The organism is Peptoclostridium sp. AF21-18 (genome assembly GCF_003478825.1).
In the GTDB taxonomy this organism is placed as follows: domain Bacteria; phylum Bacillota; class Clostridia; order Peptostreptococcales; family Peptostreptococcaceae; genus Peptacetobacter.
On record NZ_QUGE01000011.1, the window covers coordinates 1 to 57,671 of the forward strand.

Genomic DNA, 57,671 nt, shown 5'->3' on the forward strand with positions numbered 1-57,671 from the left:
TTGGGGCGAAGGCCCCTGGGAGAGTAGGACGTAGCCACGTAATCTTTTTTTATGTAATAATATAAAAAACTATAGTATAATAAAGTTAATAAGACAAATTGAATATAAATAGTTTTCGGTTTCCGCAAGGAATTAATAAGGAATCAGGTGGAAGACCTGAGCAGCCCCCGTTACTGTGAAGCTGACGAAAGTTAGAATAAAGCCACTGTAATTACAAATTATGGGAAGGTTAATGAGTAGGATGAAGCAAAGCCAGGAGACTTGCCGAAAATATAGAGTAAATTTCTTCGGGGATGGGGAAAGTTTCTTGAAAATATAGTATTAGAAAAGCTAATTTTTGATTTTGAGAAGATATTATATAGAAATTTCTAAGTCCTGCAGTTTTGTAGGACTTTTTATTTTTGAATTATTTTATAGTAGGTTGATTAAACAAAAATTCTTGAAACAAATCTCTCTTTTATATTTGAATGTCTTAAAATATATATAATCAAAGGAGAGAAAAATGAAAGAAAAGATGAAATCAGTTCTTGCAGCTGCACTTATGTTAGTGGTTTTAAATCCAGTACAGTCTAGTGCAATGCACATCATGGAAGGATTCCTTCCAAAGCAGTGGTCTTTAATATGGACTATAGTATTTATACCTTTCTTCATAGTTGGTATAAGATCAATCAATAAAATAGTGAAAGAAGAGCCAAAGAAAAAAGTACTATTAGCTTTATGTGGAGCTTTCGTATTTGTACTATCAGCTCTTAAAATTCCATCAGTAAATGGAAGTTGCTCACATCCAACAGGTGTAGGTCTAAGTGCAATACTATTTGGACCAGGAGTAACAGTTGTACTTGGTACAATAGTATTATTATTCCAGGCAATCTTACTTGCTCATGGTGGTTTAACTACATTAGGTGCAAATGCATTCTCAATGGCAATAGTTGGGCCTATAGTATCATACCTTATATTTAAAGGAATGGAAAAAGTATGCAAAAATAGAAAAGTAAATGTATTCTTAGCTGCAGCACTTGGAGACTTAGCTACATACACTGTAACATCATTCCAGCTTGCATTTGCATTCCCAGCTGCTACAGGTGGAGTAATGGCATCTGCTATAAAATTCTTAGGAATATTCTTTGTAACTCAGGTTCCAATAGCAATAGCAGAAGGTATACTAACAGTAATCGTATACAACCTAATAGTTGAAAATGTGGAAGGAGTTGATTTTAATGTCAAAAACAACTAAAACTAACATATTACTAATAATATTAGCAATAGTATTAATAGTACTTCCACTAGTAGTAAACCCAGGTGCTGAATACGGAGGAGCTGACGGTCACGCTGAGGAAGCAATAACAGAAATAAATCCAGAATATGAACCATGGTTTGCGAGTTTCTATGAACCACCAAGTGGAGAAATAGAAAGTTTATTATTCTCAACTCAGGCTGCATTTGGAGCAGGAATAATAGGTTATATACTAGGAAACTTAAAAGGTAAAAAATCTGGAAGAGAAGAAATGAGAAAAGAACTTGAAGCTAAAACAAGTGAAAAAAGCGACAATAAAGAATAATAAAAAATGACAATTAATAACATAAAAAGTATAATAATAATTAGGGAGAGCTGCATTACTTGCAGCTTTTCTAATATCTAAAATAAAAGGAGGAGAATAGAGATGCTAATAATAGATAAATACGCATACACAAATAGCCTTAGTGGAAAAAATCCATACATAAAAACAATATTCTCCATACTATTTTTAATAATATCATTAATAATAGAAAATCCAGTATATCAAATAGTTATAATAATTGCTATGTCGATAACAATACTATCTACATCCAAAATGGGTATAAGTGAATATCTAAAGCTACTTTCAATCCCATTAATCTTTATGATAATGAGCATACTGGCTATAATCATAAGCATATCCACAGAAAAAACAGATATGTTGACATATTTTACTATTGTAAGTACATATATCGGAATATCAAAATTTGGACTTTCTAGTGCATTAAAAATACTAGCAAGATCAATATCGTGTCTAACATGTGTATATTTCTTGATGCTGACAACACCGTTTAACCAGCTAATACAAGTATTTAAAAAACTACACATACCAGACAATGTAATAGAAATTGCTATGCTTATCTACAGATTTATATTCATATTCTTAGAAGAAGTACACGAAATATACAAATCTCAGGAAATGAAAATGGGGTATATGGGAATGAAAAACTCATACAATTCATTGGGGTTATTGGTAAATATGCTCTACAAAAGGATGATGAAAAGATACGAAGATATGTCTATAGCACTAGATATGAAATTATTTGATGGAAAATTCCACATATAATGAAATTCCAAAGATATTAGGATGGTGAAAATATGTATAAAATAGAAAACCTATCATTTAAATATGAAAAAAATAAAAATGCATTAAAAAATATAAATATGGATTTTTCAAAAGGAGATATAATTGGAGTAATCGGTGAAAATGGATGTGGAAAATCTACCTTATTTATGAATATGACTGGAATACTAAAGCCAGAATCAGGAGAAATTCTGTACAATGGGGAAAAAATAAAGTACGGAAAAAAAGACTTATACAATCTTAGAAAAAGAGTAGGAATGGTGTTCCAAGATCCAGAGAAACAAATATTTTACTCTAAAGTTTACGACGATATAGCATTTACTATGAGAAACATAGGTATGGATGAAGAAGAAATAAAAATAAGAATAGAAAAAGCACTAGAGGCTGTAAACGGAAGCGAATTTATAGATAAGCCTGTTCAATTTTTAAGCTATGGGCAGAAAAAAAGAGTTGCAATAGCATCAGTAATTGCTGTGCAAAATGAAACAGTACTCTTAGACGAACCTACATCAGGACTAGACCCAAGAAGTACAGATGCAGTTGTAGAAATAATAAAAAATATGAAAAAAAATGGCACAAAAGTAGTAATATCTAGCCACGACATGGATTTGATATACGAAATATGTGACTATGTATACGTAATGAACAAGGGAGAAATAATAAAAGAAGGAAATTCAGACGATGTATTTATGGACGAAAAAATGATAAAAAACGCTGGATTAAAAACACCTTGGATAATAAAAATCTACAACGAACTAAAAAACAATAAAACTAATAATAATGAAACAAACTTAGAAATAATAAAAACAAAATTCGCACAGTACAAATAAAAATATTAAGGAGCTGAGGCAAAATTAATGCAACGGCTCCTTTTTTGTTCACATTGTCAAAATTCTTATAATAGCTTAAAATATATATTATAATCGAACAAAAGGAGAACACGCACATGAATTTAGATACATTAAATCCGTCTCAAAGACGGGCAGTTGAAAGAACTGAGGGACCTGTTCTTATACTTGCAGGAGCTGGTTCGGGAAAAACTAGAGTGCTTACAACTAGAATCGCACACCTAATAGATAAAGGTGTACAGCCAGCAAATATACTTGCAATAACATTTACCAACAAAGCGGCAAATGAAATGCGAGAAAGAGTAGAAGAAACTGTAGAATCAGACACAAAAGACATGTGGATTAGCACATTCCACTCTTGCTGTGTAAGAATACTTAGAAAAGACATAAACAAAATAGGATACAACAGAAGTTTCGTAATTTACGATGCTGCTGACCAGGTAACGCTGATAAAAGACTGTTTAAAAGAATTGAACATAAGTGACAAGGCATTTGAACCTAAAACAGTAATAAGCTACATATCAGGTGCAAAAGATAAATTAAAATCTCCAAAACAGTATAAAGACGACTGCGCTGGAGACCCAAGAATGTCTAAAATTGCGGACATATATTCTCTATATCAGGACAGATTAAAAAGAAACAGTGCACTTGACTTTGACGACTTAATAATAAAAACTGTGGAACTATTCAAGAAAAATCCAGAAGTATTAGACTACTACAGAAGCAGATTTAGATACATAATGGTCGACGAGTATCAGGATACAAGTATGGCTCAGTACGAATTTATAAAACAATTAGCAATGGGGCACAAAAATATATGTGTCGTAGGAGATGATGACCAGAGTATATACGGATGGAGAGGTGCCGACATCAGAAACATACTTGAATTTGAAAAGGATTACGATGATGTTTTTGTAGTTAAATTAGAGCAGAACTACAGATCAACTCAGGTAATACTTGATGCAGCCAACCACGTAATCTCAAACAATATAGAAAGAAAAAGAAAAAAACTTTGGAGTGAAAAAACTGAAGGCGAAAAAATAAAAATAGAACTAGCAGAAAATGAATTAGAAGAGGGAAGATTTATAGCCGAAACGATAATAGATAAAGTGCAGGGCGAAGGAAGAAAATACAGCGATTGTGCAGTACTTTATAGAGCAAATGCACAGGCTAGACCTATAGAAGATGCACTTAACAGAGCCGGAGTTCCTTACAATATATATGGAGGAACAAAATTCTATGAAAGAAAAGAAATAAAAGACTTAATTGCATACCTTAGAATAATTGCAAACCCTCAGGACGACATATCTCTAAAAAGAATAATCAACGTACCAAGAAGAGGAATAGGACTTAGAACAATAGAAAAAATAGAGGATAGAGCTAGTCTAAAACAGGAAAGTATGTACTCTGTACTTTTAGACATAGACTCAAACTCAGAAATATCAACAAAAGCTAAAAAACAAATAAATGGCTTTGTAGATCTAGTAGGAACTCTTAGAGCAATAAAAGAAGTATATCCTGTAAGCAAATTGATAGAAAAAGTACTAGACAGCACAGGATACATATACGAGCTAGAAGAAGAAATGAAGAAAAATCAGAACAGCATGAATGGTAAATATGAAGAAGCTCAGGATAGAATAGACAACTTAAACGAGTTTATATCTATTGCACTTGAATTTGAAAATAGCGATGATGAAAATCTTGAAGATAAATCTTTAGAAACATTCCTAACGAGTGTGGCACTTACATCAGAAACGACTGAAGATGAAGAGCCAAATAGAGTATCTCTAATGACAATGCATACATCTAAAGGTCTAGAATTCCCAGTTGTATTCATAACAGGAATGGAAGAAGGATTATTCCCAATTTCTAGAGCAATAAAATCTATGAAGGACTCAGATATAGAGGAAGAAAGAAGACTTTGTTATGTCGGAATTACAAGGGCTAGGGAAGAACTATACCTAACAATGACTGAAAAAAGAACACTTTACGGAAAAACAAACCATGCTATACAGTCTAGATTTATAGAGGAGCTTCCAGACGAGTGTATAGAGAAACTATACATGGGTAAAAGAGAGCTAACATACACTAAGAGCAGCTACAACATACTAGACAAGTACACTAAAAAATACATGAATAGCATGAACAGAGAAGAAGTTGCTAAAAAAATGAATGCAACTAACAAAAATGAAAACACAATGGCAGAACCTGAAGATATTAAACTAGGCTCAAAGGTATACCATCCAAAATTCGGTGTTGGAACAGTAGTTGCAATGGCTGGAAGTGATGTAACAATAGCATTTGAAAATCAGGGAATCAAAAAAATAAACAAAGAATACACTACACTAGACTTAGTGAAAGAATAAAAAACTAATCAAAAAAATAAAACAAACTAAAAATAAAAATTGGGATGTGAAATAGATGAAAAAATTTGCAGAAAATATGTTAGATTTCATATACGAAAGTCCAACACAATTTAACGCAGTTGCAGTATCTGCAGAAATACTTGAAAAAAATGGATTCGAAAAATTAAATCCAAAAGAAAATTGGAAACTAGAAGTTGGCAAAAAATACTATACAACAAAAAATTCTTCAGCGTTAGTTGCATTTAAAGTAAACTCTGATGAAATTGAAAAAGAAGGGTTTAGAATAATAGGATCACATACAGATTCACCAGGATTTAGAATTAAACCTAATGCTGAAATGGAAAGCTGTGGTGCATATCTAAAATTAAACACAGAAGGATACGGTGGAATGATTTTAAGCACTTGGCTTGATAGACCACTTGCTATGGCAGGGAGAGTATTTTTAAGAGGAGAAAATCCATTTAAGCCAGTAGAAAAAATTGTAAACATAAACAAACCAGTTTGCATAATACCAAACCTTGCAATACACATGAACAGAAGCATAAACGACGGATACAAATACAACAAACAGACTGATATGCTTCCTCTTGTTGGGTTAATAAACGAGCAGCTAGAAAAAGACAACTACATGGTAAAGCTTCTAGCATCTGAACTGGATGTAGAAGTAGAAGAAATAATAGACTTCGACATATTCCTATACGAGTACGAAAAAGGATGCTTCACAGGAGCTAATGAAGAGTTTATATCTACAGGAAGATTAGATAACCTTTCAATGTACTACTCATCTGTTGAAGCGTTACTAGACTCAGATTCAAAATCAGGAATAAGTATAGCAGTAGGATTTGACAATGAAGAAGTAGGAAGCTCTACAAAACAGGGAGCCGACTCAAACATGCTTCTAAACATATTAGAAAGAATATGCATCTCTCTTGGAAAAGACAGACAGCAGTTCTTTGAAGCAATAGAAAACTCATTCATAATATCTTCAGACTTAGCACATGCTGTACATCCAAATGTAAACGGCATGGCAGATCCTACAAACAGACCAGTTATGGGAAAAGGTCCTGTAATAAAAGTTCACGCTGGACAAGCATACACAAGCGATGGATATTCAATATCTGTATATAAAGAAATTTGTAGAGAATGTGGAGTAGAATATCAAGAATTTGTAAATAAATCCGACCAAAGAGGTGGAAGCACAATAGGTCCAATATCTTCTACACATATAGACATACCATCTGTGGACATAGGTGCGCCTATACTATCAATGCACTCTATAAGAGAATTAGGATGCAGCGAGGATTTCTACAATACTTACAAAACTTTTGTGAAATTCTATGAAATATAGGGTATAATATTTTATAAACTATTAAATTTATTTTATAGTAAAATGAAAAAACGAAAGAGAGATGGGAAAATGAAAATAGCTCTATGTATGGAAGGTGGAGGTGCAAAAGGTGCCTATGAAGCGGGTGTTGTAAAAGCTCTTTACGAAAATGGAATAAAAGAATATGCAGCAATTTCTGGTACTTCAATAGGTGCAATAAATGGATACTTTCTAGCCACTGGAAATATGGAAAAATTAGCATATATATGGAACAACGTTGAAGAAAATCTTGGCGGTACAAGTGTACAAATAGTGGATAACAAAGTAAACAACGACAACCTAATAAAAGGATTATACATGCTTGAAGAAGATTGCAGAGCAGAAATACCTCTATATGTAAATTATGTAGAAGTTCACGACAAATGTATAGAAGAAAAAATAGTTGAAACTTCAAAACTAGACAAGAATGAATGTCTAGAATATATAAAATACAGCTCACTTCTTCCATTTAATCCTATAAAACAGAAAGGGTTCAAAGAAGGATTTATCGAGGATGTAGCAGAAGGTGCTTACGAAGGGGAATGTTTAGACGGTGGAATGTGCAGAAGCCTTATAGTTGAACCAGTATTTGAAGTAAACCCAGATAAAATAGTAATAATATCTACTCAGAATGATTATGAAGTGCCAGAAGAATTAATCGAAGAATTTGGTGCAGATAAATTTGTAGTTGCTAGACCTAAACAGAAATTTGAGCCAGGTGCTACACTAAATCTTAATATGGACTTCTGTAGAAAAATATTTGCTGATGGATATGAAATAGGACAGGAATTAGTTAAAGAATTTAAATAATATCGGTTAAAATAGTATATTATACGGGTATATATTTTGGTATAATATACTGAGAATAAAGAAAGTGAGGATATTTAAATGGCTATAGAAATGAACAATCCAATAGTAACAATAGAAATGGAAAATGGTGGAATAATAAAAGCAGAACTTTACCCACACATAGCTCCAAACACAGTTAACAACTTCATAAGCTTAATAAACAAAGGATACTACAATGGAATAGGATTCCACAGAGTAATAGAAGGCTTCATGATACAGGGTGGATGCCCAGATGGAACAGGAATGGGTGGCCCAGGATACTCAATAAGAGGAGAATTCACTGGAAATGGATTCACTAACAACTTAAAACACGAAAGAGGAGTACTTTCAATGGCTAGAACAATGGATCCTAACTCAGCTGGATCTCAGTTCTTCATAATGCACAAAAACTCTCCACACCTAGATGGACAGTATGCTTCATTTGGTAGAGTAATAGAAGGTATGGATGTTGTGGATGAGATAGCAACTACTAAAACTGGTTGGGGAGATAAACCAACAGCTCAACAGGTTATGAAATGTGTTACAGTTGATACTTTAGGTAAAGATTACCCAGAAGTAGAAAAATTCTAATAAGATAGTTAAAATTTAAGAGATTTTATAAGATAGACTAATTAATTCTAGTAAATATTACTAGATTAGTTAGTCTATTTTTTTTGTCTATTTACTTAATTAAGCTTATAAATTTTTCTTAATAAGAAAATAATACTAATTTGAATATAATGTGAAGTTAATTAGAGGTTAAAAAAAGAATATTAAAAATAAAAATGAATTTAATATTCGTGTTTAGTAGAACGTTAAAACAATTAATAGAGTATTCTTTTTAAGGCTTGTGAATGAATAATCGAAATATATACTTTAAAGTTACAATTAATTATCCTTTATTAATTAATAAAATTAAGAAAAAGCATTGTTTTTTTTTTTTTTTTGATAACATTATGTATGAGAATATTAATTAAAATTAATTAATGGGAGATGATTGCAAGATAAGATGTGAAAAATATAAGTTTTAAATTTTAAAAAATATATAAATACTTGTTTTAATACATAAGTAAAGGAGATGTGGAATATGAAGAAAAAATTATTGTCAATTTTTTTATCGCTGTCACTAATATTTTCTAGTATTGCATCTATGTCAGTATCATTTGCTGAAGAAAATAGTAGTACGGAAAAGGTAATACAGCAAGATGGGATAGAAGTAAGGATGGATATGAAAGCTGGTAGTAGTTTATATATGAAGAAATATCACTGGTTAAAAAATCCAAATCCAAGTTGGAAGGAATATTTTGAAGATGAATATACTAATTCATCTGCTGAATTAAAAAATTATAATAAAAATCAATTAATGAAAATAGTAATAGAAGTACCTAAAAAAGAAGGATTAGTAATAAATAATATTAATCATGAACAAAATGATTCTGTTCCAGATAGTATAAAACAAAATTTTCCAGAATATTTTGGATGGCAAGAAAATGATAAAGGAAATAATCAATATAATTTTTATTTTAGAGATAGTGAAGATAAAGATTATAAATTTACTATAGAATACACTTATAATGGTAAAACATCAACAATGGATATATCTTATCCTGTAAAAGATTTATTAGATATGGATATGAATTTTAGAGCGGAGATAATGAGTGTTATGTTTAATGCTCCAATGGGTTATTCTACAAAAGATAAATATCTAACAAAAAATATTTTAGGAGATGAATCAAAATGGCCCAAAAAAATGTTGATACAAAAGGAGAGTGGTGGATTTAAATACAACGCTCATGAAATTAAAACATTAAATGGGATACAGTATCTAGGAAATAATATAAAGCAATTATTACTTAGTTGGGAAGCAGAAACAAGTGAAGATGCAAAAAATGGAAAGAATGGATTTACAAATTTAAAGGAAAAAGATCTTGAAATAATTTCATTAGCAGAAAAAGATTACGAAAATTTAGATCAATTTAGAATAACAGAGCATAATATGGAAAAACCAACTATACCAGAAAATTCTTATTCACCAGAGATACTTGCAAAATGTGTAGAGAAAATGCCAAATTTACAAGGATTCTATTGTGAAGGTAGTGGGTTTAATAATTTCAAAGTATTTGAAGGATTAGAAGGAAATAAGTTAGATGATATTTGGTGTGGTAATAATGGTGTTACATCTATTGAAGGAATAGAAAAACATAATTTAAATCATATAGGAATACATAATACAACAGCTGGTAAAAATGTGGGTTTACCACAAAATGGTGTATTTGATTTAACACCTCTTAAAAATAGTGACTTAGGAGCAAAGTGTTCAGCTGTGCTTCAGGAAATAGATTTTCGGAAAGTAATGGAAAATAAAGGTTATAAAGATTATAAAGTACTGGCAGTTAAGGATAATGATAAAGTAAAAATAGAATTACCTATGCCTATAGATATAAATGGTGCTTTAACTGATGTAACAAATAATGAAGTAATAGCAAAATATGGTAATGAAACAATAAAATGTACAGCAAATGAGAACAATGGTAAAAAATATATAGAAATAGATAATACAATATTTGGCGGTAAAGTAGTTGAAGATATTGAAAATATAGAATTTAACTTTAACTTTAATAATGATTCTGGTGTTGATGAAAGAACAAAAGGGCTTTTCAATGGGGTTGTAAACTTTAAAGCTAGTTTTACTTCACCTACTAATCCATCTACTAAAGAGTATGGAGTTTTATATAAATTTGTAAGTGGAACAAGAGGTAAAGAATTACCACCAGCTGTTGAAGGTTTACTTCCTATAGATGGAAATAATTATGTAGAAGGACAGAAAATAACAGCTATACAACCTACAAAAACTACAGTAACTGTAGAAGATGGAGAGTGGAGATTTGAAGGATATGATGCTGATGAAAAAATAGCAAATGAAGCTAATGATTCAGATAAAGATGGAAATATTGCTTTCTCAGGAACATGGAACTTCTATAAAAAAGTAGAAAAAGCCACAGTAAAATACGAAGCGAAAAATACATCTACAAACAGAGACGATGGGAATGTAGACAAGAATATATTAGATGTAAAAAATATAAAGGTATCAGACTATGTAAATTTACCAAAAGATGAGAAAGAATACAATGTAGGAGAATCAGTAACGCCTAAAAATCCAACAACTACTAAAAAAATTAATGAAGATGGTGAAGAAACAGGAGTATCTACAGAAATTAAACCAGGAGAAAGTATATTAGTAAAATATGAAGTACCTAATACAAATAATGTAGAAACATATATCAAGTTAACATTTGAAGGATATGAACCAGAAACATTAAATGTACAAGTTGGAGAAAATAAATTTGTAGGTAAATTTAGTTTTGAAGATATGGAATTAGTACATTATGACTTTATAAGTGAAGATGGTAAACAAATTCCTAAAAATATTGAAGAAAAAATAGAAGATGAATTTGAAAAATTTAAAGAATATGAATTATATCCTGATGGAGAAGATGTAATTTTAAAACAACCAAAAAATAAAACTATAAAAGATACTGACGGAACATGGGAATTTACTGGTTGGGCATATAAAAAAGAAGATGGTAAATACGAATATGTAAAAAATAACGAAAAAGAAGTACACCATGATGAAGAACTAAAAGGAGTATGGAAATTTGTAAAAGATAGTTCTGGTGGTGGAACTGGTGGAGGTGGAACACCAACACCTAATCCAGATAAAGAAGATCCGGACAGAGTTGAAGGAGACGATAGAATAGAAACTTCTATAGAAGCTAGTGAAATCTTATATCCAAATGGAACAAATGCTGTAGTACTTGCAAATGCAGAAAGATTCTCAGATGTACTAACTGCAAATCCATTCGCAGTTCAGGAAAAAGCATCAGCACTACTAACATATAAAGACAAACTTCCAGAAAAAACTCTAAAAGAAATAGAAAGACTTGGAGCAAAGAAAATTTATGTGAGTGGTGGATACGAAGCTGTATCTAAAAAAGTTGTAGATAGCTTAGCTGCAAAAGGATATGAAATCTACAGATTTGATGGATTAGATAGATACGACACAGCTAGAAAAATAGCTATAAAGATAAGAGAAAAAGGAAACAAAGAAGTAGTAGAATTAGCTTCAGGAGAAAACTATCCAGACGCTCTATGCATGACATCAATGGCGGTTAAAGACAATGCACCAATACTACTAACTAGAAAAGATTCTATACCTAAATATACTAAACAAGCTTTAGCTGAATGGGATATAGAAAGTGTAAAAATAGGTGGGCTTGATGAAGCTATATCAAAAGATGTTCAAAATCAGATTGACAAAGGATTTGAAATAACTAAAGGAAACAAAGCTGATTCAAATGTTTATGATGGCGCTAAAAAAGTTTCCAGATTTGGTGGAAAAGATAGATACGAAACATCAACTATAATAGCTGCTAATTCTTATCCAGAATCAAAACTAGGAGTATATGCAACAGGAGAAGACTTCCCAGACGCATTAATAGCTGGAAACTATGCAGGAAGAAAAGAAGCTCCAGTATTATTAGTGAAGAGAGATACTTTACCAGAAGTAGTTGAAAAATATACAACTGATTCTAAAATAGAAAAAGCAACTGTAATCGGTGGAGTTAATGCTGTAAGTGATAAAGTATTTAACTTAATAAAAGCAGCGATAAATAAATAGAAAATACTAGGATAAATAAAAATACAAAAGAGCAAAATAAAGATTTATATGTTAAGTAAATTTGTAAATGGTGCTATTTGTGAAGTGTATCGACAAGTTTACACTAAGCAAGTAGCACTATTTTTATTATAGGAGATGGTTAATATGAACAAGAAATTAATATCATTTTTAGCGGCAACAGCTATGATTGTTTCTATGACACGGGAACCGATGGCATTAGTTAAAAGTGAAGTAGTTACAAATAGTATTAATATTGAGCAGAAAAAAACAGAGAGTGAAAATAATAAATCTTATGAGGTAAAGGGAAAAGTATATAATGTTTCTAATAATGAAGAACTAAAAGAAAAATTAGAAACTATAAAAAATAGTACTGATAAAGAAGCTACAATTGTATTAGCTGGAAATATAACTAATGGTAATTTTGTTGGGGTTGCCAATAAAGAAATAATGATTAAAAGTGCTAATGAACAAGAAAAATATAGCATTGATTTAGATAGCGAGTTAGTAGGCAATGTTACATTCGATAATGTAAAGGTATATGGAGAAACATTATATTGTAGTGGATACAGAACTATTTTTACAGAAAACTCGGAATTAACTCTAGGTGGAACTCTTTAAGGAGGAGGATATAAAAAGACAGTAGATAGTACATATGTAAAAGTAAATGGTAAAGCAAGAATAAATATTTATAATCAGAAAAATGTAGTAATAGGAGGTAGTTATAAAGGCTCTGTTGAAGGAAATATTTATATGGAATTATCTGGAGATATTACATATGGAAATGTTAATGGTCCAGATCCAAATGGTCATTACATAGTTGGAACTAATAAAGAAACGACAGGTGATGGAGTAGATAAATATAATGGAGCTCCTCTTTATGTAGGTGGAGATGTTACTTTAATTCTTGATAGTACTAATATGAATACTGCTCCACAGAATGTTGCGGGTGTGCATAATTCTCATGTTAAAGGTAATGTAACTGTACAGGCTAAAGCTGGGTATTTTCAAGGAATTCATGGACAGAGAGAAGATGCAAGTAAGAGTAAGGTAGATGGGAACATACATATTATTGCTGGAGATCCTAAATATGAGAATACAAATTCAATTTGTAGAATAGGGCATAACTGGGATATAGTCGGTGCTGGAGAAAAGGGAGGAACTTCAAAAGATGCATATGAAGTAGGTAAAAATGTTACAGTTGATACATATAAAAATGTTTTACGGTTAGATAAATATGAGAGTTCTGGAGTTGTAGGTGCAAATAATGCCATAGTAGGTGGTAATGTTACTCTTAATATAAATGCTTCTAAAGTATGTAAGATTGTTGGTTTAGAAAGTGGATCTCATGTTAAAGGGAATGTTAATATAAACTCTAAAGAAGTTATACTAAAAGATTATTATCATGGTCAATTTATAAATGACACGTATATATATACAATATCTTATGGGATAATAGATAAAAATGCAACAGTTAATATGAATGGAGGAGAAGTCTGTCAAATAGGATGCCATATAGGCACAATAAAAGGAAATTCAACCATTAATATAACTGGAGAACCTAAGTTTACATTAGATACAGAGGGAGTATGGGGACAAAAGGTTGATGGAAATAGTTCTAATGATAAATCTGTATTAAATATAGATAATGCAAATGCTTCAATTCCAATAGTAGGATATTTTAAGACTGTTAACATAAAAAATAATTCTAATGTAGCATTAGGAAATGATAAAATAAACGCATTTGGAACAGTTTATGATTTGAATGTAAATACAGGTTCAAAATTAATAACTAACACTAAAAAAGAAGAAGGAAAAGTACATAAAATAGATTTATATGGAAATGTAAATATGAACAAAGGCGAATGGATTTCTAATGGTTATACATATATATACAAAAAATTAAATAGCGAAAATAGTAAAATAAATTTTAAAACATATTATCAAATAGGATATGAATACAAAGATAACGATAATAAAAAAGAAAATATAGTTTTTACAAGTAAAAACGATAACTTTATAGCTGAAAAAAATATTTATTTGAATAGAATTCATGGGAATGCCGAACTAGACAACACTAATCTAAGTTTTATGAGTAGAACACATGTAGATGGAAATTGGAATGCTAAAGATACGATTTTAAACTTACCAAAGGTTGAAAAAAATTACGATGGAACAGATAAAAGTCCATCTATACCATTAAATATAAATGGATTAGCAAGTGGTAAAACAGTAGTAAATGTAGTTAATCCTGATAAGTATGATGAATTGATATCTCCAGTTTTATACGAAAATTATATAACTGGATTCAAAGAAAATGATAATCCTGTAGAAAAGACATTTTTATTGGGGAATAAAGATGCCACAGATAAAGGATATTATCTAAAAAGAGTAAATGATCCTGGAAAAAACACTCATTTTATGTGGCAAGTAGCAAAAGATGAATCACTTACATTAGATTATAAATTTGTAAGTGAAGATGGGAAAAAACTTCCAGATAACATTTTAAATGATGAACCAAAAGATGAGGTAAATCATCATAAAGGAGATAGTATAAACAAAGATTATGCGGATAAACAAATTAAGAAAACTTATATAGCAGTTGAAAATGGAGTATGGCATTTTGAAGGATGGGCATACAAAGAGGATGGAAAATATCATGATTTAAGCAAAGAGCCTATAAAAATGGAACATAATGTAGAGCTAATAGGTGTTTGGCACTTCGAACCAAAGAGTACTGGCGGCGGAGGTGGAACAATAGTAACACCACCAACAGATCCAGACAGAATAGAAGGTAACGACAGAATTGAAACATCAGTAGAAACAAGTAAAGACCTATATCCAAATGGAACAAATGCCGTAGTACTTGCAAACGCAGAAAGATACACAGACGTACTAACAGCAGACCCATTTGCAATACAGGAAAAAGCATCAGCCCTACTAACATACAAATATGAGCTTCCAGAAAAAACTCTTAAAGAAATAGAAAGACTTGGTGCAAAAAAAATCTACATAAGTGGTGGATATGACGCAGTATCTAAAAAAGTTGTAAATGAATTAGCAGCAAAAGGATACGAAATCTTTAGATTTGACGGTGTTGACAGATACGACACAGCTAGAAAAATAGCGATAAAAATAAGAGAAAAAGGAAATACAAATGCAGCAGAACTTGCTTCAGGAGAAGACTTCCCAGACGCGTTATGTATGACACCTCTAGCAGTTAAAGATCGTGCACCAATATTACTAACTAAAAAAGATTCTATACCTAAATACACAAAACAGGCACTAGCAGAATGGGATATAGAAAATATAAAAATTGGTGGATTAGACAAAGCTGTATCACCAGAAGTTGAAAAACAATTAAAAGCTGGATTCGAAATAGAGAAAAACAATAAAAAAGATTCAAATGTATACGATGGAGCAAAAGTAGTTAAAAGAATAGGTGGAGAAGATAGATATGAAACATCAGCAAAACTAGCCAAAGAATCATATCCAGAATCAAAACTAGGAGTATATGCAACAGGAGAAGACTTCCCAGACGCATTAATAGCTGGAAACTATGCAGGAACAAAAGAAGCTCCGGTATTATTAGTTAAAGGTGATTCTTTACCAGAACCAATAGAAAAATATACAAAAGAATCTAAAATCAAAAAAGCAACTATAATCGGTGGAGTTAATGCTGTAAGTGATAAAGTATTTAACTTAATAAAAGCAGCGATAAATAAATAGAAAGATATAAAATACTAGGATACATAGAAAATATAAAAACAGTATAAGAAAAATAAAAATCATCAGTCTAAAAATAAATAGGCTGATGATTTTTTTTATTTATAAAATTAGTAAATAAAAATAAAAAATGTAAAAAATATTAAAATAAAAAGAAAAATAACAAAAAATAAAATTAATAAAATAAAGCAAAATATACTAAAAATATAAAAAATATTAATAAAAAAATCCTATAAATTATAAATATACTATTATAGATATATGGGAAAATTTTATGAAAATAAAATACCATTTATTATATACAAAAAAGTTAGAAAAATAATAAAAAAAGTATTTACAAAAATAAAAAATATTTATAAAATAAAAAATAGATAATTGGTATATACCTTATTGAATAAATCAATTAGAAAGGGTTTTCTGTTTTGTTTAATAAGAAAAACACAATTATTAAAGAAAGAAGGTTTATAGGAGGATTTTATGGGAAGGTTTAAGAAAGCAATTGCGACAATGTTAGTTGCTTGTATGACAATGGTTACGCCAGCGTCATTAGGTATGACTAAGGTTTCAGCTAACGAAGCCAACAAAACAAAAATGAGTGTATACTCAATAGATGCAGGTAGAAAGTTTTTCTCAGTAAATCAGATTAAAGAAATAATTGATACTGCAAACAAAACAGGATACACACACGTTCAGTTATTATTTGGTAATGATGGTTTAAGATTATTACTAGATGATATGACAATTATGGCAAACGGGAAAACGTATGCGAGTGATGATGTCAAAGAAGCTATAAAAAGCGGAACAAAAAAATACTACGACGATCCAAATGGAACAGTTTTAACACAGAAAGACATGGAAGCTATATTAGCACATGCTAAATCAAAAAACGTTAAAATAATTCCAGTTATAAGCAGCCCAGGACACATGGATGCAATATTAAATACAATGGAAGCTCTAGGAATAGAAAATCCAAAATTCAACTATCAGGGAACAGTTTCTAAAACTACTCTAGACTTAAACAATTCAAAAGCAGTTGAATTTACAAAAGAATTAGTTGAAAAATATGCAAAATACTTCAACGGAAAAGTAGAATACTTTAACTTTGGTGCTGATGAATATGCAAATGATGCAACATATCATGGACCAAGCAAAAAATCAGGATTCCTAGTACTTCAGGAAGAAAAATTATACGATGATTTCATAAAATACATCAATGAAATATCTGCAATGGTAAAAGAAAACAACATGAAACCAATATGTTTCAATGACGGTATATACTACAACAAAGACGAAAAAAATGGTGTAGTAGATACAGATATAACTGTTGCATACTGGACTCCAGGATTTGACAGATACTCTCCAGCTCCAGCTAAATATCTAATAGAAAAAGGATTCAAAATATTAAACACAAATGACAACTGGTACTATGTTGTTGGACGTAATGGAGAAGGTTGGTGGTACGGTTCTGCAATGGCTACTGACAGTATGAAAAAATTCAAATTTAACAGAGTAGTTGGAACAGCAGACAATGAAAAACCACTTCCTATAGTTGGAAGTATGGCTTGTACTTGGTGTGATGAACCACAGAAAGAATACAAACCAGAAATAGTAAAAGGTTTAATGGAATTATTTGCTAATCAGAACAAAGATTACATATATCCAAAAGCTAACTATGCTAAAGTTGAAGATGCAATAAAAAAAGCACCAAAAGACTTAACTAAATACACAGAAGAAACAGCTTACAACCTAAACAGAGCAATAGCATCTGTAACATATGGTGAAAAATTAGCTGACCAGGCAAAAGTAGATGCTATGGCAAACGAAATAACAAAAGCTACTGCAAACTTAAAAGTAGCTACAAGTAAAAAGAACAAATCTGCTATATTCTCAATAGATGCAGGTAGAAAATATTTCTCAAAAGATCAGTTAATAGAGATAATAGAGAAAGCACATAGAAATGGATACACAGATGTTCAGTTAGTATTAGGAAATGATGGACTTCGTTTTGCACTAGATAATATGGACATAAAAGTAAATGGTAAAACATACAAAAGTGAAGACGTTAAAAAAGCAATAACTAAAGGAAACGACATATACTACAAAGACCCTAATGGAGATTACCTAACAGAAGCAGAAATGGATGAAATATTAACAGTAGCAAAAAGATTAGGTATGGGAGTAATACCAGTAATAAACTCTCCAGGTCATATGGACGGTATATTAAATGCTATGGAAGCTTTAGGAATAAAAAATCCACAGTATAGCCATAATGGTAAAAAATCAACAAGAACAATAGACTTAAACAATAAAGAAGCAATAGAATTCAACAAAGAATTAGTAAAAAAATATGCAACATACTTTGCTAAAAAAGGAAGTAAAATATTCAACTTCGGTTGTGATGAATATGCAAATGACATAGACTCATCTGAAGAAGGATACTACAATGGATGGAGTAGACTTCAGGGTGAAGGAATGTATCCTAAATTTGTAACTTATGTAAACGACTTATCAAAAGTAATAAAAGATGCCGGAATGAAACCAATGTGCTTCAACGACGGTATATACTACAACAAAAAAGATGAATATGGAGAATTCGACAAAGATATAATCATATCTTATTGGACAGCTGGATGGTGGGAATTCTATACAGCTCCAGCAGCATACCTATACGACAAAGGTCATCAGATAGTAAACTTAAATGATGGATGGTACTGGGTATTAGGAAGCTACAAAAATGAAGCAAACAAACTTCCATACAAATACGAAGATGCAATGGCAAACATAGAAAAATTTGACTTCAATAAAGTTGCTGGGGATAGCTTAGGTGTTCCTACAATAGCAAGTATGCAGGCTGTTTGGTGTGATGATCCAGCTCAGAAACACGAAATGGACAAAGTAATGAATCTAATGGATGCTTATTCAGCTAAACACACTGGATACTTAAAAAGACCAGGTATGAAAGTTAATGTTGCTGAAAGAATAGAGGGTGAAACTAGATACGAAACTTCTCTAGAAGTAAGTAAAAAAGCATTCTCTAAATCAGAAAAAGCATACTTAGTATCTGGAGAAAAATTCCCAGATGCATTAAGTGCAGCTTCTTTAACTTCAGAAGGAAATGGTCCAATACTATTAGTAAATGATAAAACAATAGACAAAGTATTAGCTGAAGTAGATAGATTAAACGCTAAAGAAATAGTATTAGTTGGTGGAGGATCTATATCAGCGTCTAACAAAAATAAAGTAAAAGAATTTGCTAAATCTCACTCAGCAACTGTATCAGAACTTGCAGGAAAAGATAGATTTGATACTGCTGTAAAAGTTGCAAACAAAACTATATCTACACTTGGAAACAAAGGAAAAGTTATCATAGCTGACGGAAGAAACTACCCAGATGCTGTATCAATAGCACCATATGCCTCAAAAGAAGGAATACCAGTACTTTTAGCAAATGGAAATAATGTTTCAAAAGAAGTTAAAGACTTCTTAGCTAAAAACAATATAAAAGAAGCTATAATAGTAGGTGGAGATAAAGCTGTTGGAAAAGATGTAGAAAAACTATTCAAAAAAGTAGACAGAATATCTGGAGCTAATAGATATGAAACATCTGCAAAAATAGCAGAAAAATTCTTTGCAAGTACAGATGGAATATTCATGGCTAGTGGAGAAGCATTTGCTGACTCACTATCTGTAAGCTACTATGCATCACAGAAAAACACTCCAGTTGTACTTACAATACCAAACAGACTTCACGATAACACTAGAAAATATATGGAAAACAATAAATATAAAAATTACTATGTTATAGGTGGAGAAGCAGCAGTTACTTCAAATATATTTAGATAATATTTTATTTTAATAAGAGATTATACAAAAATATTAAAGCTCTATAGAATTTCTATAGAGCTTTATATAATAATCAAAAGAAAATTATTGAAATATACTATCGACTAATGGTAAAATAGTATAGTACGAAATGTATTAAGAATGTAAAGACTAAAAACAAAACAAAGCTAAAAACAAAAAATGGCCCGATGGTTTGAATCGGGTCATTTTTTGTTGCGATTAAAAATTTATAAGAAAATAAAAAACAATATTATATGAATTTATAAAATTTGATAATATTGTTTTTTATTTTTATAAATATATTTAAGAAAATAAAAATTGTATAAAGATACATAAAAAATAAAAAGTTAATATTTGATTATAAAAACTAAAAAAGTTGTAAAGTTTTTTTTTTTTTGTATAATTATATGCATATAGCAATATTACCTGGTAATAATGAAATTTATATAATTATTTTTTAAAGACAATTATATAAATTTAAAAATTTTTAGGTAATTATTTTAAATTAAAATAATTATAATGTATAAATAAAAGGAGGGAGATTGATAATGTTGAAGAAATTTTTTGCTATAATTACAATTTTTACAATGTTATTTTTAAATACTGCAGAAACAATACTAGCACTTGATAATGTTGTAAAAAATAATACAAATATTACTATTAATATAAAAAACATTAATGAACATGGGAAAATTTATGAAACGAATAATACAGGATTTACATTTAAATTCGAAATAAAAAAAGATATAGGTCAAACTTTTAAAAAAGATGAGAAGTATGTATTAGATACTAATCTAGCTGAATTTTTCACTATAGAAAACAATGAAACTTTAATAGTACCTGTGGAAGATAATAATAAAGAAGAAATACTGAAAGCAGAAATATACACAGATAATACAGACAATAAAATAAAAATTAATCTAAAACTGTCTAAGAATATAGATGCAACAGAAATAAGCGGAACTGTACTTTCAGTAGATAAGTTTGTAACAAAAGATAATCTTGTTACAAGTGGAGAATCTATAAATAAGACAATAACAATAGGCAATGAAACAAAAGATATTACTATACATAAAAACAAAGATGGATCTGGAACAGGAGATAATCCTAGCCCTGTCGATATTAATGTATTATGGAAAAATGCATGGAGCAATAAGGATAATTTGAGTAGTGAAACTAGTATAGAAGTAAATCCAATAGGTTCTATGGATTTATATGCTTCTATATCAAAAGATAAATTTAGAGATTTAATATATCATGAAAACTTTATAGTCAAGGATGAAATACCAGAAAATGGATATATAGATGAAAATTCGATTCAAATTTATGCAGCTGTTCCAGTTGTAACTAGAGCAAAAGGGGATAAAACATTTAATGGTTATGAAGTAAAAAATGGAGTGTATTATGCTCAAAGATACGGTACTCAAAGATATATTATCAATGAGTATAATAAGAATCCTAAAGATAAAATAAAAATAGAAAAAATAAATCAAAATGATAATGAAACATATCAACAATTTTTTGAACGAATAAAACAAAATCCTTTAAAATATGGCATATATAAAGATAAGGAGAATAAAACAGAAACATTCTTATGTAACTTTGGGAATATAGGTAATTCTGATTCAAGACAAAATAATGGAATAAAATATTCTGATTTTAAATGGGATAGTTTTGTAGATAATTATTTAAATACTTATCCTAATATTTTTGAAAAAAATGGTGCTTCTGCTGGTAATGTAGTTAGTTACTATATTGAATTTAAATCATATTACCCAGAAATAGAAGGTCAAAATGATAATGTAATAAACCATGCAGATAGAATATCAACAGTAAATGGGAATGAAGAAATAAGTGGTAATAATTCCGAAAAATTTACTATAAATAATGGAGATGGTTTTGGAAGTGTTAGAAAAAATAGTCTAGCATTACTTTTAGTAGATGAAGCCGATAAGAAAAAGCCAATTTCTGGAGCTAAATTTGAACTTCAAAAAGAAGAAAATAGACAATGGATTAAAAAGTTTGAAGGTACAACTGATGATAAAGGAAAATTAAAATTTGACTATCTAAATAATGGTAAATATAAAGTAGTTCAGACATCAACAGCTCAAGACTATGAATTTGATAAAGATAACAACAAATATCAGCCGTTAGGAAATAATAACAATTCGTATAATGATATTGGAGAAAATGGTGAATTTGAAATTACAGGTAATAAAAGCTTTGGATTTGCAGCGCTTGTAACAAATAAACGAATTCCAGAATTTAATGTAACATATAGTTTTATAAGTGGAACAAACGGAAAGGATCTTCCAAATGATAAATTACCTGAATTACCAAAAGCAACTAAAGTAAAAAAAGGTAGTTCAATATCTGCACCAACAACTAAATATGAAGATATAAAAGTAGATGGTGGAAAATGGAGATTTGATGGGTGGAAACCAGCAAATCAAAGTAACGTAACTACTGATGTAGAATTTATAGGAACATGGAAATTTATGAAAAATAGTACTGGTGGTGGTACTGTAACTCCAAAACCAGAACTAGAAGACCCAGATAGAATAGAAGGTGGAGATAGAGTAGATACATCTATAGATGCAAGTGAAGATTTATTCCCTAATGGAACAGATGCTGTAGTACTTGCAAACTGTGAAAGATATACAGACGTGCTTACTGCAAATCCATTTGCTATACAGATAAAGGCAGCTGCATTATTTACATATAAAGATAAACTACCAGAAAAAACTCTTAAAGAAATAGAAAGACTTGGAGCTAAAAAAATCTACATAAGTGGTGGATATGATGCAGTATCTAAAAAAGTAGTGGATGAATTAATAAATAAGGGTTATGACGTATTCAGATTTGATGGTGTAAATAGATATGACACAGCTAGAAAAATAGCGATAAAGATTAGAGAAAATGGAAATAAAAATGTAGCAGAACTTGCTTCTGGTGAAAACTATCCAGATGCACTATCAATGACACCTATGGCTGTAAAAGACAATGCACCAATACTTTTAACTAAAAAAGATTCTATCCCAAGTTACACAAAACAGGCATTGGCTGAATGGGATATAGAAACTATAAAAATAGCAGGACTTGACGAAGCAATATCAAATAATGTTGAAAAACAGATTAAAAATGGTTTTGCTATAGAAGCAAATAATAAAAAAGATTCTAACGTATATGATGGTGCTAAATTAGTATCAAGATTTGGTGGTAAAGATAGATACGAAACATCAACAGTTATAGCTAAAGAATCTTATCCAAACTCAAAATTAGGAGTATATGCAACAGGAGAAAAATTCCCAGATGCATTAATAGCTGGGAACTATGCTGGAAGAAAAAAAGCACCAGTATTATTAGTTAAAAAAGATATTCTTCCAAAATCAGTTAAAAAATATACTGCTAATTCAAAAATAGAAAAAGCCACTATAATAGGTGGATCAAAAGCTGTTAGTGATAATGTAATTGAATTTATAAAAGAAGCAATAAAAAATAGATAAATAGAATCATAGCTGAATATACAAATTTAGTCTAATTATAAAAATGTATCTACAAAGAGAGGAGGTATGAATATGAGAAAATTATTAGAAAAGTTAAAAATAAAGGAAAAAACATTAAAATACGTATCATTTCTATTGATTGTAGCGATATTTATACAATCTTCTTGTGTAGATATTCTATCGTTTGAAATTTCGGAATACATAGAAAATATAAGCAACATTGTAACAGAGAAATCAGAACAAATTAAAAAAAATGGAAAAGTAGCGCCTGTTATAGAGGAAAGCAAAGTAGAAGAAGTAATAAAAATATATAATTTCAAGCAGTTGGAAAACATCGGTACAGACAATGTAGTAAAGAATAATGATGGAGTGGAACAAGTATACTCAAAAGATTCTAAGTATATGCTGATGAAAGATATAAAGATTCCAAAGGGAGAGAAATGGAATCTACCAGAAGATTTTGAAGGCGAATTTGTTGAGAATAACAATAGAAAAAGTAGCGATAATGAAAAAGATGTTTATGATAAAAATGAAAATGCGATAAAGATATACAATAATTATCAGTTGAATGAGATTGGTAAAGAAGATTCTCCTGTAATGTCAAATGATGGAGATGCAGAAGAATTTGGTATGGGGAAACCAGTTTATGGAGAAGATTCATCAGAAAATATGACCTACGATGAGTCAAATGATTATATTATTTCTGAAGATTTTACAGAAGAAATGCCAGATTTGATTGCTAATAGCATAGCAGAAGGTTCTTCTTATCCTCTTTCTGATGAAAAGCCAGATGGAAGAACTTATCCAGGTCAGGTTACGTATAACTATAATGGAAAAGATTATATTTTAATAGGAAATGAGTCACAGCTCAGAGCTATAGGTAGTAATAAATTTGTTACTCCTAGACTGTATTTATATGTACATAGAGATAAAATTGGTAAAGACGAAGAAAAATATATTCCATACTATCCCGGAGATGCGGACTTAGATTTAACATCATACCCAACACACGGTATAGATCAAAATGAAGAAGCCAAGATAGAAGTAGATGGCTCAGATGGATACATTTTTTACAAAAGAGAAGGAGTTCAAAAAAAAGATTTAGCTGATATAAAATGGGATGAAGAGAAAGGACTAGTAGAAGGATTACTTACTGGACTAGGTGGTCTTATAGGAGGAATATTAGACCTTATATTACCTGGTACACATAAGGAACTTTGCGGTGTAAACTCTCAAGGATTACCAGATGCGACGAAGATTAGTGAAGATAAGTTAAAAAGTGAATATAAGAAATATCGTTACTCATCTGATGCAGATTACATAATATTTAGAGATGTAGATTTAAGTTCATCAGGTAAAAATTCTAATGGTAAGGATGACAACTGGAATCCGATAAGTATCTCAGGAAATGTAAAAGGATGGAAAAGTTTAATTCCAGACAAAGAAGAAGCAATAACTATTAGTAATGTAAATGTATTACAACAAGGAGAGTTAGATACATCAAATGGTGCGGGTATTGGTTTCTTTGGTTCGATATCTAATAGAATAAGTGAAGAAGAAAGCACATTTGGACATAGTACTGGTACTACAGTAGTAGAAAATTTAAGTATAGAAAATATTTCAGTAGAAAATCAATCAACAAAAGTAAAACCAGTTGATATGAATTTAATAAAACTACTTTTAGGAACTGTTGGGGGATTACTAGGAGGAATTCTAGGCGCTATAGATGGAATATTAGGAACAGTATTGCCAAATACAAATCTTAAACTTGGAGATATGCTTGTAGAACTTCTTACACTTAACTCACAAAGAGCAGATATGTTCGCAACAGGAAGCTTTGCTGGTCGTGTAGTAGGGGATGTTAATATAAAAAATTGTGAAACAGTAAATGCAACAGTAAAAAATGTAAAAGATATATCAGGTGGATTTGTTGGATATACAGAAGGAACAGAAAAATATGATGGATTATCAGAAATATTGGGCGGAACAGTAAAAGTTCTATCTAAGCTTTTAAATATATTACCAGGTGTAGGTCTTGGAGATTTAATAAAATTATTATTAGAAAAAGATATAGCATTAGGACATCTAATACCTGTTGGATATTATAAACCTACAATAGAAAATTGTAATGTAACATTAAATAACATTGGTTCTGAAAAAACAAGCTATAATGGAGGTTTTGTAGGTATACAGATAGGTACTAATATATCTGATTCAAATGTAAATGAATTACAATCTGTTACAGGATCTAATTTTGTAGGAGGATTTGCAGGAATATCAAGAGATGCTATTTTAAAAGGATTATTAAAGGATCTTGGAATTGATATAAATGCAATTGATGTAAAATCTATACAAAATGGATGTGTTGTTACAGGGAATGGACTCTCAATAAACGCACTAAAAATAAATAAAAATCCTGCAACGGAATATTCAAGTAATAACTCAGAAGAAAAAAAACAACAACCAGATGGAGATTATGCAGGTGGTTTTAATGGAGCTATGTCCAATAGTAAAAGTAAAAATTGTAATATCACAGGTTTATCATCTGTAAAAACAGAAGGATCTTATGCAGGTGGATTTACAGGTAGAGCGACAACTGGATTTGGTGTTACTTTGGGAGATGACACAGCTAGAAAATCTACACTATTAAGCTCAGTATTAGAAATATTAAATGGAGCTACGGGTAATAATGAAAACAATTTAGATGCTGGACTACTGAGCCTTGTAGGTATAGAGCCAACAATATTAATTAATAGTAATGTAAACGGAAGCAACATAGAAATATCAGCAGCAGAAAACTACTCAGGTGGATATATAGGTCAAGGCGATGGAGTAAAAATAAATCCAAAATCAAAAGAAGAATCAGGAACAACACCACAAGCACAAGGAAAAACAAATGTTGAAAATATATTATCAGTAACAGCTAAAAACTACTCAGGTGGTGTAGCAGGTAGTGTATCAACTGCTGATGCAATAGGATTATTAAATAATACATTAGGTGTTGGAAGCTACATAAAATTTGAAATAAACAATGTAGAAGTAAATAAAAACACTTCAACCATTAATACTAGTGAACCTAATACACCAGTTACTGATAATAATCAAGAACAAACAAAAGAAACATTAAATGGAACAATAGAAGATTCAACAGACCAAACAACAGTAGAAAAAGCAAATACTACGACAACTGCAGGTATGAAGATAAACTCAGAAGACGCATATGCAGCTGGAGGAATGGGGCTTGCTGTTGGTGGAGATATAAGCAACGTAAATATAAACGACATATCATCAGTAAATGCTAAAAACTATGCAGCTGGATTTATAGGAAGAGCTGGAGCAGGTGGATTAGCAGATGTTCAAGGAATTAATCTTTTAGGATTAGGGATTATAAAAATAAGTAATGTTTTATCATTAGCGCAAGGAATTGATTTAAATATAGATTCATCTAATGTAAATGGAAATAGCTTAGGATACACAGTGGAATCTACAGGATATCAGGGAGATATAACTCATAAAGAATCTGTTTTAGCAGGTGGATTTATTGCAGAAGCAGCAGCTATAAAAGTAAAAGATTCTCATGTTAAAAACTTAAAATCTGTAACACTTCCAATATCAGAAGGAGAGAGTGTTACAAATAAAAATGAAGATGGAGCAGATTCATTTGGTGGTGGATTTGTAGGAAGAGTAAACACAGAAGGACTAGTAGGACTTGTAAAAGAAGAAGTGGACAGCAAGTTACAGTTACCTAAAGTACTTGAATTAAAGTCTGTTTTAGGATTAATACCTTATCTAATACCTAAAATAGAAAAATCTACAGTAACTTTCTATAAAGAAGAAAAACCTAAAGAAGAAACGGATAAACCAAAAGAGCAAGTAGCAAATGGTGAATCTTCTGATACATCAAATGATGAAAAAATAAATGTTGATAAGGTGGAAAATACATCAAATGATAATAAGCAAGATGATAGTAAACAAAATATTAATAAAGATGAATCAAATAAAGTAGATAATGGAAAAAAAGAAGAAAATAAATTAGAAGCGAATAAAACAGAGGAAGAAAAGAATCTTCCAAAAGAAAGAGCTATTAATACACTTGAAAAGTTAAACGAAAATAAAATAGCAAATGAACGGCTTAAAAAAATACAACCACAAGTAATAGCTGACTATGCAGGAGGATTTGCTGGGGAAATAGAAAGTGCTCAAATTGACAATTCTAAAGTTGAAACTCAACCAGAGCCAGAACCAGCAGAACAGCAAGAAAATGCGGATTCTAACTTAGAACAAAATAAAAACTCTAACGAAGAGGAAAATAAAGAAACAGTAAAAACTGAACAAACAACAAAAGAAGCAAAAGTAGAAGAATCTAAAGCAACTGAACCAGAAAGACAATATGCTGTATTTAACTTGGAAAAAGTTAGCGGATATAAATACGCAGGAGGATTTGCAGGAAATGTAATTGCAGGTGGAATTGGAAAATCAGATGGTTTAAGTCTTCTAAATGGAATACTAAAAATAAATGTAGACAATTTACTCTCTATATTAGATGTTTATATACCCAAAATTAATTCTGCAGGTGTCAAATCTGTAGAAAGTGGATTTGTAGTAGAATCAAACTCATCAGATGGATATGCAGGAGGGTATGTAGGTAGAGCAAGTGGTGCACAGATAAAAGACTCAGATGTAACACTTCTAAAACATACAGCAGTAACACCTCCAGCGCATGAATATGAATCTGAAGAAGCTGATTCATACTTTAGCAGAAATCTTTCGGGTTATGCAGTAAGAGCAGGTAGATATGCAGGTGGTTATGTAGGTAGAGCAGATATAGATTCTGCAGCATCTGCAGGAGGAGGGATATCTCTATTAGGAGATACTCTAGGAATTGAAAATGTATTAAATGCACTAGATGTTGTATCGACTAATATAGAAAACTCTAACGTATACGGCGCTCCTGGAGGATACTCTGTAATAGCTGACGGACTTAAAGAAAATAAACCAGATGAGATTGTTGGTCATTCAGGAGGTTATGCAGGATTTATATCAGGAAGTAATTTAAACAACTGCAACTCATACAACTTTGAGTACATAATAGGTAGAGAAACAGCTGGTGGGCATACAGGAAGAGCAGAACCAGGTAATACAGCTGCTGTTATAGAAAGTGCAAGTATAATAGATAAAGTTGCTAATATAAGTGAAAATGTTGCAAGTGTATTAAATACATTCATACCTCAAGTAATAGATTCAGAAACTACAGCAGTACCTTGTGGAGGAATTGTTAGAGCAGAAGGTTTAACTGATACTATGTACAAAAGAGGATATGCGGGTGGATATATAGGTCATAATGAAGGTGCAAGAATAAAAGGTGAAAAGAAAGAAGCAGCCACAATAAGAATAAGATCTGTATACGGAGGAGAGAGTTCAGGTGGATTCTCAGGAGTTACAGAATCTGCTAATGTTGCTGATACAGGAAATATAAAAATATTAGCAGGTCTAGTTAAAGTAAGTAATCTTTTAAATGTACTAAATGCAGTATATCCTACAGAAACAAATACAGCTGTATACGGACCACTTAGAAAAGTAGACTTAGAAACTTGGAATAAATGGGTTAAGTATGTAGGAAGTAATGGTGTATTTGGAACTACTCTTCCTACAGAAGAAGTAAAAACAGAAGCGGAATTAAACAAGTTAATAAAAGAATATGCTTATGGCTACAATGTAAAAGCTGGAAGAAATACTGAGGCAACTAGCCCAGGAGAATACGGAACAGCTGGTGGATATGTGGGATACATGAAGAGTGGTGTTATAACAGATGCACATGCTTGGGATGCTAAAGAAGTAAATGCATATAGAGCATCAGGTGGATTTGTTGGAGAAATGATAACAGGTGGTGTAGCAGAGATAGGAGGTCTTAAACTATTAGACCAAACAATACTAGGTGACACATTATCTGCTGTTCAGACATTTGTTCCTGTTATAAAAAACTCAGGTGTTACAGGATACCAATCAGGTTTAAAAGTATTTTGTGATATCAATACATCAAAAAATACAAGTATAAAAAATATAATATCCAACTTTACAAATAATGAAAAAGTAGCTAAAAAAGGATACTCAGGGGGATTTGCAGGTCGTGTAATAGGTGGTCAGATTTGGGGAAATGAAGGAGTAGGAAATAAAGATATAGAAGACATTGCTCCTATAGAAACAGAAGAATCTAAAACTGATGACCCTAAAATCGATAATGTAAATAAAGAAAATTCAAAAATAAATGAAGATGTGAGCAAAGAAAATGTTTCTGTTGAATCAGATAAAAAGAAAGAAGAGATAACAAACATAGAAGCATTAAATAAAAAAGAAGTTGAAAATAATGAAGCAAAAGGATACGATGCAGTAAAAGATCCAAACTACAAAAAATGTTATGTTCATAACCTAAGAAGAGTAGAAGGAACACAAGATGTAGGAGGATTTGCTGGTAAGATAGAAAACGGAAGTGCAACATCTTTAGATACAGCAACAGATGGCGGTCTTTTAGGAGGTTTATTAAATGGTTTAGTAAAAGCCCCAAAAGATTTAATAAGACTTATGAACGCTACTGTTTCGACAGTTAGAGCTGTAGATGTAAGAGCTTGGGATGATTGGGGAATAGTGATAAATGGTGCTTATTTAGAATCACAAGCTAATCCATTAACTAAAGCACCAGGAGATATAAAATATGCTGAAACTGCAGGAGGATTTGCTGGAGAAATAAACGGTGCTGTTATAGGGGATAAAGATAAACCAGAAAATGGTGTAACCATAGAAAATATAAGAACAGTAACAGCTGGAGAACATGCAGGTGGATTCTTTGGAAAGGCAGATGTTTCTGGTATAGCTGAGGTTTCAGCCGATGAAGGAACAAGCATACTACAAAATCTTGTGAATCTTGGCTCAGTAGATGCATTAGATACATTTAGAACATATATATATCACTCAAAAGTAGTTGGTGCAGAAAGAGCAGGAATAGAAGTATATTCAAAAGAAGGAAAAGAACTTGGATATGTAAATAGACCAATCTACACAGGAAATGCTGGTGGATTTGGTGGAACACTTTTAGATGGAAGTGTTAAAAATAGTAAGGTTGAAAAACTTAGAAATGTAAGAGGTATAAACTATACTGGAGGATTTGTGGGACACAGTGGAAAGAGTGGAGCTGTAAGCTTAGAAAATGCAAATGTATTAGATAAGTTCTTAGGTGCAACAGCAGGTGTGCTGGATGTATTTGGATCTCATATAGAGGACTCAAGTGTTGTAGGTATACTAAAGGACGAAAACGATTCAGAAGGACAAAAAGGTTACTCAGTTAAGAGTGAAAATAGAACACTTGGAACTGACAAGAGCGAAATAGCAGGAGGATTTGTAGGATTTGCTGAATTGGCAAAAATAGATAGATGTTCAAGTACAAACCTTATGCAGGTGGCAAGTGGAGAAACAGCTGGTGGATTTGCTGGTGAAACATCATTTGCATATTTAGCTAGTGTAGCTGCAGATTCGCCAATAGTAAAAGCATTATTACAAGTTATTGGAATTGTTGTAAAGGCTATATATAATAATACTCTTGCAGAGCTTATAAAAGGTGGTATAAAAGTAGACTTAGGTTTAGTAAAAGTATCTCTAGTATCAGGAACAGATGTTGTAGAAGTAAATCTGCTTGGAATTATTGTAAGAATATCTGTAAACAAACAAGCTGATAAAGAATTTGATGTTGTAATAGTTGAGATAGGAGATAGTAAGATAGCTCTTAGTTGCGACAAATATGGTAATGTAAATACTGATAAAGATGATATTGATGAGTTATCTATAAATCTTATCAAAGCTAATAGAACAAGAATATCTGATTCAACAGTAACTGGTATAGCAAAAGGATATGATGTATTTGGTAGTGGCTCAGGAAATACAGAAGCAGCTATAACAGATAAAGGATATGTTGGTGGATTTGTCGGATTCAACAATGAAGGTCTTTTAAGAAAAAATAAAATGGTATATGCAGATGCTATAAAAGGTCCAGCTGAGAGCGAAGTGGAAACTGTTTCTCCAGATGGTGCAACAGGAATATTTACAGGTTCATCATCATTAAAAAGTAACTATCATTTTAACAACCTTAAAAATATAGAAGCAGAAGGAAACTTATATAGTATATATAGAAAACTAGATGCTATATATAGTGAAATAGAAAATAAAGCTGGTGGAACTATACATTTAGGTTCTAGGATTGATGGAAGTTGGAACAATGTTTACGATATTAAACACTTTGATGAGGTAAAGAAACTTGATGAACTTAAAGATGCTAAGGCTGTTGATGACAGCAAACCAACTATAGAAAATGCACTTATGGTGTATAGAGATCAAGGTTCTAAAGCAGTACTTATGGGCGATGAACCTACATACCCATTACCTCCAGACCAAGAGATGGAACCTGGGGATATGCAAGACCCCTGCTCTGAAACAGTAGTTATAAATCTTGAAAAAATTTGGAAAGATTGGAAACCAGAACAAAGACCTGATCAAATAACATTTTGGATTTGGGGAACTTACAAAGATGACAATCAACAAGAAGTTTGGGATGAAAATGCTAAATATCAAGTAACTCTTACTAAAGAGCAGATGCAAGACGAAAATACATGGAAGCTATACATAAAGAACCTTCCAGCGTACTTTGTAGACCCAGGAACAAAGAAAAAAATATACTACACTTACAAGATTAAAGAGGAAGAAATTCCGGATTATAAAGTAAATATAGATGATAAGGTAACAGTAGAAAATGATAAGGATGATGTATACCATATTGTCGTGACAAATTCTCAAAAATGGAAGTACATCCTTCCAGAAACTGGTGGATTAGGTTATGCAATGCTTTACATAATAGGTATTGGATTGATAGTGATTGCCATTGAAACATATAGAAGAAAATATAAATCAAAACAATCTTAGTAAAAATCCCTCTCTCTAAAAGGGAGAGGGTAAAAATAAAAAATAAAATTATTAGAGGTGATTATTTATGAAAAAACTCAAAAAATTTCTAGCCATGATGATTTCTATGGTAATGGTATTATCTATGGCTACTGCAAGTTTTGCTGAAGTAGGAGGGACTGGAAGCCTAACAGTTACACTAGCTAATGATAACAAACTAGCAGAAAATAATAAGCATACAGTTAAACTGTATAAGTTACTTAATCTTGAATCTTACGATACGAGTGCAAAGAAGTATTCATATTCTTTAAATGAAAAGTATAAACAGACTATAAAAGATGTTCTAGGAAATGGAACAATGCAGGATAATGAAATTATAGGTAAGATATCTGCTTTAGGTCAGGATAATACTCCTAATGTGCAGAAATTTGCAAATGATTTTGAAACTAATTATACTGGTAATCCAGATAGTACAGGTGAAATAGTTGCTCAAAAGAATAAGATAATTAATTCAGTAACAATAAACGATTTACCAGTAGGTTATTATTTAATAGTATTAGATAATGCAAGAGAAGTTCAAGCTAATCTTTTTACTGTTGTACAAGGAACAAATAATGTGAAATTAAAAGCTGAAGCCCCAGGTATAACAAAATCAGCTGATAAAAATGATGTAGAAATCGGTGAAATAGTAACATATACAATAACTACAAAAATACCTAAAAAACTATCAGAAACAATGGTATATAAAATTACCGATATACTTTCTGAGGGGCTAGATTTCGTTGATTTTGATAGTGAAGATACTCCTAAAAATACACAGAGTCTTGTAATAGAAACAAAATTAGATAATCAGGATACAACTGGAATAACAGCATCTGTTACAGGAAGAACTATGGCTATAGACTTAGCTCAGTATATAAAAGACCATCAAGGTGATATAGGAAAAACATTAACAATAAGATATAAAGCTAAAGTAAATACAAATGCTGTAATAGAAACAAGCAATAGTGCAACACTTGAATATGGGAAAAATACTGATAGTACAGTAGTTAATAAACCAGAGCAAGCAAAAACTCCAACATTCCCAGTTCATATAAATAAAACAGATGGGAAAAGTCCTCTTGCCGGAGCAGAATTCGAAATATATCATTCTAATAGTAATGGTGATGCAATAGAAGGTGCAGCTATAAAAGTTACTGGAAATAACGGTGTATATAAAATAAATTCAAATCAATCTGAGGAACCAGGAAATACAAAAATGATAACTACAAAAATAACTGGTATTCAGTTTGGTAAAGAAGGCGGATACAACCTTGTTATAAACGGTTTAAAAGCTGGAACATATTGGTTAAGAGAAACAAAAGCTCCAGATGGATATAACAAACTTGAAAAAGATATAAAAATAACTGTAACAAATAATAATGATGGCACATATACAATATCTACTGATCGGAAAGACGGTATAAATGTATCAGATAACATAGTTACAATCGTCAATACATCAGGTGCACACTTACCAGAAACAGGTGGTACAGGAACATTACTACTAACTGCAGTAGGTGCTCTATTAGTAGCAGTAGCAATGATAAGATTTATGAGAAGAAAACAGGAAAACTAAAAAACAAAACAAATAAAAAATCACAAGGGGAATAAAATCCCCTTGTGGTTATAATTTCAATACTTAGAGGAATTAACCTACCAGATTAACTGTTCTAAATATTGAAATTAAAGGAGAAAAAATGAAAAAGCAAAAACCTAAAAAAAAGAAAAATAAAAAACAACTTATTGCAGACATAATAACAATGATAATACTTATAGCTGGGATACTTATAATAGCGTATCCGTCGATAAGTAACTACCTATATGTAAAAAGAAGCTCAAAAGTTATAGATACTTACAATAAATCTATAGATACTAACGAAGTAGAAATGAAAAAGAAATTCAATAATGCTATAATATACAACTATGGATTAATAACAGATGAAGAGATAACAGATCCATTCTCTACACCAAAAGAAACTGATGAAATTTATGAAAAGCAGCTTGATGTAAATGGTAGTGGTATGATGGGAACTATAGACATTCCAAAAATAAATATGGAAGCCCCTATCTATCATGGAACTAAGGAGGTTGTCCTTCAGGCTGGTATAGGCCATCTATATGGGACATCACTTCCAGTAGGTGGAAATAGCACCCACTCGGTACTAACTGGTCATAGAGGTTTGCCAAATAAAAAGCTATTTACAGAATTAGACCAGATTGAAGAAGGAGATAGATTCTATTTAAAAATACTTGGAAATAAAATAGCATATCAAGTAGATCAAATTATAACAGTACTTCCAACAGAAACATCAGCACTAGGTATAGTTAAGGATATGGATTATTGCACATTGGTTACTTGTACTCCATATGGTGTCAATTCACATAGATTACTTATAAGAGGAGAAAGAATACCTTATTCTGAAGAAGATTATCAAAAAGATAAATTAAAAGGTAAAATGAATATATTATTTGAATTAGCTATATTAGCTTTAGGAATACTAGCTATAATAATATTTATGTATATTTATAAAAAAAGACAAAAGAGAAAGGTGGATGAAAATGGGAAAAAATAAATTTATAAAAAGAATAGTTATGTTTATTGTTTCAATATTGGTAATTTCATCGCCTATATTTGAAAGAATTTCTTACGCATCAGGTAGTAAAACTGTTGTAATCAATAGTCATTCTTATAATGAAAATAATAATAAAATAGCAATATCGGGTGCTGAATTTTATTTATATAAAGTTGGAGAATACAATGGAGATAAATATGTTTTAACAGATGATTTTAAAAAGGTTTGGGTAGACATAAACAGCAGTGTTGCAAAAGATGAAATGGAAGCTGCTAACATATTACATAAATATGCTAAAGATAACAATATAAAAGGAAGATTAGAAATAACTGATTCAAATGGGAAAGCTGTCTTTTCTGGATTAGGTGATGGTGTATATGTAATAGCTCAAGAAGGTAGTGTAAAAATTGGAAATATGATATACAGCTCAAATCCTTTTTTAGTAAAATCTCCATCTCACTTTGAAGACGGAAATACTATAGTTGTAGAGCCTAAATATGGTATAGATGAGGATCATACTCCGGATAAGACTGAGAACCCACCTGATAATGATGAGGAAAATCCACCGGATAAAGAGGAGAATCCACCTGACAAAGATGAGGAAAATCCACCAGATAAAAATGAAAATACACCAAACAATGAAGATGGTGGTAAAGAAAAAAAGGTAAGAACTGGTGATGAAGGTATTTTAAATACAGTAATATTATTTCTTGTTGCCTTTATAATGTTTATTACTATAAACAAAAGGAAAAACTTAAATAAAAAATAAATAAAAAATAATAACCCTAGTCAATAAAATAAATATATCATTGGCTAGGGAATTTTTTTTATAGTGGATCAAATATTCTGTTAAAAGATACTTTTTCATATTCATTTTTTATCGAGATTGTAGAATGAGAAAAATCTATCTCAAAATTAGCAAATGCAGACAGTAAATCTATATCTCTAAGCATATGCACTGTCATATCATATCCTTCCTTATCTATTCTCAAGATAATCGCCCTAACAAATGGAAACTGGATACGAGAGCTAAACATTCTGCTGTCAGAGGCATCTATATCTACACTTCTGTAGTTTATATCCACAAAAATATCAATATCCTCTTCAGACTCTCTAATAACTCTAAACTCAAAATCAGAATCAAGCTTTAAATTTCCGATATTATAAATCATCGAATCACCTATCTCTTTTTAAGGAATTTAGGTCCTAGGTATTTTTTAATTTCTTCTTCTGGAGAGAAGTCATCTATTAGTATTTCTTTTCCAGTATCTTCAAACACTACTAAAACTTCACAATCTCCCTGTAAGAAGAATTTTCTAACAGTTTCTTCCTTAACTTCTCTTACTTTAACGATATTTTTCTTTTCCTTTTCGAAGTCTTTAGTATAATAACTTCCCATCATATTTATATATTTTGTATATCTGTTCATAATGTCCTCCTATCAGTATTTCTAAATTTATAAAAATTTTTATCATTAATAATATAATTATACGAAAAAGCTCCTAATCAAGCAATATAAATTGAAATATGCATAATTGATGGAATATATGTAAATTAGGCTAATATATGTTAAAATAAAAGAATCAAACATTACAAAGGGGTATTGAGATGGCTAGTATAAAAAGAGATGAAATAGAAAAATCTATAGCTTATGCCGAAAAAAACGGCATACTTGAAAAATTAAATAAAATATACGATACAGTACCTTCAGGAAAATGTGAAGGTTGTGCAAAATGCTGCATGGAATCCGTTGGAATAAACTTAACTGAGTTTTTAAATATATACAAATATCTAAAAGAAAGGCCTGAAATATATAACAAATACATCGACAAGGTTTTGGACTACTATTTCATGGAATATAAAGAAAAGAAACCATGTCCTTTTCTTGATGAAAACAAAAGATGTGCAATATATGAGGTTAGACCATTAAACTGTAGAATATTTGGTCACTGGTACAAAAGCGACTACAATTTAAACCTAGACTCTATAAAAGAAAAGAATAGAGATTACAGAGATCTTATGAAAGCTAGATACGGATTTGAAATAAATGAAGATGTAGTCGAGTATAGGATAGAGTACTGTGAGAAATTCATCCCAGATAGTGGAGAAAGACTATCTAAAGAGGAAAGACTTTCATACCTAGACCAGATAATGATATTGGATTCTCAGATATATTCAAAAGGAATGATAGACATAGACTTTAGAGATAGAGGAATAGTGGAGTACTTTATAGACTCATTATTCTTTACAGATACGTCATATAATATGAAGATAAAAATTTCTCAGGACTTTGATAAAGGAGAAAAGGTCTTAAAAAGAATTAAAAAGATAGTAGCTGTAGGGAAAAAATAGTATTAGTTTAGATACTAAAATTAAGATAACAAAGAAGAGTGGTAGAAATGAAAAATATAGCAAAAAACACATACTTTATAAAAGGTGGAACGAATACTGGTGTGTATACATACGGAAATAATGCTGTAATAATAGATCCAGGTCTTGCTGGTGCTAGACCTAAAAGGATACTAAAAAAGATAGAGGATGCAGGTTTTGAATTGAAATATATATTAAACACACATGAGCATGATGACCATTATGGTGGATGTGGGCAAATTAAAGAGCAAAAACCATCTGTAATCAACGTATCATCAGCTTATGGAAGTCTTTACATAGAAAATCCAATACTTTTCCCTACATATATAGTAGGTGGAAATAGCTGTGAGATAATGATTAACGCATCTAAGATGAAGGAAAGAGATATAACTACTGTAGATAAGGTAATAACAGAGGGAATATTTGACCTAAATACAGGTGAGTGTATAGAGGATGATGAAAGAACTCTTAGTGAAAACGAGATAAGAGTAGTTGACTTAAAAGGTCATACTGAGGGAAGTATGGGATTTTTAACACCAGATGGAGTATTTTTCATAGGGGATTTACTTGTTGGAGAGGAAATGCTAGATAAATTTGACTTTCTATTTACATTTGACGTTACAAAACAGTTAAAATCATTAGATAAACTTGAAAAAATGGAATACGACAAGATAGTATTAGGACACTCTAGAGAAATTATAACGAGAGAAGAGTCTAAAGCTCTTATAGAAAAAAATAGAGCGGCTGTTATAAAGTATATAAATCAAGTAAAAGAAATTCTATCTAAAGAAGAGTTGGGATATGACAAACTTTTAAAACATATAATAGTAGATAACGACTTAAAGTGTAATTACAAGGAATATCACTTCTTCAAATCAGCACTTGTATCTCTAGTTGCATACTTATTAGACAACGGCGAAATAGATTACAAAATAGAGGATGGAGAATTATTATATTTTTTAAAAGAAAATTAGATTTTAGAAAAAATTATCCTAAAATATGTTAAAATAGACAATGGAAAATTTCAAAAGTTAAAAAAGAATAAAAGAGGAGGGATAATTATGCAGTATGAAGATTGGAAAGCCATACTAGCTCCCTACAACAATGCAGTAGAAGAACTAAAGGTAAAATTCAAAAATATAAGAAAAGAATTTTTAGAAAGAGGAGACTATTCTCCAATAGAATTTGTAACAGGTAGAACTAAAAAAATAGCGTCTATAGTTGCAAAAGCTAAAAAATTAAATGCTAAAGATATAGAAGCTGAAATAGAAGATATAGCTGGTATAAGAATAATGTGTCAGTTTGTTGAGGATATCTATACAATAGTAGAACTTATAAAAAACAGAACTGATATGACAATTATAAATGAAAAGGACTACATAAAAAACTACAAAGAAAGTGGTTATAGAAGCTACCATGTTATTATAAGCTATCCTATAAACACTGTAGACGGATCAAAAGAGGTAACATGTGAGATACAGATAAGAACACTTGCAATGAACTTCTGGGCTACTATAGAACATTCTCTAAAATATAAATACGAACATTATATACCAGATACATTGGCGGTAAGACTTAGAAGAGCAGCAGATGCAGCCTTCTTATTAGACCAAGAAATGGGAGAGATAAGAGAGGATATAATGAATGCTCAGTCTATGTATCGGATGAGAGAATTAGCGGTTAAGGACGTACTTGATAGAATTCAAGAAGTTAGAGAACTAGGATACACAAACAATGCAATACAGTATCAGAGAAATCTCGATATGATACAGAATTCTATGGAAGACGTAAAAGAAATACTACAGCTTAAAGACGAAATAGGTCGCAAAATAGAAGAAATAAAAAATCATAAAATGAAGGAATAAATAATATGAGTTTATATGCAATAGGAGATTTACATTTATCTTCCTCTGTAGATAAACCAATGGATATTTTTGGAGAGAAGTGGCAAAACCACGATGAAAAGATAAAAAATAATTGGGAATCTACAGTTAAAGAAGATGATGTTGTTTTGGTGTTGGGCGATGTATCGTGGGGGACTAAGATGAAAGATGCACAGTCTGACTTTGATATGATACATAATCTTCCAGGACAGAAGTTCTTTATTAAGGGGAATCATGATTATTGGTGGACTACAGCTACCAAGTTGAATAAAATGTACGACGATATGAAGTTTATTCAGACTGGATTTTTTACATATAAAGACTATGCAATCTGTGGCGGAAGAGGTTGGATTTGTCCAAATGAGTTTAAATTTACTGAAGATGATAAGAAAATTTACGATAGAGAAGCGATAAGAATAGAAATTTCGCTTAAAGAGGCTAAAAAGGCTGGATATGAAAAAATAATAGTAATTACACATTATCCGCCGACTAACGACTCTTTGGATAATTCTGTTTTTACAGATTTATACGAGAAATATGGAGTGGAGAGAGTCTATTACGGACATCTTCATGGAGAAGAGTCTTTTAAGACAGGGCTTAAAGGTATTAGAAATGGTATAGAATACAATCTAGTATCTGCTGATTATATTGATTTTATGCCAGTAAAAGTAATGGATTAAGTAAATAGATGGAAAGAGTGAATTAGATTTAAAATGGGTATAAATATAGGTATAGATATAGATGGAACGGTAACGGATCCTTATGGATTTATACCGTTTTTAAATGAAATTTTTGGAAAAAACATAACAAAAGAGCAGTATACTACACTTGATTGGGAGCAGCTTTATGGAACTGTTGAAGGAGATTTTTATATAAACTTTGACAATAATTACAGCTATACATATGAAGCTGCAGAACCAGCAGAATTTGCAGTAGAAGTAATTAAAAAACTTGAGAATTCTGAGGATATAAATGTATATTTTGTAACTGCGAGAAGAGAGTGCTTAAAAGAAATCACTGAAAAATGGTTTGATAAGTACGGTATAAATGCAAACAATATATATTTATTGGGGCCAGTCAAGAAAAGTGGAAAAGCACTTGAATTGGGATGCGATATTTTTATTGAAGACGATCCAAACAATGCTATGGATATAGCAAAAAATGGAATTGATGTTCTTTTGATTGACACAAACTACAATAAAGATGTAGAATGTGATAATATAACTAGGGTAAGAAATTGGAAAGAGATTGATGAATTCATCTCCAATAGACTAAAATAAAGGGGGTAGAAAAAATGGTTTCTTTAAAGCTAATGAATGACAATGGAAAAATACAGGTCAAGAGTAGAGATATAAAAGATTTACTTTTGATGAGCGAGGATATAGAAAAATGTCAGGACATATCAGACACTATAAAAGAAAAAGATATATTAGTATTTGATTGTCAGCTGGCTAAAGATTTATTCTTATCTAATAAATATGATTTAGATCCAATAGTGAGTTCTCTTACAGAAGGGTTAGAAGAAGGATATTTTGATATGTTCTTTGAAGATATAAGAGATTATATAAAAGGTTTTACAGACGAATTTGAAGAGGATTTACAGGAAAAATATGGATTTGACGATGTAAGATGTCATTTTGAAATATACAGTATAGGTCAGGATTTTGATGATTTTAAATTTATACTTTTAGTAGCATTTAAAAGAATTGAAATACAGAAACTAGATAGTATAGTTAAAATAGTTGGAAGAAGACGGCTTTCAGGAGCTTCAAAATTCTATAGTTAGTTAATAAAATGGAATTGACTGCAAGGTTATTATATACCTTGTAGTTTTTTTGTGCCTCAAAAGAAATAAATGCGTTTTATTTCACAAAAATATTAAATATATTTCGTTATATAACGAATATTTATGATAAAATTTCAAAAATATTTTTGTGTAACGTTTTCCTTGGTTGACATATTACTTGATAGAATGATATAATAACCTAGATTTGAACATGAGGGTGTTTATCAGGGGAAAAGGGTAATTTTTTAAATTCATTTGGGAATTTCTATACCCTTCTTTTGGTAAACACCTTTTTTGGGGCGAAAAATAGAAAGTTCATCTAAACCACATTTTGAACTAAGAAAAAAATGGGTAGTAAAGTACTATTGAGTACTTTAAATATTGTCATTATCGCAGTAGGGCGGTAGAAAGGATAGGTAATATATGTTAACAGCTATAACAGGAATAAACTGGGGAGACGAAGGAAAAGGAAGAATGGTAGACCTTCTTTCAGAAGATTACGATGTTGTTGTAAGATACCAGGGTGGAAACAATGCGGGACATACAGTAATAAATGAAAAAGGAAAATTCGTTCTTAATCTACTTCCATCAGGAATATTAAGAGAAGATGTTGTAAATGTTATGGGGAACGGTGTAGTAATAGATTTAAAACATCTTCATGGAGAAATGGGAAGATTAAGAGAAGCTGGAATAAAAATAACTCCAGCAAACTTAAAAATAAGTGATAGAGCTATAATATGTATGCCATATCACGTTCAGCAGGACTGCTTAGAAGAAGAAAGATTAAAAGACGCTAAGTACGGTTCAACAAGAAGAGGTATAGCTCCAGTATACGGAGATAAATACATGAAAAAAGGTATAAGAATGGGAGATCTTCTTGATAGTGAAGAAAGCTTAAAAGCTAAAATAGCAAATATAGTTGAATGGAAAAACCTTATGATAGAAAAAGGTTACGAATCTGAAAAATTAGATGCAGAAGAAATGTTTGCATGGATAAAAGAGTACGGATATGAATTAAAAGATTATATATGTGATACAGGTCTTTTCATAGATAATGCAGCTGCAAATGGTAAAAATGTAATGTTTGAAGCACAGTTAGGTGCTTTAAGAGATATAGACTTTGGTATATATCCATTTACATCTTCATCATCAACTATAGCTTCTTATGCACCAATAGGGGCTGGTGTGCCAAATAGAAAATTAGACCTTACTGTAGGTATAATGAAAGCTTACTCTACTTGTGTTGGTGAAGGACCTTTCACAGCTGAATTATTTGGAGAAGAAGCAGAACATTTAAGAAAAGCTGGTAACGAATATGGTGCAGCTACAGGTAGACCAAGAAGAGTTGGTGGATTTGATGTTCTTGCATCTAAATACGGTGTTAGAATGCAGGGAGCAGATGAAATAGCTCTTACTAAATTGGACGTTCTTTCATACATGGATAAAATACCAGTATGTGTAGGATATACTTTTGAAGGAAAAGAATTAGATGTATTCCCAATAGGGGAAAAATTAGAAAATGCTAAACCAGTTTATGAATATGTAGATGGATGGCATAAAGATATATCTGGTTGCAGAAAATTAGAAGAGTTACCAGAAGCAGCTAGAGAATACATAAAATATATAGAAAAAGCTGTTGGGTGCAAGATAAAATACGTTTCAGTTGGAGCTGAAAGAGAAGAATACATAGTAGTACCAGACTAGTATTTTTGCATCGTTGCAGACAATTTGAGAATAATGGGATATGTTTTGTAAATTTTTACAGGGCATATCCCTATTTAAAAGAAAAACTATAAAGTAAATAAAAACTATATCAAAAAAGAGGAATAGAAGAATGGAAGAAAAGTTAAGAGAAGAATGTGGAGTTTTTGGGATAAGAACCAAAGAAAATGATTCAGCTAGTATGACTCATTCTGCACTTATGGCACTTCAGCACAGAGGTCAGGAAGGTGCAGGAATAGCATCGTTAGTTGGAGAAAAAATAAATTTATTTAAAAATAAGGGATTAGTAAGCGAGGTATTCTCACCAAAGGATATAAGCGACTTAGGAGATGCTGAAGTATCTATAGGACACGTTAGATACTCTACAACAGGCTCTAACTCAAAGGCCAATACTCAGCCAATACTAGCGGAGTATTTAAGGGGAAGGGTTGCAGTTGCTCACAATGGGAATATTGTAAACTCAATGGAAATAAGAAAAGGTCTTGAAAAAGAAGGTTGTATATTTAGATCTACTAATGATAGTGAATCTATAGCGAAATTAATCGCATTTGAAATGCTTACAGAAAAAGATGAATTAAAAGCTATTGAAAAAGCAGTTGAAAAACTAGAAGGTGCATTTTCACTTGTTATAATGACATCTCAAAACAAACTAGTAGCGATAAGAGATGGATGGGGATTTAGACCTCTTTGTATAGGTAAAGGTGAAAGTGGTATAGCTGTAGCATCTGAAAGCTGTGCATTTGATAGTATAAACTATGAATTAATTAGAGATATTGAACCAGGAGAAATGGTCGTAATAAACGAAGACCTTTCTATAGATAGCAAAATGATATTAAATAGAGAAAAAAAGGGCTCTTGTATATTTGAGTATGTATACTTTGCCAGAACAGACTCAAACATAGATGGATTAAATGTATACGATGCAAGAATAAACATGGGAAGAGAACTTGCAAAAGAATTCAAAATAGACGCAGATGTCGTATGTGGTGTGCCAGATAGTGGAATAGAGGCAGCCATTGGATATGCAAAAGAAAGCAATATGCCTTTTGAATTTGGATTTGTAAAGAATAGATACATTGGAAGAAGCTTCATATTCCCAACACAAGAGCAGAGAGAAAAAGCGGTTAAACTAAAATTAAATCCTCTTGCAAGTAATTTAAAAGATAAGAGAGTAATACTTATAGACGACTCTATAGTAAGAGGAACTACAAGTGCTAAGATAATCAAAAATGTAAGACGGGCAGGTGCTAAAGAGGTGCATATGCTTGTATCTTCACCGATGTTCAAACACACTTGTAACTTTGGAACAGATATAGATAGCGAAGAAAATCTAATAGCAAATAAAATGGAATTAGAAGAAATCAGAAAAAGCATAGGCGCTGATTCACTAGGATTTATAAGCATAGAGGGGTTAAAGAAAGCATGTGGAAAATGTTGCAGAGATTTCTGTACAGGATGCTTCGATGGAAATTACCCTCTTATAATAGAAAACTACAGCAAATCACAGTTTGAATAGAAAAAAGGAGGCACTAACTTTGGAAAAGAAAATCAACTTAATTCTTGAAAATGGAAAGATTTTTGAAGGAAAATCTTTTGGACGGGAAAAGGAAATAACTGGCGAAATAGTATTTACTACTGGAATGACAGGATATTTTGAAACACTTACAGACCCAAGTTACTGTGGGCAGATAGTTGTTCAGACATTCCCACTTATAGGAAACTACGGAATAATAGAAGAAGATGCCGAAAGTAGCGGCTCTTTTGTAAAAGCTTATATAGTTAGAGAGTACTGTGAACATCCTTCTAACTACAGATGTGAGGGTACACTTGATGAATACCTTAAAAAGAACGATATACCAGGAGTATACGGTATAGATACAAGAGAACTTACAAGAGTACTTAGAGAACATGGTACTATGAAGGCAAAAATAACTTCTGAACCAGTTAAAGAGACTGAAAAAATAGATGTAGAATACTTTGATATGGTTGAAGCAGTTACTTGTGAAGAGTCATTTACTGATAAAGTGGAAGATGCTAAGTATAACGTAGTATTATGGGACTTCGGTGCCAAGAAAAATATAAGAAGAGAATTATTAAAAAGAGGATGCAATGTAACAACAGTGCCTGCATCTACAACAGCTGAGGAAATAAAAGCATTAAATCCAGACGGAATAATGCTATCTAATGGACCTGGAGATCCAAAGGACAATGTAAAAATAATAGAAGAATTAAAAGAACTATGCAAGGCAAATATACCTACATTTGGAATTTGTTTAGGTCATCAGTTATTAGCTCTTTCTCAGGGAGGAACTACTATTAAATTAAAATATGGACACAGAGGTGGAAATCAGCCTGTTAAAGACCTTTCAACAGGAAGAATATACGTATCAAGCCAGAATCATGGATATGCAGTTGACAATGATGAATTACCTAAAAATGCAGAATTATTATTTACAAATGTAAATGACGGTACTTGCGAAGGAATAAAATACACAGATATGCCAGTATTCTCAGTACAGTTCCATCCAGAAGCTTGCGGTGGACCACAGGATACAGCATATTTATTTGATAGATTTATAAGTTTAATGGAAGGAGTTGAGATATAATGCCTAAAAATAACGACATACAGAAAGTACTTTTAATAGGTTCAGGGCCTATAGTAATAGGACAGGCAGCGGAATTTGATTATTCTGGAACACAGGCTTGTCAGGCTTTAAAAGAAGATGGAAAGGAAGTTATACTAGTTAACTCAAATCCAGCGACTATAATGACTGACAACGCAATGGCTGACAAAATATATATAGAGCCATTAACAGTTACTACATTAAAAAGAATAATAGAAAAAGAAAGACCAGACAGTATACTTTCTACATTAGGTGGGCAGACAGCTCTAACTCTTTCAATGCAGTTAGCTAAGGAAGGATACCTAGAAAAAATGGGTGTTAAGCTTCTTGGAGCAGATCCAGAAACAATAGATAAAGCTGAAGATAGACAGATGTTCAAAGATACAATGCTTGAAATAGGACAGCCTGTAATACCTTCAGAAATAGTTGAAGACCTAGATTCTGCTGTAGAATTCGCAGGAAAAATAGGTTACCCAGTAATAGTTAGACCAGCGTTTACTCTTGGAGGAAGCGGTGGTGGAATCGCAAACGACGAGGAAGAATTTAAAAAGATTGCAGAAAATGGACTTAGATTATCTCCAATAACACAGATATTAGTTGAAAAATGTATATCTGGATGGAAAGAAATAGAGTTTGAAGTTGTAAGAGATGGAGCAGGAAATGCTATAACTGTATGTTCAATGGAAAACTTTGACCCAGTTGGAGTACATACAGGAGACAGTATAGTAATAGCTCCAGCGGTTACACTTGCAGATAAAGAATACCAGATGCTTAGAACAGCAGCTATAAAAATAGTTGATGCTATGGGTGTTGAAGGTGGATGTAACTGTCAGTTCGCACTTAATCCAAATAGCGACGAATACGCTGTAATAGAAGTAAACCCAAGGGTTTCAAGATCTTCAGCTCTAGCTTCAAAAGCTACAGGATACCCAATAGCAAAAGTTGCTGCAAAAATAGCACTTGGATATAGATTAGATGAAATAAAAAATGAAATAACTAAACAGACTTACGCATGCTTCGAGCCAGCTCTTGACTATGTTGTTGTTAAATTCCCTAAATGGCCATTTGACAAGTTTGTGTATGCTAAGAGAGAACTTGGTACTCAGATGAAGGCTACAGGTGAGGTAATGGCTATAGGACAGAACTTTGAAACTGCACTTATGAAAGCTGTTAGAGGATCTGAAAACAAAACAGATTGCTGTACTCTTCCAAAAGTTGCTGCGTATTCAGATGAACAGGTAAAAGAAGCTCTTCATGTATGCAACGATGAAAGAGTATTCGTAATATATGAAGCATTAAAAAGAGGAATATCTTGTGAAGAAATACATGAAATAACAAAAGTAGATAACTGGTTCTTATATAAAATGAAAAACATAGCAGAAGTAGAAAAAGAACTATCTAAAGGAAATGTATCAGAAGCTACTTATAACGTTGCAAAAAGATACGGATTCTTAAACTCTACAATAGAAAGAATAAGTGGAGAAAAAGTAAATTACTCAGCTCCAGCGTCATTTAAAATGGTCGATACTTGTGCAGGAGAATTTAAAGCAGAAACTCCATACTTCTATAGTTGCTGTGATGAAGTAAATGAAGCGGATGAGTTTATAGAAAGAAAAGGAATAAGAGATAGAAAAACTGTAGTAGTTCTTGGTTCAGGACCGATAAGAATAGGACAGGGGATAGAATTCGACTACTCTGCAGTTCACTGTGTATGGGCACTTAAAAAAGCAGGATTTGATGTTGTTATAATAAACAACAACCCAGAAACTGTATCTACAGACTTTGATACAGCGGATAGACTATACTTTGAACCACTTACTCCAGAAGATGTAATGAACGTAATGAATACAGAAAAACCTTATGGAGTAGTAGTTGCATTTGGTGGTCAGACAGCTATAAACCTAACTAAGTTCCTAGAAAGTCAGGGAATAAATGTATTAGGATCTAGTGCAGAAAGCATAGATATGGCAGAGGATAGAGAAAGATTTGATGAACTTCTTGAATCTCTACACATAAAAAGACCACAGGGACATACAGTTCTTACAGAAGATGAAGCCTTAAAAGCTGCAAATGAACTTGGATACCCAGTACTTATGAGACCATCTTACGTATTAGGTGGACAGAATATGATAATTGCATTCGGCGATGAAGATATCAAAGAATACATGAAAATAATACTAAAATCAAACAAAAAGGACAACCCAATACTAATAGATAAATATATGATGGGTGTAGAAGTAGAAGTTGATGCTATATGTGATGGAGAGGATATATTAATTCCGGGAATAATGGAACATATAGAAAGAGCAGGAGTACACTCAGGTGACTCTATAGCAGTTTGTCCTTCATGGAATATAAGTGAAAAACTAAAAGAAAAAATAGTCGAATACTCAAAACAGCTTGCAGTTTCTTTAAAAACTAAGGGACTTGTAAATATACAGTACGTTATATACGAAGGAAAAATATATGTAATAGAAGTAAATCCAAGATCTTCTCGTACAATACCTTACCTAAGTAAAATAACTGGTGTTCCAATGGTTGAGCTTGCAGTTAGAGCAATGCTTGGCGAAAAAATAAAAGATATGGGATTTGGAACAGGGCTATTTAAAGGACAGAAATACTTTGCAGCCAAAGTACCAGTATTCTCATTCGAAAAATTAATAGACCTAGATGTACACTTAGGACCAGAAATGAAATCTACTGGAGAAGTTTTAGGTATAGGTAGAAATCTAAAAGAAGCAGTATTTAAAGGACTAGCAGCTGCTGGATACCATATGGAAAAAGACGGTGGAGTATTTATATCTGTAAAAGATGGAGATAAACCAGAAATAGCAGAAGTAGCTGAAAAATTTGAAAGACTAGGATTTAAATTATACGCTACAGAAGGAACTGCCAAAGTTCTTGAAGAAGAAGGAATGGATGTTACAGTAGTAAATAAAATTCACGAAGACAGAGTAAACAACACAAGTAAGCTAATAGAAAGTGGAGTAGTAAAATATGTAATTTCAACATCTTCTAAGGGTAGAATACCTACAAGAGACAGTGTTAAAATCAGAAGAAAAGCAATAGATTACGCTGTTCCTTGTCTAACTTCAATAGACACAGCAAATGCACTTGCAGAAAGTTTATTAAGTCACTACTCAGAAGAAAATACCAGACTAGTTGATATAAATTCAATATATGTATAAAATTGTAAGTGATGATGAAAACTGCACATATATAATAGAAAACTTAATATATGTGCAGTTTAGAATTTGAACTTATAGAATATTGTGAAATGTATACTTTAAGGGGAGGAAACTAAGATGAAAAAAGGAAAAATGTTATATGAAGGTAAAGCCAAAAGAGTCTATGAAATAGAAGGGAATGATGATTGCTTATTAATATCATACAAAGACGATGCAACTGCATTCAATGGACTTAAAAAAGGACAGATAGACGGAAAAGGTGTTATAAACAACAGAATGGCCAACTTTATATTTAAAAAACTAGAAGAAGAAAAGGGAGTAGAAACTCATTTAGTTGAAGAAATTTCAGATAGAGAAACAATAGTTAAAAAGGTGGAAATAGTACCACTTGAAATAATAGTTAGAAACATAGCTGCGGGTAGCTTTTCTAAGAGATTTGGTGTAGAAGAAGGAACTGTACTAAAAAATCCTACATTAGAATTCTGCTTAAAAGACGATGCACTTGGAGATCCAATGATAAACGACAGCCAGATAATGGCAATAGGTGCAGCTACTAAGGAAGAACTAGACGCTATAAAAGATATGACAATGAAAATAAATGATTTCTTAATAGAGTATTTCAAACAGGCTGACATAGAATTAGTAGACTTCAAAATAGAAATGGGAAGATACCATGGAAGAATAATCTTAGCAGATGAGATATCTCCTGACACTTGCAGACTTTGGGATATAAACACTCACGAAAAACTAGATAAAGATAGATTTAGAAGAGATTTAGGTGGAGTGAAAGAAGCCTATGATGAAGTAATGAGCAGATTAGGAATATAATCTGAACTTATTATATAAACAAAAAGAGTATAATAAAAATTAAAATAAAAATCGGAGGATAATATGAACGAAATATATCAGTCACCACTAACATCACGTTATGCGAGTAAAGAGATGAAACAGCTTTTCTCTAATGACAAAAAATTCCGTACATGGAGAAAATTATGGATAGCACTAGCTGAATCAGAAATGGAGCTAGGTCTTGAAATAACTCAGGAACAGATAGACGAATTAAAAGCAAATCAGGACGATATAAACTACGATGTAGCCGTTGCAAGAGAAAAAGAAGTTAGACACGATGTTATGTCTCATGTTTACGCTTACGGACAGCAGTGCCCTAAAGCAGCAGGTATAATACACTTAGGTGCTACTTCTTGCTACGTTGGAGATAACACAGACTTAATACTAATGTATGAAGGTATGGAACTTGTTAGAACAAAATTAGTAATGGCTATAAAAGCATTATCTAAATTTGCTGATGAGTACAAAAGTCTTCCAACACTTGGATTTACTCATTTTCAGCCAGCTCAGCCAACAACAGTAGGTAAGAGAGCTACATTATGGATACAGGATTTATTATATGATTTAGAAGAAATAGAACACTTCTTATCAGATAAAAAACTTCTTGGATCAAAAGGAACAACAGGAACACAGGCTTCATTCCTTGAATTATTTGAAGGGGATTACGAAAAAGTAAAAGAGCTTGATAAAAAAATAGTTGAAAAAATGGGATACGACAAAGTAATAGCTGTATCTGGACAGACTTACACTAGAAAAATAGACAGCAAAGTTCTTAATATATTATCTGGTATAGCTCAGTCAGCTACAAAATTCTCAAACGATATAAGACTTCTTCAGCACTTAAAAGAAGTTGAAGAACCATTCGAAAAGAAACAGATAGGTTCTTCTGCTATGGCATATAAGAGAAACCCAATGAGAAGTGAAAGAATAGCAGCACTTGCTAGATACGTTATGGTTGATGCTTTAAACCCAGCTATAACAACAGCTACTCAGTGGTTTGAAAGAACATTAGACGACTCTGCCAACAAGAGAATAAGTGTACCAGAAGCATTCTTAGCTGTAGACAGTATACTAAGCTTATACTGCAACGTTGCAGATGGATTAGTTGTATATCCAAAAGTTATAGAACAGAGATTAATGAGCGAACTTCCATTTATGGCTACAGAAAATATAATGATGGATGCTGTTAGAAAAGGTGGAAATAGACAGGACTTACATGAAAGAATAAGAGTACATTCTTTAGAAGCTGGTAGAATGGTTAAGGTTGAAGGTAAGAAAAACGACCTAATAGAAAGAATAGCAGCTGACGAAATGTTTGGTGTTACTCTTGAAGAATTAAACGAAATACTTAAACCAGAAAAATACGTTGGATGCGCACCAATGCAGGTTGAAGAATTCCTAAAAAATGAAGTTGCTCCAGTACTAGAAGCTCACAAAGACGACAAAGAAATGGACAACGAAATAAATGTATAAAAAATATGGGACTGTTGCATAAATTGCAACAGTCCCTTTTTTTAAGAACTCTATTTAGTGATTTAAGTTACGACAGATAAATTCCAAGAGTCCTACTTTAAGCTTTTTAAAATAAAAATATGAACCTTTAAAATATGTTATAGTAATTAATTTATTTATTTATTTGTAAACATTAATAGACTAATAACCAAAAAACCGATTAATATCTACAAATTGATTGTATGTTCTTCAATGAATTTTTTAAATTCATTTATAAGTGGTATTTCATAAGAAGATTTTAAATAAGCCATATATACAATATTTTGCCAGTCTAAGTCTGATATTTCTATAGATTTAACTCCCTTTAGATTTAATGAAGTATTTTCTGGAACTATTGAAATTCCAAAGTCACCAGTTACTAGAGAAGCTATAACACCTAAATCGTCAGTCTTGTAAGATATATTTGCCCGGCATTCTTTCTTGTTTAAATAAGAAGATAGTTTTTCTGAAAGTGTATGATTTTTAGTATAAAGAATGTGATTATATTCTAATGTGTCGTCTATAGAAACAAATTCTTTATCGGCTAGAGGGTGTCCCTCTGGAACTAGAAGTACAGCATTCTGTTTAAATACAGGTGTATACTCTATATTTTTTTCATTTATTCTATTAGAACAGAATATAAAATCAAAATTCTTTGAATATAACCCCTTGATTAATTCCTCAGTAGATTCAGCATCGTAGTAAAATTTAAAGTCGATGTTTTTCCCAGTATGTTCATTTAAAAATTTTCTTGCCAGATCCGGAATAAATGAAGCAGCCATATTTTTATGGAAAGCTATATCTATACATCCTTCCCCTATTTCTGAAAGGTGTATTGAGTTGATGCTTTCATCAATAAGAGCTAAAGCCTTCTCGATATCTGTTAAAAAATTCTTCCCAGCTCTAGTGAGCACTACATTTCTACCTTCTTTTTCAAATAGGCGAATATTAATCTCTCTTTCTAGTGAAGCTATAGCATGACTAAGACTAGGCTGAGTGATTGAGAGCTGCTCAGCAGCTTTTGTGTAGTGTTCGAGATGGGCTAAAGTAACGAAATATTTAAGATGATATAAGTTCATAACAATTTCTCCTTTTTTAAATGTAAAAACAAATTCATCAAATACCTATCTTTTATCCATAGAAAAAATATATAATTGTAATAATTAATTATTTAACATTATAACATAATATGAATAAATTATCTACAAAACTTAAAAATTTAAATGATTAAAATTATGAATTTTAAAAGAGAAATTTATTAAAAACTTGAAAAAGTAAATAAGAAATCGTTATCAATTTTGGTGAAATGAAAAAAATATATAATAATAAAGCATTATAATTTGATAAAAAAAATTCAGATGTAACATATTTTTAGTAAATATGTATGACATCTGAAGTATTTTTTATAATAAATATCTATGATTTATAGTGCCATATTTACTTTTTCTCCGTTTAGTTTAACTATTTTTGCTGGTATTCCAACAACAGTTGCATTTTCTGGCACATTTTTAAGAACTACTGCATTTGCACCTATTTTAGAGTTATCCCCAATTTTTATATTTCCAAGTACTTTTGCACCAGTTGCTATAGTAACGCCATTTCCAACTGTAGGGTGTCTTTTTCCTTTATCGTGTCCTGTACCGCCAAGAGTTACCTGATGAAACATCACTACATCGTCGCCTATTTCAGCGGTTTCACCTATTACAACACCATTTCCATGGTCTATAAATAATCTTTTTCCAATAGTTGCACCAGGGTGGATTTCTATACCAGTAAGGAATCTAGCTACCTGCGATATAAATCTAGCTAAGAATTTTAACCCCAGATTGTTTATAAAATGTGCTATTCTGTGGAAAAATATCGCGTGAATTCCAGGGTAATTTATTATAATACTCAGGGCATTTGTCGCCGCTGGGTCCTGTGCTTTATATGTGTTTATTATATTTCTAAAACTGCTCATGTCTAATCCTCCAAAACCTAATCATAATTTTTTATTTCTTTCTATTTATGTTTCTAACTGCCACTTTAAAAATTACTTGTACAGATTTTTAAAACTTATTTGTATAAATCTGTTGAAAGGTATCTTTCTCCATTATCGGGAGCTATAAATAGAACTTTCTTGCCTTTACCAAGTCTTTCAGCTGTTTTGATTGCAGCTGCTAGTGCAGCACCACCTGAAATTCCAAGCATAACTCCTACATCTGATGCTGATTTTATAGCGTTTGAATAAGCTTCTTCAGATGAAATTTGTTCAATCTTATCTATTAAATCTGTATCTAGTATTGATGGTATAAACCCTGCACCTATTCCCTGAAGTTTGTGAGGAGATGCCTTACCACCTGAGATAACAGGAGATAAATCTGGTTCAACCGCTATTACTTCAATATCTTTGTAGTTTTCTTTAAGTACACTTGCATTTCCTGTTAATGTGCCTCCAGTACCGACACCAGCTACAAATGCATCTAAGTTTTCAAAGTCTTTTATGATTTCTATTGCTGTGGAGTTTTTGTGAGCTTCTGGATTAGATTTATTATTGAACTGATCAAACATTTTGTATCCTCTAGCTTCTACTAATTCTTCTGCTTTTGCAATAGCTCCATTCATTCCAAGTTTTCCTGGAGTTAGAACTATTTCTGCGCCATATGCTTTTAAAATCTTCTGTCTTTCTATACTCATAGTATCTGGCATAACCATAACAGCCTTTAATCCATTTGCAGCTGCAGCCATTGCAATTCCTATTCCTGTATTTCCACTAGTAGGCTCTACTATTGTATCTCCCTGTTTAATAGTTCCATCAAGTAGCATTTTTTCCATTATAAATGCTGCAATTCTGTCTTTGATTGAACCTCCAGGATTGAAGAATTCAAGCTTTCCGTATATTTCTGCGCTATTTTCTGATTCAAATTCCTTGAATCTAAGAACTGGTGTATTTCCTATAGTTTCAGTTATTTTGTTGTATATTATAATATTTTCCTCCGTCTGAGCCAATTGCTCTATTATTTTTATTTGAATTTTGTTTTGAAATTTTTAAAATAAAGATATTTTGCTTTTGGCGGAATAAGACAGTCTAAAAAAATTATGATTATCTTTTGAAGAATTGTAGATTCACATCTGTTTGATTGATAATTCTAGATTTGATTGGATTTTTGACATTAAAAAACTGCTTCCATAAAATATACTCGTAAAAGAGCAAAGGCTAAAATATATCTAAAGGGGATGATATGCAAAAATTATTATCAGGCCTGCTACGAGTATTTATTTTTTATGAAAACAGCATTAGAAATCTATTTAATCAATAGATTTGAAATTCAATTTTAAAAAATTTTATCAAATTAAAGAGTAACACCGTTTTTAGAGAAAGTCAGAGTCCCGCCATAAAAAATACTGTTATTTAATTGTTTTGAATTGTAGCAACAACAACAGCAACACATAGCATGACCATTCCTTTCTTTTCTAAAATTTATCTATTTAAGATATGTGTTATCCTTACTTTAACTTGATAATATACCTAAATCTAAAATATGTCAAGATAATAAAAAAAGAAAGTGTAGCAAAAGCCACACTTTCAAAAAAATTTCAAAGTAAAATCAAAATACAATTAGTTTATAGAGTTTTCTGATCCTAGAACGTTATCTATTTTGCTTTCTACAACAGCCTGTATAGCGTCTTTACCAGCACCTAAGTATTTTCTTGGGTCGAACTGAGATGGGTTTTCAGCTAAGTATTTTCTTATAGCTGCAGTCATAGCTAATCTTAAGTCAGTATCCATGTTTATTTTGCAAACTGCCATTGAAGATGCTTTTCTTAACATGTCAACTGGAACACCTTTAGCACCAGCTATATTTCCACCGAATTCGTTACAAGTAGCAACTGATTCCTGATCAACTGCAGAAGCACCGTGAAGTACTATTGGGAATCCTGGTAATCTGTTCTGTATTTCTTCTAATATGTCGAATTTTAATTCAGCTTCACCTTTGAATTTGAAAGCACCGTGAGAAGTACCTATAGCTATAGCTAATGAGTCAACTCCTGTTCTTTCAACGAATTCAACTGCTTCATCTGGGTCAGTGTATTTGTGTACATCTGAGCTAACTTCATCTTCAACACCTGCTAATACACCTAATTCAGCTTCAACAACAACTCCTCTTTCGTGAGCGTAGTCAACAACTTCTTTAGTAACTCTTACGTTTTCTTCGAAATCGAAGTGAGATCCGTCTATCATAACTGAAGTGAATCCAGCATCTATACAAGATTTAACTGTTTCGAAGTTTGGACCGTGGTCTAAGTGAAGAGCAACGTCTACACCTATTTCATCAGATGCAGCTTTTACCATTTCAACTAATGTATGAGGTCCAGCATACTGTATAGCTGATTTAGAAGCCTGTATCATAACATATGAGTTTTTAGCTTTTGCTCCTTCTAATACACCCTGTAACTGTTCTAAGTCACTTATGTTGAATGCACCTATAGCGTATCCACCTTCATAAGCTTTTTTAAACATTTCTTTAGTAGTAATTAAAGCCATTTTTAAATTCCTCCTATAAACTTTTAAAAATTTATCCATCAAATATATTATACAGAGAAAAACAAAAAAGGTATAGACTAAATTGAAAAACAGTACGTTGCAAACATTTTCTTTTTGAAAAAAATTTAGAGTTAATATTTTTTATGATATTTTTATAGATTTTTTATAATAAAATTTTGAAAATCTGATTATTGCTTGAGATAAACGGATTTTTTTCTGTTAATTGAAGATAAAAAATGATAATATTAATATATTATGATTTAAGCGAAGAATATACGATGATGTAAATAAAAATTGAAAAAGGAGGGAAAATTTTGGCTAAGAAACAAAGAGTAGACAAGGTGTTATCTAACTTAGGCTATGGAAGTAGAGCTGAGCTTAAAAAATTCTGTAAACAAGGGCTTGTTTTTGTAAATGGAAAAGCAGTTTCTAATCCAGGGCTTCAAGTAGATACTGATATAGATGAAATAGTGTTCAACGGAGAAAAGATAAACTACAGAGAATTTATATATCTAATGATGAATAAACCAGATGGATATATTTCTGCGACGTTTGATAAACACGATCCAATAGTGCTTGATTTAATAGACGATGAGTATTTAGTGTTTGAGCCATTCCCAGTTGGAAGATTGGACAAAGATACTGAGGGACTTCTTGTGTTGACTAACGATGGGCAGCTTGCACATAGAGTATTATCACCTAAAAAGCATGTTCCAAAAACATACTATGCAAAAATAGATGGAAAAGTAACTGAGGAAGATATTGAGGCATTCAAGCAGGGCGTAACTTTGGACGATGGATACGAAACTATGCCTTCAGAGCTTGTAATATTAAAATCTGATGATATTTCTGAGATAGAACTTACAATACACGAAGGAAAATTCCATCAGGTTAAGAGAATGTTTGAAAGTGTTGGAAAAACAGTGGTATATTTAAAAAGACTTTCTATGGGAGCTTTAAAACTAGATGAAACTCTTGAATTAGGTGAATATAGAGAGCTTACAGATGAAGAAGTTAAATTAATAGAAGTAAGAGAATAAGTTGTTTAGACAATTTGATAAATTATAAAAAATATAATCGAATAATAGGAGGTAACCGTGAAAAAGAGAGATATAATCGAATTTGAAATCGGTAAAATGGAATTTGGCGGAGTGAGTATAAGCCAGTACGGAGATAGAAGAATAAAGATGAAAGGCGGAATAAAAGGACAGAAAGTTAAAGCTGCTGTTAAAAGAACTGGAAGAGGTAAGGCAGATGTTAAAATGGTAGAGCTTTTAGAAAGATCTCCAATAGAAACTGCGGAAGTTTGTCCTCACTTTGAAGGTTGTGGTGGATGTACTATGCTTTCTGTAGATTACTCAAAACAGCTTGAAATAAAAGAAGAACAGGTACTTGAACTATTTGAAGATGCTGGAATAAGAGGATTTGAGTTTTTAGGTGTTCAGGGAAGTCCTGACAATGTTGGATACAGAAATAAAATGGAATACACTTTTGGTGATGAAGTAAAAGGTGGACCACTTACACTAGGACTTCACAAAAAAGGTAGACATATAGATATACAGACAGTTGACGGATGTATGTTAGTTGATTCTGATTTCAACACAATATTAAAAGAGTCTTTAGCATTCTTCCAGGATGCAGAGTTACCATACTACAGAGTAGTAAACCACGAGGGATATTTAAGAAATCTTGTAGTTAGAAAAGGTATACACACAGATGAAATAATGGTAAATATAGTAACATCATCTCAGTGCGAGTTTGATATGAGCAAATTTGCTGATATGATAAATGGATTAGAATTAAAAGGAAATGTAGTGAGCATACTTCACACTATAAACGACGGACTTGCAGATGCAGTTCAGTGTGATGAGATGAGAATATTATACGGTGTAGATTATCTACACGAAGAGATATTAGGGCTTAAATTTAAAATATCTCCATTCTCATTCTTCCAGACAAATACAAAAGGTGCAGAGCAGCTTTATACTATAGCTAGAGATTTTATTGGAGATCACTCTAATAAGGTTGTTTTCGACTTATACAGCGGAACAGGCTCAATAGGTCAGTTAATGGCAGAAAAAGCTAAGAAAGTATATGGTATAGAGATAATAGAAGAGGCTGTTGTTGCAGCTAATGAAAATGCTAAGTTAAATGGAT

The 57,671-nt window shown here is 31.5% G+C and carries 37 protein-coding genes and 1 riboswitch (1 of these 38 running past the window's edge); of the genes, 31 read left to right on the forward strand and 6 right to left on the reverse strand.

The annotated features are described in order from the left end of the window. The first annotated feature begins 99 nt into the window (after nucleotides 1-99). Nucleotides 100-283, forward strand: a riboswitch (cobalamin riboswitch). A 219-nt stretch (nucleotides 284-502) separates the two neighbouring features. The 17 genes from DWX74_RS06245 to DWX74_RS06325 all read left to right on the forward strand — a co-directional run bounded on the left by DWX74_RS06245 (nucleotide 503) and on the right by DWX74_RS06325 (nucleotide 35,845). Continuing rightward, the gene (locus DWX74_RS06245; protein ID WP_006440549.1) at nucleotides 503-1,234 is read left to right on the forward strand and encodes an energy-coupling factor ABC transporter permease; all 732 of its coding nucleotides are present in this window, start codon (nucleotides 503-505) and stop codon (nucleotides 1,232-1,234) included. Next, nucleotides 1,218-1,559 (forward strand): energy-coupling factor ABC transporter substrate-binding protein, encoded by a 342-nt coding sequence (locus tag DWX74_RS06250; protein ID WP_118549204.1) that lies wholly within the window; start codon nucleotides 1,218-1,220, stop codon nucleotides 1,557-1,559. Before DWX74_RS06245 ends, DWX74_RS06250 begins: the two co-directional genes overlap by 17 nt. 102 nt (nucleotides 1,560-1,661) lie before the next feature. Beyond that, nucleotides 1,662-2,342, forward strand: coding sequence for a cobalt ECF transporter T component CbiQ (cbiQ, locus tag DWX74_RS06255; RefSeq protein ID WP_118549205.1), 681 nt, complete (start codon nucleotides 1,662-1,664; stop codon nucleotides 2,340-2,342). Nucleotides 2,343-2,374: 32 nt separating this feature from the next. After that, complete coding sequence (locus DWX74_RS06260) at nucleotides 2,375-3,190, forward strand: energy-coupling factor ABC transporter ATP-binding protein (RefSeq protein WP_118549206.1); 816 nt, start codon at nucleotides 2,375-2,377, stop codon at nucleotides 3,188-3,190. Between the two features lie 116 nt (nucleotides 3,191-3,306). Continuing rightward, the gene (locus DWX74_RS06265; RefSeq protein WP_118549207.1) at nucleotides 3,307-5,574 is read left to right on the forward strand and encodes a DUF3553 domain-containing protein; all 2,268 of its coding nucleotides are present in this window, start codon (nucleotides 3,307-3,309) and stop codon (nucleotides 5,572-5,574) included. A gap of 55 nt (nucleotides 5,575-5,629) precedes the next feature. Next, nucleotides 5,630-6,922 carry a M18 family aminopeptidase gene (locus DWX74_RS06270; RefSeq protein WP_118549208.1) on the forward strand — a complete coding sequence of 431 codons (1,293 nt, stop codon included), beginning with the start codon at nucleotides 5,630-5,632 and terminating at the stop codon, nucleotides 6,920-6,922. Between the two features lie 69 nt (nucleotides 6,923-6,991). Next, nucleotides 6,992-7,750: a patatin-like phospholipase family protein gene (locus DWX74_RS06275; RefSeq protein WP_286164246.1), complete on the forward strand. Its 759-nt coding sequence runs from the start codon at nucleotides 6,992-6,994 to the stop codon at nucleotides 7,748-7,750. 84 nt (nucleotides 7,751-7,834) lie between these two features. Continuing rightward, nucleotides 7,835-8,359 carry a peptidylprolyl isomerase gene (locus tag DWX74_RS06280; RefSeq protein ID WP_118549248.1) on the forward strand — a complete coding sequence of 175 codons (525 nt, stop codon included), beginning with the start codon at nucleotides 7,835-7,837 and terminating at the stop codon, nucleotides 8,357-8,359. A 496-nt stretch (nucleotides 8,360-8,855) separates the two neighbouring features. Beyond that, on the forward strand, nucleotides 8,856-12,446 hold the full coding sequence (locus DWX74_RS06285; RefSeq protein ID WP_158573242.1) for a cell wall-binding repeat-containing protein: 3,591 nt from the start codon (nucleotides 8,856-8,858) through the stop codon (nucleotides 12,444-12,446). A 144-nt stretch (nucleotides 12,447-12,590) separates the two neighbouring features. Further along, nucleotides 12,591-13,064 (forward strand): hypothetical protein, encoded by a 474-nt coding sequence (locus DWX74_RS06290; protein WP_118549211.1) that lies wholly within the window; start codon nucleotides 12,591-12,593, stop codon nucleotides 13,062-13,064. A gap of 132 nt (nucleotides 13,065-13,196) precedes the next feature. After that, nucleotides 13,197-16,172, forward strand: coding sequence for a cell wall-binding repeat-containing protein (locus DWX74_RS06295; RefSeq protein ID WP_118549212.1), 2,976 nt, complete (start codon nucleotides 13,197-13,199; stop codon nucleotides 16,170-16,172). Nucleotides 16,173-16,646: 474 nt separating this feature from the next. After that, the gene (locus tag DWX74_RS06300) at nucleotides 16,647-20,012 is read left to right on the forward strand and encodes a cell wall-binding repeat-containing protein (RefSeq protein ID WP_118549213.1); all 3,366 of its coding nucleotides are present in this window, start codon (nucleotides 16,647-16,649) and stop codon (nucleotides 20,010-20,012) included. Nucleotides 20,013-20,560: 548 nt separating this feature from the next. Continuing rightward, nucleotides 20,561-23,518, forward strand: a complete 2,958-nt coding sequence (locus tag DWX74_RS06305) for a cell wall-binding repeat-containing protein (RefSeq protein WP_118549214.1) — start codon at nucleotides 20,561-20,563, stop codon at nucleotides 23,516-23,518. Between the two features lie 72 nt (nucleotides 23,519-23,590). Continuing rightward, nucleotides 23,591-32,482, forward strand: a complete 8,892-nt coding sequence (locus DWX74_RS06310) for a hypothetical protein (protein ID WP_118549215.1) — start codon at nucleotides 23,591-23,593, stop codon at nucleotides 32,480-32,482. 67 nt (nucleotides 32,483-32,549) lie between these two features. Then, nucleotides 32,550-34,079 (forward strand): SpaH/EbpB family LPXTG-anchored major pilin, encoded by a 1,530-nt coding sequence (locus DWX74_RS06315; RefSeq protein WP_118549216.1) that lies wholly within the window; start codon nucleotides 32,550-32,552, stop codon nucleotides 34,077-34,079. Between the two features lie 121 nt (nucleotides 34,080-34,200). Beyond that, nucleotides 34,201-35,076 (forward strand): class C sortase, encoded by an 876-nt coding sequence (locus tag DWX74_RS06320; RefSeq protein WP_118549217.1) that lies wholly within the window; start codon nucleotides 34,201-34,203, stop codon nucleotides 35,074-35,076. After that, nucleotides 35,063-35,845: a hypothetical protein gene (locus DWX74_RS06325; RefSeq protein ID WP_118549218.1), complete on the forward strand. Its 783-nt coding sequence runs from the start codon at nucleotides 35,063-35,065 to the stop codon at nucleotides 35,843-35,845. The genes DWX74_RS06320 and DWX74_RS06325 overlap by 14 nt, the downstream gene beginning before the upstream one ends. Before the next feature lie 58 nt (nucleotides 35,846-35,903). Here DWX74_RS06325 and DWX74_RS06330 read toward each other — a convergent pair whose 3' ends face one another. Next, nucleotides 35,904-36,248 carry a hypothetical protein gene (locus DWX74_RS06330; protein WP_118549219.1) on the reverse strand — a complete coding sequence of 115 codons (345 nt, stop codon included), beginning with the start codon at nucleotides 36,246-36,248 and terminating at the stop codon, nucleotides 35,904-35,906. Nucleotides 36,249-36,256: 8 nt separating this feature from the next. Further along, a complete protein-coding gene (locus tag DWX74_RS06335; RefSeq protein ID WP_040410605.1) occupies nucleotides 36,257-36,505 on the reverse strand; it encodes a hypothetical protein in 249 nt (82 codons plus the stop codon). Between the two features lie 179 nt (nucleotides 36,506-36,684). Here DWX74_RS06335 and DWX74_RS06340 point away from each other — a divergent pair, with 179 nt between their 5' ends. From DWX74_RS06340 to purB, 12 genes are all read left to right on the forward strand, one after another. Further along, nucleotides 36,685-37,428, forward strand: coding sequence for a YkgJ family cysteine cluster protein (locus DWX74_RS06340; protein ID WP_118549220.1), 744 nt, complete (start codon nucleotides 36,685-36,687; stop codon nucleotides 37,426-37,428). Between the two features lie 47 nt (nucleotides 37,429-37,475). Next, nucleotides 37,476-38,420: an MBL fold metallo-hydrolase gene (locus DWX74_RS06345; RefSeq protein ID WP_118549221.1), complete on the forward strand. Its 945-nt coding sequence runs from the start codon at nucleotides 37,476-37,478 to the stop codon at nucleotides 38,418-38,420. Nucleotides 38,421-38,507: 87 nt separating this feature from the next. Further along, a complete protein-coding gene (locus DWX74_RS06350; protein WP_118549222.1) occupies nucleotides 38,508-39,311 on the forward strand; it encodes a GTP pyrophosphokinase in 804 nt (267 codons plus the stop codon). Nucleotides 39,312-39,316: 5 nt separating this feature from the next. Beyond that, nucleotides 39,317-40,009: a metallophosphoesterase gene (locus DWX74_RS06355; protein ID WP_118549223.1), complete on the forward strand. Its 693-nt coding sequence runs from the start codon at nucleotides 39,317-39,319 to the stop codon at nucleotides 40,007-40,009. A 33-nt stretch (nucleotides 40,010-40,042) separates the two neighbouring features. Continuing rightward, nucleotides 40,043-40,609, forward strand: coding sequence for a 5' nucleotidase, NT5C type (locus DWX74_RS06360; protein WP_118549224.1), 567 nt, complete (start codon nucleotides 40,043-40,045; stop codon nucleotides 40,607-40,609). A 14-nt stretch (nucleotides 40,610-40,623) separates the two neighbouring features. Then, nucleotides 40,624-41,115, forward strand: coding sequence for a hypothetical protein (locus DWX74_RS06365; RefSeq protein ID WP_118549225.1), 492 nt, complete (start codon nucleotides 40,624-40,626; stop codon nucleotides 41,113-41,115). 423 nt (nucleotides 41,116-41,538) lie between these two features. Next, entirely contained in the window at nucleotides 41,539-42,819 is a 1,281-nt protein-coding gene (locus DWX74_RS06370; RefSeq protein ID WP_118549226.1) for an adenylosuccinate synthase, read from the forward strand. A gap of 130 nt (nucleotides 42,820-42,949) precedes the next feature. Beyond that, nucleotides 42,950-44,353 carry an amidophosphoribosyltransferase gene (gene purF / locus DWX74_RS06375; protein ID WP_118549227.1) on the forward strand — a complete coding sequence of 468 codons (1,404 nt, stop codon included), beginning with the start codon at nucleotides 42,950-42,952 and terminating at the stop codon, nucleotides 44,351-44,353. Between the two features lie 19 nt (nucleotides 44,354-44,372). After that, nucleotides 44,373-45,443 carry a carbamoyl phosphate synthase small subunit gene (locus DWX74_RS06380; RefSeq protein WP_118549228.1) on the forward strand — a complete coding sequence of 357 codons (1,071 nt, stop codon included), beginning with the start codon at nucleotides 44,373-44,375 and terminating at the stop codon, nucleotides 45,441-45,443. Next, entirely contained in the window at nucleotides 45,443-48,649 is a 3,207-nt protein-coding gene (gene carB, locus DWX74_RS06385) for a carbamoyl-phosphate synthase large subunit (protein WP_118549229.1), read from the forward strand. The genes DWX74_RS06380 and carB overlap by 1 nt, the downstream gene beginning before the upstream one ends. Nucleotides 48,650-48,766: 117 nt before the next feature. Beyond that, nucleotides 48,767-49,477, forward strand: a complete 711-nt coding sequence (gene purC / locus DWX74_RS06390; RefSeq protein WP_118549230.1) for a phosphoribosylaminoimidazolesuccinocarboxamide synthase — start codon at nucleotides 48,767-48,769, stop codon at nucleotides 49,475-49,477. Between the two features lie 63 nt (nucleotides 49,478-49,540). Then, the gene (gene purB, locus DWX74_RS06395) at nucleotides 49,541-50,971 is read left to right on the forward strand and encodes an adenylosuccinate lyase (protein WP_118549231.1); all 1,431 of its coding nucleotides are present in this window, start codon (nucleotides 49,541-49,543) and stop codon (nucleotides 50,969-50,971) included. Nucleotides 50,972-51,177: 206 nt separating this feature from the next. Here the strand turns inward: purB and DWX74_RS06400 are convergent, their stop codons facing one another. From DWX74_RS06400 to fba, 4 genes are all read right to left on the reverse strand, one after another. Then, the gene (locus tag DWX74_RS06400) at nucleotides 51,178-52,068 is read right to left on the reverse strand and encodes a LysR family transcriptional regulator (RefSeq protein ID WP_118549232.1); all 891 of its coding nucleotides are present in this window, start codon (nucleotides 52,066-52,068) and stop codon (nucleotides 51,178-51,180) included. 344 nt (nucleotides 52,069-52,412) lie between these two features. Then, nucleotides 52,413-52,949, reverse strand: a complete 537-nt coding sequence (epsC, locus tag DWX74_RS06405; protein WP_118549233.1) for a serine O-acetyltransferase EpsC — start codon at nucleotides 52,947-52,949, stop codon at nucleotides 52,413-52,415. Between the two features lie 95 nt (nucleotides 52,950-53,044). Further along, nucleotides 53,045-53,953, reverse strand: coding sequence for a cysteine synthase A (gene cysK, locus DWX74_RS06410; protein WP_199647588.1), 909 nt, complete (start codon nucleotides 53,951-53,953; stop codon nucleotides 53,045-53,047). A 634-nt stretch (nucleotides 53,954-54,587) separates the two neighbouring features. Further along, nucleotides 54,588-55,514 carry a class II fructose-1,6-bisphosphate aldolase gene (gene fba / locus DWX74_RS06415; RefSeq protein WP_006440584.1) on the reverse strand — a complete coding sequence of 309 codons (927 nt, stop codon included), beginning with the start codon at nucleotides 55,512-55,514 and terminating at the stop codon, nucleotides 54,588-54,590. Nucleotides 55,515-55,828: 314 nt separating this feature from the next. On the opposite strand from fba, the gene DWX74_RS06420 reads away from it, so the two are divergent. Together DWX74_RS06420 and rlmD are read left to right on the forward strand one after the other, a co-directional pair. Then, nucleotides 55,829-56,554, forward strand: coding sequence for a pseudouridine synthase (locus DWX74_RS06420; protein ID WP_118549235.1), 726 nt, complete (start codon nucleotides 55,829-55,831; stop codon nucleotides 56,552-56,554). Between the two features lie 57 nt (nucleotides 56,555-56,611). Then, a protein-coding gene (gene rlmD / locus DWX74_RS06425) for a 23S rRNA (uracil(1939)-C(5))-methyltransferase RlmD (RefSeq protein WP_118549236.1) crosses the window boundary here: on the forward strand, nucleotides 56,612-57,671 show its 5' portion. The gene runs 317 nt beyond the window's last position; only the first 1,060 of its 1,377 coding nucleotides appear in the window; its start codon is at nucleotides 56,612-56,614; the stop codon falls past the right edge of the window.

What these genes read in the sequence shown, in the direction of transcription:
- DWX74_RS06245 (WP_006440549.1), top strand. Translation starts at nt 503, where the DNA reads ATGAAAGAAAAGATGAAATCAGTTCTTGCAGCTGCACTTATGTTAGTG.
- DWX74_RS06250 (WP_118549204.1), top strand. Translation starts at nt 1,218, where the DNA reads ATGTCAAAAACAACTAAAACTAACATATTACTAATAATATTAGCAATA.
- cbiQ (WP_118549205.1), top strand. Translation starts at nt 1,662, where the DNA reads ATGCTAATAATAGATAAATACGCATACACAAATAGCCTTAGTGGAAAA.
- DWX74_RS06260 (WP_118549206.1), top strand. Translation starts at nt 2,375, where the DNA reads ATGTATAAAATAGAAAACCTATCATTTAAATATGAAAAAAATAAAAAT.
- DWX74_RS06265 (WP_118549207.1), top strand. Translation starts at nt 3,307, where the DNA reads ATGAATTTAGATACATTAAATCCGTCTCAAAGACGGGCAGTTGAAAGA.
- DWX74_RS06270 (WP_118549208.1), top strand. Translation starts at nt 5,630, where the DNA reads ATGAAAAAATTTGCAGAAAATATGTTAGATTTCATATACGAAAGTCCA.
- DWX74_RS06275 (WP_286164246.1), top strand. Translation starts at nt 6,992, where the DNA reads ATGAAAATAGCTCTATGTATGGAAGGTGGAGGTGCAAAAGGTGCCTAT.
- DWX74_RS06285 (WP_158573242.1), top strand. Translation starts at nt 8,856, where the DNA reads ATGAAGAAAAAATTATTGTCAATTTTTTTATCGCTGTCACTAATATTT.
- DWX74_RS06290 (WP_118549211.1), top strand. Translation starts at nt 12,591, where the DNA reads ATGAACAAGAAATTAATATCATTTTTAGCGGCAACAGCTATGATTGTT.
- DWX74_RS06295 (WP_118549212.1), top strand. Translation starts at nt 13,197, where the DNA reads ATGGAATTATCTGGAGATATTACATATGGAAATGTTAATGGTCCAGAT.
- DWX74_RS06300 (WP_118549213.1), top strand. Translation starts at nt 16,647, where the DNA reads ATGGGAAGGTTTAAGAAAGCAATTGCGACAATGTTAGTTGCTTGTATG.
- DWX74_RS06305 (WP_118549214.1), top strand. Translation starts at nt 20,561, where the DNA reads ATGTTGAAGAAATTTTTTGCTATAATTACAATTTTTACAATGTTATTT.
- DWX74_RS06310 (WP_118549215.1), top strand. Translation starts at nt 23,591, where the DNA reads ATGAGAAAATTATTAGAAAAGTTAAAAATAAAGGAAAAAACATTAAAA.
- DWX74_RS06315 (WP_118549216.1), top strand. Translation starts at nt 32,550, where the DNA reads ATGAAAAAACTCAAAAAATTTCTAGCCATGATGATTTCTATGGTAATG.
- DWX74_RS06320 (WP_118549217.1), top strand. Translation starts at nt 34,201, where the DNA reads ATGAAAAAGCAAAAACCTAAAAAAAAGAAAAATAAAAAACAACTTATT.
- DWX74_RS06325 (WP_118549218.1), top strand. Translation starts at nt 35,063, where the DNA reads ATGGGAAAAAATAAATTTATAAAAAGAATAGTTATGTTTATTGTTTCA.
- DWX74_RS06330 (WP_118549219.1), bottom strand. Translation starts at nt 36,248, where the DNA reads ATGATTTATAATATCGGAAATTTAAAGCTTGATTCTGATTTTGAGTTT.
- DWX74_RS06335 (WP_040410605.1), bottom strand. Translation starts at nt 36,505, where the DNA reads ATGAACAGATATACAAAATATATAAATATGATGGGAAGTTATTATACT.
- DWX74_RS06340 (WP_118549220.1), top strand. Translation starts at nt 36,685, where the DNA reads ATGGCTAGTATAAAAAGAGATGAAATAGAAAAATCTATAGCTTATGCC.
- DWX74_RS06345 (WP_118549221.1), top strand. Translation starts at nt 37,476, where the DNA reads ATGAAAAATATAGCAAAAAACACATACTTTATAAAAGGTGGAACGAAT.
- DWX74_RS06350 (WP_118549222.1), top strand. Translation starts at nt 38,508, where the DNA reads ATGCAGTATGAAGATTGGAAAGCCATACTAGCTCCCTACAACAATGCA.
- DWX74_RS06355 (WP_118549223.1), top strand. Translation starts at nt 39,317, where the DNA reads ATGAGTTTATATGCAATAGGAGATTTACATTTATCTTCCTCTGTAGAT.
- DWX74_RS06360 (WP_118549224.1), top strand. Translation starts at nt 40,043, where the DNA reads ATGGGTATAAATATAGGTATAGATATAGATGGAACGGTAACGGATCCT.
- DWX74_RS06365 (WP_118549225.1), top strand. Translation starts at nt 40,624, where the DNA reads ATGGTTTCTTTAAAGCTAATGAATGACAATGGAAAAATACAGGTCAAG.
- DWX74_RS06370 (WP_118549226.1), top strand. Translation starts at nt 41,539, where the DNA reads ATGTTAACAGCTATAACAGGAATAAACTGGGGAGACGAAGGAAAAGGA.
- purF (WP_118549227.1), top strand. Translation starts at nt 42,950, where the DNA reads ATGGAAGAAAAGTTAAGAGAAGAATGTGGAGTTTTTGGGATAAGAACC.
- carB (WP_118549229.1), top strand. Translation starts at nt 45,443, where the DNA reads ATGCCTAAAAATAACGACATACAGAAAGTACTTTTAATAGGTTCAGGG.
- purC (WP_118549230.1), top strand. Translation starts at nt 48,767, where the DNA reads ATGAAAAAAGGAAAAATGTTATATGAAGGTAAAGCCAAAAGAGTCTAT.
- purB (WP_118549231.1), top strand. Translation starts at nt 49,541, where the DNA reads ATGAACGAAATATATCAGTCACCACTAACATCACGTTATGCGAGTAAA.
- DWX74_RS06400 (WP_118549232.1), bottom strand. Translation starts at nt 52,068, where the DNA reads ATGAACTTATATCATCTTAAATATTTCGTTACTTTAGCCCATCTCGAA.
- epsC (WP_118549233.1), bottom strand. Translation starts at nt 52,949, where the DNA reads ATGAGCAGTTTTAGAAATATAATAAACACATATAAAGCACAGGACCCA.
- fba (WP_006440584.1), bottom strand. Translation starts at nt 55,514, where the DNA reads ATGGCTTTAATTACTACTAAAGAAATGTTTAAAAAAGCTTATGAAGGT.